Below are 57671 nucleotides of genomic sequence, written 5' to 3' on the forward strand. Positions count from 1 at the left end.
GGCCCCTTGGTCAAGCGGTTAAGACACCGCCCTTTCACGGCGGTAACACGGGTTCGAATCCCGTAGGGGTCATAAAAACCATGTACATCATGTACATGGTTTTTTTATATATCATTTTATTAAATGAAATCTTAATTATTAGCTGCCAAAGAAGCTCTGTCCGTTAAATACATTGTCTCCTAAACGCCTTATAAGAAGGCAAAGATAAGATTCTAATGACAGTTAAAGTCTAAAATAGTGCGAGAATACAGCCGAACTGATTATCATGTATTTTTAAGAGGAATACCATGTAAAATTTCAAGATCTCTGTTAGTAAGGATTATATCAACCCAATTGAAAATCCACTTCTACCTGTAATTTGAATATATGTGTGAGTCAATTCTTGAATTGTTTTCCCATTTGGGAATTAAGAAAAATTTCGCTATAAGCTATTGTCATTTTACTCTATACTAATGTTACTGTTCGAACCTCCACAAATATGCCTCACGATAAACCCTCATTTGATTCATAAATCAACATAAGTAAGCAATTGAACGCTCGCATAGACATCTTCTTATAGTATTCTGACAGGGTACTATTTATTTAAGTCTTGCTTTAATTAGTAGATCCATGAGAAAATAAAAAGTAATTGTAAAGGTTTGTCTTTATATAAAAATTTCACGAATAATGTTCTCCTTTAAAGAATATAGTAATTCTTAAATCCTCAATCGATATAAAGAAGCCCTCAGAAGAATAAACCCAACAACATCATCCATTCCTCGATTGTATATCCTAAAGTTCTATGGTGAACGACATATATATATGCCAAAGTATCTAAGTTCCCCTCTTGGTCTTGAATTATAAGAATATTTTGTATAATATAGATAAATAATATAATAAACAAATAATTTAATATCTTCTTACATAAAAGTAATAAACTCATTCATGAGTGGTGGAACCACTCCGTTCATATTTTTCCTATATAATTATATATTTAACATAAAATAATAGTATTTAAGTTTCTATAGACTATATTATGGATATATTATACTGAAGCCTGTTAATTTATCTTACTAATTCCAAAAAGTAGTGGAATAGAGCTTTTTGTAGCTAAATTAACAATTTTTGCATTTGATTTAGTTACAGAATAAGTAGTTTAATTAGTATATTGAGAAAATTCTAGAAAGGGTGATAATATGCCTAATGCTATCCCAACAGATTATCAGGTTCATTTGTTTCATGAAGGCTCTCTTTATGATGCATATAAACTGTTCGGTTCCCATTTGATAAAGGTAAATGATGATATACATACAAGGTTTACAGTATATGCACCAAACGCCCGTCAGATACGCTTGGTGGGTTCTTTTAATAATTGGAACGGTAAAGGTTATGAGTTAAAAAGAGTTTCTGAACAGGGTATTTGGACGCTTCTGGTAGATAAAAACCTGGACGGACATATATATAAATATGAAATTGAAGCAGCATCTGGAGAAATAGCTCTAAAGAGTGATCCATATGCCTTTTATTCAGAAATAAGGCCTCATACTGCATCTGTCGTATATCCTTTAGATGATTCATATAAATGGAATGATGCGTCCTGGCTTAAGAAGAAATCAAAGAAACAACATGAAGAGAACCCCATGTTCATTTATGAAATTCATTCAGGAACATGGAGAAAACATATTCAGGAAGGGCAAGTGTCCATACCAAGCGATGAATGCAAGATTGAAGAATTTTATACATACCGTGACCTGGCCGATGAACTCATCCCCTATGTAGTTGATCAGGGCTTTACGCATATTGAGCTTATGCCACTAACTGAACATCCGTTCGACGGATCATGGGGCTATCAGAGTACAGGTTATTATTCACCAACAAGCCGATATGGCAGACCTGAAGACTTGAAATATTTTATCGATCAATGTCACCTGCATAACATAGGTGTATTGCTTGATTGGGTACCTGGTCACTATTGCAAAGATGCTCATGGGTTATTTATGTTTGATGGATCACCTGTTTATGAATACTCTGATCTCAAACATAGAGAGAATCCAGTATGGGGAACAGCAAATTTTGACCTGAGTAAACCAGAAGTTCATAGTTTTTTAATTTCCAACGCAAGATATTGGATGAAGTACTTTCACATAGATGGATTTAGAGTGGATGCTGTCGCAAATATCATTTATTGGCCCAATACATATAGTGGTGACGTTAATCCACATGCTATAGATTTTTTACAGAAACTTAACCGAGTTGTAAAAGAATCCGATCCTACAGTTCTTATGATGGCTGAAGACTCAACTGATTGGCCTAACGTAACTAAGCCGGCTAGTGAGGGAGGTTTAGGATTTACATATAAGTGGAATATGGGTTGGATGAACGATATTTTAGAGTACATGGAATCAGATCAGTATTCTCGGAAGGCTCTTCATAATAAAGTAACATTCTCCTTAATGTATGCTTATACGGAACGGTTTATTTTACCCTTGTCACATGATGAAGTGGTCCACGGTAAAAAATCTCTTCTTGATAAAATGCCAGGAAGCTACGAAGAAAAATTTTCTCAGTTGAAATTACTTATGGGATTTATGACAACCCACCCGGGGAAAAAATTATTATTCATGGGTGGAGAGCTGGGAATGTTCTCAGAATGGAAGGATAAAGAACAGGTTGATTGGCATCTACTAAATTATGATTCTCATCAAACATTAAATCATTTCTTTACAGATTTACTAAAGTTTTATAAACGGTCAAAGCCGTTATATGAGTTAGATGATTATCCTGAAGGATTTGAGTGGATTGATGTTCATAACACCGATCAGTCCATTTTCTCATTTATTCGTCGTGATCGAGAAGGAAATCCATTGATAATATTGTGTAATTTCAAAAATATATCTTATGAAGAATATAAAGTTGGGGTACCTGATAAACAGGAGTACAAAGAGGTCATAAATAGTGATGCAATCCAATATGGTGGAAGCAATCATGTTAATAAAAAGAAAATCATCGCAGAAGAAGGTACTTTTCATGGGAGACCATATCACGTAAAGATAAAGGTACCTCCATTTGGAATTACTGTACTGCGTCCCATTAAAAAACGGAAGGAGTTAAATGAAAATGGCAAAGAAAAAAATAGTCGCAATGCTACTGGCGGGAGGACAAGGAACAAGGCTTGAGGCTTTGACAGCTGATGTTGCAAAACCGGCAGTCCCATTTGGTGGTAAATATAGAATTATAGATTTCACATTAAGTAACTGTACGAACTCTGGAATAGATACGGTAGGGGTATTAACGCAATACCAGCCATTATTGCTTAATTCCTATCTTTCTAACGGAAGTGCCTGGGATCTGGATTTAAAAGATGGCGGAGTTACTGTTTTACCTCCATATTCGGCTTCAAAGGAAATGAGATGGTATACAGGTACAGCAAGTGCGGTTTACCAAAACTTAAACTATATCGACCAATATGATCCGGATTATGTGATTGTTCTCTCAGGAGATCATATTTACAAAATGGATTATGATAAAATGCTGAGCTTCCATGAGGAAAGAGGAGCCGATGCGACTATCTCTGTTATTCCTGTACCTTGGGATGAAGCAAGCAGGTTTGGAATTATGAACACCAGAGAAGATTATTCTGTAATGGAATTTGAAGAGAAACCAAAAAATCCGAAAAATAATTTAGCCTCTATGGGTATCTATATATTTAATCGAAAAGTTCTAAAAGACTATTTAATTAAAGATGCTAAAAATGAAGATTCCACAAGGGATTTTGGTAAGGATATCATACCTTTATTATTAAATGATGATAAAAAGGTATATGCCTATCCATTTGAAGGATATTGGAAAGATGTTGGTACACTGAAAAGTTATTGGGAAGCTAATATGGATTTACTGGACGAAGACTGTGAATTAAATCTTTATGACTATTCATGGCGCATTTATTCAGTTAATCCGAACAGACCGCCACAATATCTATCTAACAAAGCAGAGGTTAAAGAATCACTGATTAACGAAGGATGTATTGTTGAAGGTAAGGTGGAAAAGTCAGTCGTTTTCTATGGAGCACAGATTGGCAAAGACGCACATGTAAAAGATTCTGTAATCATGTCAGATGCCATTATCGGAAAGAACGTCTATATTGAAAAGGCTATTATTCCCCCAGGTGCTGTTATACCGGATAACCAGGTGATCAGACCTATTGATGATGAAGATGTTATATTGGTTAATCCAGAACTGTTAACAGAAGAGAATGTTATAAAATTATCTTGATATAGTGAAAGGCGTTGAAAATATGAGTAAATCACTATTGGGTATTATAGATGCCACGAATAGTTTTGAGTCCCTGGATATTTTAACAAAAAGTCGGAATGTTGCAGCATTACCAATAGCTGGTCGTTTCCGTTTAATAGATTTTATTCTTTCAAGCATGGTTAATTCAGGCATATCTAATGTAGCTGTTTATCCACAGGCACATTTCAGATCGTTAATGGACCATTTAGGAACAGGCAAGAATTGGGATTTGAATAGGAAAAGAGATGGACTATTCTTTCTTCCGGTGCCTCATACAGAAGATGTATCTGGTGAGGTTCACTCGTTTGATCACTTTGCTTATCATATGACCTATCTTGAAAGAAGTAAACAGGAGTATGTGATCGTTGCTAACAGTCAAACCGTTTGCAATATCGATTTTAATGCTGTTCTCAAATATCACATACAAAACAAATGTGATATTACGGAAATTAAAAAAGATAAAGAATCACTTGAAATGTTCATCCTTAAAAAAGAACTGCTTGTTAAATTAATTGATGAGCGGAAACAAACGGGTTACACAAGTTTAAAGGATGTTGTGGAAGATCATTATTCCGACTTCGCTATCTGTGTTTATCAGTATGAAGGTTATCTGGCGAATATCAATTCTATTAATGCCTATTTTCAATCAAGTATAGATCTCCTTAAAGAAGAAAATTGGAGTCAGTTATTCATGAAGGAACGTCCTATCTATACAAAAGTTAAGGATGAGCCACCTTCCAAGTATAGTGAGAAGTCTCATGTAAGCCAATCAATGGTTGCCAACGGTTCTTTCATAAAAGGTGAAGTAGAGCAGAGTATCATCTTCAGGGCCGTTAATATTGATGAAGGTACTTCTATTAAAAATTCCATAATCATGCAGAAAACAAAGATCGGTAAGAATTGCAAACTCGATTATGTAATTCTCGATAAGGATGTAGAAATTGCTGATGGAACAGTTCTGATTGGGTCTCCATTCCAACCAATTGTTATTCAAAAAGGTGTAAAACAAGGAGCGTTGATGAACTCGTGAATGTATTATTTGTAGTATCTGAATGTGTACCCTTTGCTAAATCTGGAGGGCTGGCTGACGTAGCCGGCTCTCTTCCGAAAGAATTAAAAAAGTTAGGTCATGAGGTAAGAGTGTTGCTTCCTAAGTATGGGACGATACCTACTCATTTTTTTAATTCAGCGAAAAAAATTGCTGAATTTGAAGTTCAGTTAAGCTGGAGAAGACAGTATTGCGGTATTTTTGAAGCTGAATATGATGGTGTCATTTATTACTTTATGGATAATGAATATTATTTCCATAGACCAAAACTTTATGAGCAATTTGACGATGGTGAACGTTTTGCTTATTTCTGTAAAGCGGCTGTTGAAGCACTTTATCATATTCCATTTTTACCGGATGTTATTCATACACATGATTGGCATACGGGAATGATTCCATTCTTATTGAAAACTCAGCACCAGAATACGAAATTAGCAAACATCAAAAATATATTTACAATTCATAACCTGCAATTCCAGGGTATTTATGGAAAAAGTTTTCTTGATGATGTACTGGGGATTCATGATGACTACTTTAACCAGCTGGAATTTGACGGAAACGTCAACTTTATGAAATCAGCACTGGTTTATGCGGATGCAATTACTACTGTCAGCCCTACATATAAAGAGGAGATTAAAACTGACTATTACGGTGAGCGTCTGAATGGATTGCTTCAGGCAAGAGACTCAGATTTATATGGGATTTTAAATGGAATTGACAATGACTTATATAATCCAAAAAAAGATGCTGCGATTGCCAGTGAGTTTTCAGTCAATTCTCTGAAAGGCAAAAAAGCGAATAAACGTTATCTCCAGGAGTATTTCAATTTACCGGTAGATGATAGCAAGCCGCTGATTGCCGTTGTTTCGCGTTTAACCTCTCAGAAAGGCTTTGATCTGGTTAGAGCTGTATTCCATGAGATTTTGCAGGAAGATATCCAAATGATCATGCTGGGTACAGGCGATCCGCAATTCGAGCATTTCTTTGGTTATACGTCCCAATGGTATCAAGATAAATTACGGGTCCATATTGGTTTTAATGAAGATTTAGCCCATCAAATATATGCTGGAGCAGATTTGTTCCTAATGCCTTCTAAATTTGAACCTTGTGGGTTAAGCCAATTAATAGCAATGAGATATGGTACATTGCCGATTGTTAGGGAAACAGGTGGTCTGCGCGATACTGTACAGCCATATAATGAATTTACTGGCGAGGGCAATGGTTTTTCATTCACTAACTTTAATGCTCATGACATGCTTTATACAATACGTAGGGCATTATCTTTTTATCATAATCCATCTGAGTGGAAAAAGATTGTTAAGAATTCGATGAAGAAGGACTATAGCTGGGCACGTTCAGCAGCAGAGTATGAGGTTTTGTATAAAGATTTGATTGAGAGGATCTGATTTAGATGTTTGATAATAAAGAACTGTTTAAGGAAGCCTTTATATCTAAGCTTGAAATGTCTTATGGAAAAACATTTGCAGAATCGACTCCGCAGGAGCAATATCATACTTTAGGAATTATGATTCGTGAATATATAAGTAAGAATTGGATTAAAACCAATCAATTATATAGAGAAACGAAGACAAAGCAGGTCTACTATTTATCAATTGAATTTTTACTCGGTAGAATTATGGGGAGTAATGTCTTAAATCTTGGCATACAAAAAGTAGTGGAAGACGGGCTCGAGGATTTAGGGATTAGCTTTTCTGAACTGGAAACACTTGAGCCGGATTCTGCGCTCGGTAATGGTGGGTTAGGCCGATTAGCTGCTTGTTTCATGGATTCCATTGCTTCCTTGGAATTGCCTGGTCATGGATGTGGAATCCGCTATAAATATGGGTTATTTGAGCAAAAAATCATTGATGGCGTACAAGTTGAATATCCGGAACAATGGCTTCAAAATGGACATGTATGGGAGGTTCGAAAAGCCGATCAGGCAGTAATGGTACCTTTTTGGGGAGAAGTACAATCCTATACAGATTCTGATGGCCGTTTAGGTTTCCGTCATATTGATACAGAGCCAATAATGGCTGTACCCTATGACATACCGGTTGTTGGCTATCATAATGAAACGGTAAATACACTCAGATTGTGGAATGCTGAGCCTGCCCCGGCTCCTTATCATCGCGATATTATGCGTTACAAGCGTGATACAGAATTGGTATCAGAATTTCTTTATCCGGATGATACAGAAGACAGCGGGAAAATTCTGCGTTTAAAACAACAGTATTTCCTTGTCTCAGCCAGTTTGCATACCATATTAAAGACATATCGCCAAAAGAATATTCCTATGAGCAAATTGCATGAATACGTATCAATACATATAAATGATACTCACCCTGTTCTGGCCATCCCGGAATTAATGAGGATCTTGTTAGATGAAGAAAAAATGTCATGGGATGAAGCATGGGAAGTAACCACCAAAACGATATCTTATACGAATCATACGACGCTTTCTGAGGCATTGGAAAAATGGCCAATTCGTTTATTCCAACCATTATTGCCGAGAATCTTTATGATTGTAAATGAGATTAACGAGCGGTTCTGTCAGCAACTATGGGAGCTGTATCCGGGTGATTGGCAAAGGATAGAGGATATGGCTATCATTGCTCATGATCAGGTTAAAATGGCCCATCTAGCTATTGCAGGCAGCCATAGTATAAACGGAGTAGCCCATCTGCATACTGAGATTCTCAAGAAGAGAGAAATGAACAATTTCTATCAGGTTTTTCCTGAAAAGTTTAATAATAAAACCAATGGTATTACTCATCGCAGATGGCTATTGAAATCCAATCCAGGACTTTCCCGTTTAATTTCGCAAGCAATCGGCGAAAAGTGGCAAATTGATCCGGTATATATGAAGGAATTGGAGCGGTTTAGTACGGATTCCTCCTTTTTAGAAGAGCTAATGAAAGTTAAAGCAGACAATAAGAAAATGCTGGCTAAGCGGATTAAAGAACAAAATGGTATAACTATTAATCCAGATAGTATTTTTGATGTGCAGGTCAAACGTTTGCACGCGTATAAACGCCAATTGTTAAATGTTCTTCACATTATGTATTTATACAATCGAATGAAGGAAGAACCAAATTTCAAGCCATATCCGCGTACCTTTATATTTGGAGCTAAGGCATCTCCGGGATACTACTATGCCAAAAAAATCATTAAATTGATTAACACCGTTGCGGATAAAGTAAATAATGATCCTGACACAAAAGATTATATAAAGGTCGTATTTCTCGAAAATTATCGGGTATCTCTGGCTGAAGAAATATTCCCTGCTGCTGAATTAAGTGAACAAATTTCGACTGCTAGTAAAGAAGCATCCGGAACAGGTAATATGAAATTTATGATGAATGGTGCCTTGACCATCGGTACAATGGATGGGGCTAATGTAGAAATCTTTGAGAGAGTCGGAGAAGACCATATCTTTACATTCGGATTATCGTCAGAGGAAGTTATGAATTACAACGCACATGGAGGTTATCACTCCTCAGAATATTATATGCTTGATCGAAGAATTCATCAGGCTGTAAACCAATTAATTAACGGATTCTTCCCGAATACATCTGGAATGTTTGATATGATCTATGATTCTCTGCTATTAGAAAATGATCAATATTTTGTATTAAGGGATTTTGGTTCCTATGCAAGTACACAGGAAAAAGTAGAGGCATCTTATCAAGACAAAAAGAAATGGAATTCATCAAGTGTAATAAATATTGCTAATTCAGGATTTTTCTCAAGCGATCGAACAATTCAGGAATATGCAACAGACATCTGGAATGTGAACTCTGTAAATCAAAGAAACAAATAAATTATGTAAAATAGATAAAGGCAACCTATATTCCATTGATTAAAGGAATATAGGTTGCCTTTTTACCTTGTGTAATGTTTTAAGCAGAAGCTACTTTTTGTCATATGTAACTGTTATGAGCTATTAATTAGACTAATCATTAAGTGAAAAACAGCTCAATGAAATCTCTTTAAAGATTATAGTTATATATAGCAGCAGAGAAAAAAGGACAGCCAATAGGGCTGCCTTATTTATTGTTATTGTCCACATAGCTATCTCTTTTTCGGTAAGGAATATCTCCTAAATTTGACTCCAGGTTTTCATCCTCCAGGCGTTCTTCATAATCGGTTTTTGCATCGCTTTGATATACTTTACGTTCTCCGTCCGGACCATTACCAACGAATGACTCAACTTCATCTGCGAAACCTTCATCCTCTGTTTGATCAGGATACAGATCTTCATATCCTTTTACATCTCTAACCATATCGGACGGAGTTTCAGAGGTTCCGTATTGAGCAGCCTCCTGATAGCTGTCTGTGTAGTCTTCTATTCGACGATCATACGTTCTTTGAAGGGAATCTGGCTTTGGTGGCTGAATGACATCTTCCTCAATTGGACGGTGATTGCTTAATTCCTGTTTTTTTGAATGCTCGATACAATAGAGGGTGGATGGAATGGCCTCTAGCCTTTCGTATGGAATATCCTTTCCGCACTCTTTACATACACCGTATGTGCCTTCTTCTATTGCAGACAGTGCTGCTTCTATTTCATTTAATTGCTCTTCTTCATGTAGTTCTAGAGCGACATCTTTTTCACGCTCAAATAATTCTGTACCGAGATCACCAGGGTGATTATCATAGGATGATAGTTCTCCGGATGCTTCACGCTCACTCAGGTCAAGCCGGCTGTTTCTTTTTGTATTTAATTTGCTTTGAAATTCTTCTTTTTGTTCTTTTAATCTATCTGTCATAGCTTGAAGTTGATCCTTACTTAGCATGCTACCACTTCCTTAACTGTAATTAGTAACTTGTATTGTTACATTTACCCCATCAAACAGTAGAGAAACATTTAAGAGAAATAGCAAAATTAGAGCAGTAAAAAATAAGCCTCTACTAAGAGGCTTATCAAAAGATTTAGAAGAAGAATCCAATATACATACCAAATGCAAATAAAAGACCATAGAATGTGTTCGTTTGGCCTGTTGCTTTCATGGCAGGCATCATTTCCGGTGGAGTGTCATTGGCAACAAATCCTTTCACGGCTTGTACCGCTTTTGGAATGCTCAATAGCACAAGTAATGTCCAAGGAGAAGTAATACCTGAGAACACAAGTACGAATGCCCATACATAGGAGAGAGCAAACATGGCTGCCAGTACGATAATGGCGTTTTTCTTGCCAATCAGGATTGCCAATGTTTTTCGGCCACCCTTTTTATCCCCGACTCTGTCGCGAATATTATTTGATAACAGAATAGCACCCACGGTCAAAAAGAATGGGACAGTTACGAGCCATACATCTAATGTCACATTTCCAGTTTGAATAAAATAAGAAATCAAGATAATCAGGCAGCCCATAAAGAAACCGGATGTAATCTCACCAAATGGGGTATAGGCTATTGGGAGCGGTCCACCAGTATATAAGTATCCCATTGACATTGATAATATTCCGATGAGTACCAACCACCAGCTGCTATTTGCGCATATATAAACACCAATCAGTGCTGATATGCCATACAGAACAAGTGCTATTGCAAGAATCGACTTTGGTGACAAACCTTCATGTACGATTCCACCACCGATCCCAATGGATTCCTCATTATCGAGTCCCTTTTTGAAATCATAATATTCATTAAATAGGTTCGTGGCAATTTGGATAAGCAGTGCGGCAGCCATCATAGCCACAAATAACCCGATATTCAGCGAAGGTATATGTTCATGAGCCAGTGCTGTTCCAACCAACACAGGTGTAAAACCAGCTGTTAATGTGTGTGGCCTGGTTAATTTCCACCATACCCGCCAACTTTTTCTGGGTAATCCTGTCTTCGCAGGAGTATGCGAGTGATCTTGCATTTTGTTAATCCCCTTTACGTTATAAGTTACTAGCGAATAGTGGTAAATCAATATGTTAAACTATTAGTATAAAATATAATATTTTAAGAGTTCTACAACTCATATTATTCCCACTATTATTACTATACTAAATCAGTGTAGGTAAATGTTATAGCAAGTGTCAATACATTTATCCTCTATAGTAGACCTGTTAGAAAGTCATAATGGTTCAGGCTTTAAGAAAAAGATATTATAATAGTAAGGATCCGTATTAATAGGGAAAATAAGTTTGATGATTTGTTTATGGAATAAACTTCATTTTTGTGGATAGAAGATACCATACAGGGAGCAAACGGAATGGAATCGCTATCAAATGATGATGAGAATATATGCTTTAAAATGAAAATTAAGAAACTACAAAAATTGACAGCTTAATTTCTACAGGTGTATCTTTAAATAGGTTTATTGGAAATAGGAGCAACGGAGGGATTTGAATGGCAATAAAGCAAATGACAGATATTCAACAGGGATTGACTGAAGCCTTACATACAGTAAAAAGGATTGCTATGCCAATCTTATTCAGTCATGTTGAGGCCATTACCAATAAGAAACCGATCGATATCTATCAATCAAGTGAGTGTTTATATAAAGGTGAGCGATTTTACTGGAAAGATCCGGATAATGAATTGTATTTAGCCGGGATTGGAACAGCACGTAAGATACAATCTCTTACTAATGGAGAAAAACGTTTTAAGGATATTAAGGATAAATGGACTGCCCTAAAGGAGTCAGCTATTGTAAATGGGGTTAACTCTGGAAAAGGCACAGGACCTTTATGCTTTGGCGGTTTTTCCTTTAACTCTAAAAATACAGAGCCGGGTTCCACCTGGAGCCAATTTGGCAGTTATTTATTTTATATACCTAAGTTTTTAATTACAGAAACAAAGCACGGTTCATACTTAACTTCCTCTATTTATTTGACTCCTCATATGTCAGATAAAGAGGTACGCCAATTTATCGAAGATAGAGATGCTTTTTTGTCTATGTCTGATTCCGGCCAAAAAGAAATGCCAGCTATCTTAGAACAGCAAGAACATATTGTGGAAGAGTGGAAACAGGCTATACTAAAATCTGTCGATGATATCCAAAACGGACAGATGGAGAAAATCGTCCTGGCTCGTGAATTAAGTTTGCAATTTGAAGATGAAGTTCCATCTTATAAAGTACTTGAAAATTTAATGGTTCAGCAAAACGGAAGCTTTATTTTTGGGCTAGAGTCCGGAGATGATTGTTTTATAGGTGCATCTCCGGAAAGGCTGATAAAAAAAGAGGGGGCCGCTGTATTTTCTGCTTGTTTGGCAGGATCAACGCCAAGAAATGAAGATGATGAAATTGATTCAGCCTTAGGAAATGAATTATTAAATGATGATAAAAATCGATCCGAGCATCAGTTTGTAGTCAATATGATTAAAAAGGCGATGGAAGAGCATTGCATCGAGATTAATATTCCTGATGCTCCCGTATTAATGAAGCTGAAAAATATACAACATCTTTATACACCGGTAAATTGTGTGAGTCTGCCTGGCACTTCTGTTTTGGACTTTGTGGAATTGCTTCATCCAACACCTGCTTTGGGAGGTTCACCAAGAAATATTGCTATGGAGAAAATAGAAAAATATGAAGGTATGGATAGAGGATTTTATGCTGCTCCAATAGGATGGATGGATCTATACGGAAATGGTGATTTTTCTGTAGGAATCCGCTCAGGTTTATTAAAGAAGGATAAAGCATCTCTATATGCGGGCTGTGGGATTGTAGAAAAATCAAATCCTGAAAGTGAATATATGGAGACAAAAGTGAAATTTAAACCCATGCTTTCAGCTTTGGAGGGAAGGAATATATGAATCACCAAGAAGAGCTAACTGCTTTTATAGCATCCTTTGTAGATGAACTAGCCCGAGCGGAAGTGAATGATGTTGTCATTAGTCCAGGATCCAGATCTACACCAATCGCCTATTGTATGGCTGAACATCCGGATATGAATGTTCATATTAATATCGATGAAAGATCGGCCGCCTTTTTTGCACTTGGGATGGCTAAGGAAAAGAGAAAGCCTGTCGCTTTATTATGTACATCAGGTACAGCGGCTGCCAACTACTTTCCCGCTATCGTGGAGGCCTATTATTCAAGAGTGCCATTAATTGTTCTTACTGCTGACCGTCCGCATGAATTAAGAGATGTTGGAGCACCACAGGCCATCGATCAAATAAACCTTTATGGGAAGCATGTGAAATGGTTTGTAGAAATGTCTCTGCCTGATTCCGGAGAAATGATGCTCCAGTATGCACGCACTGTAGCGAGCAGAGCCATCAGTAATTCAATCCTAGAGCCTGCCGGACCTGTTCATGTTAATTTCCCTTTACGAGAGCCACTCATTCCAATTTTAAGCGAAATGGAAAAGTGGATTCGTAGGACGGACCATTCAAATGCGTGTATCGATATTGCACATGGACACCGTAAGCTGGCTGATTCTCAGTTGAATACATATCTTCGTTTAATTGAGGAAAGCGAAAAAGGAATTATTATTTGTGGTCCTATTGATCAACCTGATTTTAAAGAAGTTGTTTTGAATTTCGCTGAAGAAACGGGATATCCGATTCTTGCTGATCCTTTATCGCAATTAAGGGCAGGTGGAAATCAGCACGTAATTGAAACATATGATACTTTTCTTAAGGAAGAAGCAATTCACGGGAACATTACACCAGATTTAATTATTCGGTTTGGTGCAATGCCAGTGTCTAAACCAGTATTGCAATTTGTGAAAAAGTGTAAACAGACAAATCATATTGTAATAGATGGGGGCAGCGGCTGGAGAGAGCCAGCGGGAGTAAGTACCCATATGGTGTATTGTGATGAAGCGGCTTTCTGTCACTCGGTTAAAGAAAGTCTTACTATACATGAAAATACAGAAAGAAGAGCTTGGCTTTCTCTTTGGCAAGGAATGAATGAAGTGGCGAAACAAGGGCTGCTGACTATACAGGATGAAACAGGGATGCAGGAAGGTAAATTATTTTCTCTATTGGAAAGTTTACTTCCGGAAAAAGCTAACTTAGTAGTTGGCAATAGCATGCCTATTCGAAACGTAGATTCATTTTTCTTTCAAACAACTAAGCAGATTAGGATATTGGCAAACAGGGGAGCTAACGGGATAGATGGCCTTATCTCAACTGCTGCAGGAATCAGCGCTTCCTCTGAAATACCAACTGTACTGGCACTTGGAGACCTCAGCTTATTTCATGACATGAATGGTTTCCTGGCAGCTAAAATGTATCAATTAAAGCTTCTGGTTCTGGTCGTGAATAATGATGGCGGTGGAATCTTTTCTTACCTGCCTCAGTCTGCTGAAGAAAAACATTTTGAAGAGCTTTTTGGTACGCCTCATGGCTTACACTTTAATCATACAGCTGCTTTGTATGGAGCAAACTATAAAAAGCCGGAAACTTGGGAAGAAGTGACTGATTCCATTCAGGACTGGGTAGCCAATCCGGATTTCCGTATTGTTGAAGTTTGTACAAGCCGTTCCTATGATGTGAAAAGATACAGGGAAGTCGTTCAGCATGTTTCCCGGGAAATAAGAATGATGAATGATGGCGAATAAGCACATGTTGTCCATTAATGGAGTAACGTATCATGTGCAGTTGGAAGGAGCAGGGCAGCCTGTGCTCCTTTTGCACGGATTCACGGGATCCATGAAGACTTGGGATACATTTATTCAGGATTACAAGCATTGTTTTCAATTTATCAGTTTGGATTTATTAGGACATGGTCTGACAGAAGCGCCTATAAATCCAGAGAGATATAAAATGCAAAAGGCTGCTAAAGATATTAAGGATATTTTAATCACTTTAAATATCGAAAGTGTGCATATTCTTGGTTATTCAATGGGAGGCAGACTGGCATTGGGGTTTGCTGTTCTATACCCTGAATTTGTGCAGACTCTCATTTTAGAAAGTTCATCACCAGGTCTCGAGAGTGAAGAAGAACGGTTATCCAGGGCTCATAGTGATGCACAATTGGCAGAACGTATCAAAGAATATGGGATAGAAAGATTTATAGATGAGTGGGAGAAGATTCCGTTATTTGCTTCACAAGAAAGACTGTCAAATGCTAAGAAAGCAGAAATTAGACAGGAGAGAGTATCTCATACCAGTATTGGCTTGCGAAATAGTTTGTTGGGAATGGGTACAGGCTCCCAGCCATCATTTTGGAGTGAATTAAAAGAGCTGGCTTTTCCCGTTTTATTACTAGCGGGAGCAAGGGATAAAAAGTTCGTTCAATTGGCCTTGAAAATGCAGAATTGCCTTAATATATGCCAATTTGAAACAATAAATGACACTGGCCATGCAATACACGTGGAAGAACCCAAAATATTTGGTAGAATAGTAAGTGAGTTTATTAGAGGGAGGAATTAGAAATGGCTTTTGATTGGGTAACCATTCGTACATATGAAGATATTTTATATGAAAGATATAACGGCATTGCTAAAATTACCATCAACCGTCCAGAGGTACGCAATGCATTTCGTCCAAAAACAGTAATGGAATTGATTGATGCTTTTTCCCGTGCCAGAGATGATAAAGAAATAGGTGCTATTATTTTAACAGGCGCAGGTGACATGGCATTCTGTTCTGGCGGTGACCAAAAGGTTCGCGGTCATGGCGGATATGTGGGTGAAGACGAAATTCCGCGTTTGAATGTTCTTGACCTTCAACGCTTGATCCGTGTTATTCCAAAGCCAGTTGTGGCGATGGTAGCAGGCTATGCTATTGGCGGAGGCCATGTTCTGCATGTTGTATGTGATTTAACAATTGCTGCTGAAAATGCTCGTTTTGGCCAAACAGGTCCTAAGGTTGGAAGCTTTGATGCAGGTTATGGTGCAGGATATTTAGCTCGAATCGTAGGCCATAAGAAAGCAAAAGAAATTTGGTTCTTATGCCGTCAATACGATGCGCAGGAAGCACTTGATATGGGCTTGGTAAACAAAGTGGTGCCACTGGAGCAGCTTGAAAAAGAAACGGTGCAATGGTGCGAGGAAATGCTCGAAAAGAGCCCAACTGCCCTTCGTTTCCTAAAAGCAGCTTTCAATGCGGATACAGATGGATTGGCTGGACTTCAGCAACTGGCAGGCGATGCAACATTGCTTTATTATACAACAGACGAAGCCAAAGAAGGCCGCGATGCATTTAAAGAGAAACGTAATCCGGACTTCGACCAATTCCCGCGATTCCCTTAATGGAGAACGAAAAACAGCTTGACGACTACCGTCAGGCTGTTTTTATGTACATGTAAGTATCAGTTAGAGTGATTAGGTTAATTTGTATTTGTACTTAAAAACGCTTTGTTGGTCAGATAGATCACGAAGGCGTTCAGAGGGAAGGTTGAAAAGATGTTGATGCATGATACGGTTGTTCCGCAGTTTTTGATTCAACGGGCATATGTGACTCCGGAGCGTACGGCTCTTTCTTTTGAGGGAGAGAAATGGACATTTAGAGAGTTATATGAAATGGCCCATTTATACGCTCGAAAATTGACGGAGTTGGGTGTTGTGGAAGGTCAGGTAATTGGAATTAACATGAAGAATCGGCCGGAGATGGTCTTTATTATACATGCTCTTCTTTTGATTGGCGCCAAGATTGTCCTATTGAATATTCGTTTAACAGATCGGGAGAAAGAGTGGCAGGTAGAAGATGCTCAGGCGAATTTTCTCATATCAGAGAACGAAATGTTAATGGATATTCCTGTGCTCAGGCTGGATCAATTACAGAAGGCTAAGGGTATTTCGTTTGAAGAAAAGAAGAACATATCGTTAAATCAAACGGCAACCATTATGTACACATCAGGTACGACTGGTAAGCCTAAGGCCGTTCAGCAAACGATCGGAAACCATTATTGGAGTGCGATTGGATCTGCTTTAAATTTAGGGTTGCGCGATGATGATAAATGGCTATGTTTTATGCCACTATTCCATATAAGTGGCTTATCTATCCTTTTAAGATCAGTTATTTATGGGATAGAGACTGTTCTGCAAAGAGGATTTGACCCTACGCATGCAAATGAAGCTATTTGGAAAGAGAAGGTGACAATCTGCTCGGTTGTGACGAATACATTGACAAGAATGCTTGAAGATTTAGGAGAAAGGACATACCCTGAGCAATTTCGCTGTATGCTGTTAGGGGGTGGATCAGCTCCTATGGCGTTGTTGAAAAAGGCTGCGGGTAAAAACACACCTGTCTTTCAAACATATGGTATGACAGAAACATGCTCTCAAATCGTCACACTGGCTCCTGAAGATGCAATGCGAAAACTGGGCTCTGCCGGTAAGCCATTATTACCATGTGAGATAAAAATTATTGTGGATGGAAGGATGGCTGCAGGCGGTGTACCGGGAGAGATTGCGGTAAAAGGCCCAAATGTAACTCCAGGGTATCTTCATGGAAGGGCACCGGAATCTTTCCATGATGGCTGGTTTTATACGGGTGATATCGGTTATATCGACGAGGAAGGGTATTTGTTTGTCATTGATAGACGTTCTGATTTAATTATATCTGGTGGAGAAAATATTTATCCAGCAGAAATAGAATCCGTTTTGATCGAACATCCTTTTGTAAAAGAAGCGGGAGTGATTGGCATTAATGATGATGAGTGGGGATCCGTTCCCGCTGCCGTAATAGTCCCCCATCCGGGAAGCCATTTACAACAATCAGAGATTATCGAATTTTGTGAATCCAGGCTGGCGCGATATAAAATACCTAAAAAAGTAGTAATGGGTAAGGAATTACCCCGTAATGCTTCAAACAAAATAGTGAGAAGAGAGTTAATTAATTTTTTTAGTTAATTCTGAATATTGGGTGTTGGACTTATTCAATTCAGCTATCAAATCCTGTATAATGGAAAAAAAGACATAAGAAGGCGGGGAAGAAATGGCTCGTTCGAAAAAACAATACTTGATTGCTGAGATCTTGTTGCGTCGCGGACTCCCATTATCAGTTATAACCGCAATTACAAATGTGGCAGAAAAAGAAGTTGTCGAATTAGTAAAGAAAAGTTACTAAGGGAAAAGCGCCTGGGTCACAGGGCGCTTTTCTTTATTTAATTTATTTCTTCTTCCAGTAAGCCTAACTCCAATCCCCGTTTGGCTATAAGCTGGTCTACTTCCTCTGGTAATTCATCAAGGGATCCGAACTCAGTATTCCAATAATTTGTAAAAGAGTCCACGCATATAGGAAATGTTAAGGAATTGGCATTTTGTAACTCCTGGTTAAAACTTCTGAGTATGTGATTAATATCCATTTATGACAGCCTTTCGTTTATAAAAAGTCAGCTGGGCGAAAGGTTTTGCATCCAGTATCGCCACTTTTATAAGCACGTTCCTCTGAATACATATTTACTTGAATTTTTTCTGCTGCACATTTATTCCCTTGTTTCCAAAAGTGGCAGGAATTCACAGAGCATTTAACGCCATTTGGCATAAAAATCTCTCCTTTCTCTTGATAGAATGCATCTTTTCATCTCTTTTATGTGAAGTAAATACAGGAAGAGAAAAAAGCCCGAATCCAAAAGAATTCGAGCTTTTTACGTAATTAATCATTTAAGGCTTTTTGCAGTGAAGCCAGATTATCCTTCGCAATTGAAAAATAATCGCGTTCTGAATCAATGTCATCCTGAGTCAGGATAGATAGATTATGAATAGGTAATGCTGTTAAATTAGCCTCTTTTTTAATAATATCGGTTAATTTACTATTTATATTCTGTTCAACTAAAATATATTTAAGTTGATGTTCCTTGGCAGTATCCACTAATTTTTCAAGGGATTTTTGAGTAGGCTCTTCGGATGTAGATATACCGGAGACACTTATTTGTTCTACATCATAACGTTCTTCCCAGTATCCAAATGCAGCATGAGAAACAAGGAATTCATCATGAGCTGCTTCGCTGAATACCTTTGTATATTCTGTATTCAACTCATCGAACTTTTTAGCCAGTGTTTCGTAATTTTCCTCGAAGACACTTTTTTGTTCAGGCATCTTCTCAATCAGTGTATCTTTAATATGTTCAGCCATTTCCTTTGCATATAGTGGATCTATCCATAAATGCGGATCGACTGAACCGTGATTATGGCCATCGTCTTCGTGTTCATGATCTTCATGTCCATGAGCATCAAGATTTACTTTTTCACCAATAGCTATCATTTCCACATTTTCGTTTCCCAATGTTTTGGTAACGTTATTTACAAAGCCTTCTAAATTGTATCCAACATAATAAAATAAATCAGACTCTGCAATATTAATAATATCCTTTTGTGTTGGTTCAAATGTATGTTCATCTACACCTGCCGGATAGATAGAAGATACATTTACATGTTCTCCACCTATTTGCTCAGCCATATACTGTAATGGATAAACAGTTGTATAAATTGAAAGCTGGTTTTCATTTGGAGTATTAGCCCTGCTATTATCGCTGTTGCATCCGGTAAGAAAAATAGATGCACTAAGTATGAGTGCGAATATCAATGATAATTTTTTCAAAGTAGTATCCTCCTGTTAATCGTATTCATTACGATTTATTGAGTAAAAATATAAATCGAAAAGATTACGATTTGCATATCTAGTATGATACACGGCTTTTTCTTGTAAATCAAGAGTCTTTTTTTTCTTGTTTTTCAGGTACAGGATCAAATCCGCCGGCATGCAGTGGGTGGCATTTAGAAATTCGTTTTATGGTTAGCCAGCTCCCCTTAATTGGTCCGAAACGCTCAATTGCTTCAAGGCCATATTGAGAACATGTTGGATAAAATCTACAACTTGGCGGCTTCATAGGTGAAATAGCTACTTGATAAAAACGGACTAGTTTTAGTAATAATTTTTTCATAATATGAACTTCCTTAATTAAGAATGGTTAGATACAACCATATCATAATGCCTGAAAGGGCAAACTTCAAACTTTAGGGATGAAATATTGATGGAAAAAAGGTAAAATAAGGGATGAGATTAAAGGAGGTTTTATAATGCCATCTGTTGAAAGTTTTGAATTGGACCATAATGCTGTTAAAGCCCCGTATGTTCGTCACTGTGGTGTTCATAAAGTAGGAAACGATGGAGTTGTTAATAAATTCGATATTCGTTTCTGCCAGCCAAATAAACAGGCTATGAAGCCAGATGCGATTCACACTTTAGAGCATCTGTTGGCGTTTAATATCAGGAAATATTCTGAGGGTTATTCTCACTTTGATATCATTGATATTTCACCTATGGGATGCCAAACTGGATTTTATTTAGTGGTCAGCGGTGAGCCGACTGTTGAAGAAATCATAGATGTGCTTGATAAAACGATGAAAGAAGCTGTTGAGATAACTGATATTCCTGCAGCTAACGAAAAACAATGCGGTCAAGCCAAGCTTCATGACCTTGAAGGTGCAAAAAAGTTAATGAGATTTTGGCTGACACAAAGCAAAGAAGATTTAAAACAAGTATTTGCCTAAATAAAATGGAATCCCCTTTTTATCTGGGGATTCTTTTTTTCGCTTATTCATGCGGTTCAGATGTGCGAATCTCATCTTTACCACTCAAATTCTGATTTTGATCTAATGGATCAATAGTGTGCTTGTATTCGTATGCTTTTGTTGTAACAAGTGCAGTAATCCCTATTATAAGGACGATAATAATTGCCCCTATTATAAATATTCCTGTCATCCCCATATGCTTCCCCCTTAGTCTTTATACCTCTATTATACCATTGCTGTTACTTTGAAATGACCCTTATCAACGTATCGGTGCTCGGGGTTTCTGTGGATATAGTTTAACAAATCAAAAAAACCTCCTATTTTTAGAAGGTTTCGCTATGTAATCCTATTTTAATGCAAATATTTTGATACAGGCGGCTGTACATCATCATTTGCAAATCGCTTTTTAAGGCTATCAATTATGTATATCCCCATTAAATTATATAGCTCCCGATCTTCCAGTTCGTTAATTAATTGCATAACATCTTTACGATCCAGCTGTTCTAAAACGGCTAAAGCCAAAATATCAATATCTTCATCGTCGCCGGTTAATTTATCTCGATACAATTGGTATAATTCATCAATGAAATTCACTGCTAAGAACTCCTTTCGATTTTTAAATCACGATTCATATAGTAATTATTTACCCCAACCTTTATAAATGTACTCTACTTATATTGAAAATATTATTGATTCCATCCTTCTTGGCTATATTTGTTATATTTTTATGAAAGTGTGCTGTAAAAGTAAGCTTCTAATTGATTTATTCCTAATAAATGATATAAGAGTCAGTTTTGCTATAATTGAAAGAAATAATTAAGAGAGAAGTGTAGAGATAGATGGAAATATTTAAGGATATCCATGGAAATGATGTCTATTTTCATGATGTACAAGGTCAGTTTGAAAAAGAAGCTCGTCATGTATTCGTCATATGCCGCTATAAAGAGAAATGGGTTCTTACCAACCATTCGAAAAGAGGGCTTGAATTTCCCGGGGGCAAGGTAGAAAAAAATGAATCCCCTGTTCAGGCCGCCATACGCGAAGTATTTGAAGAGACAGGGGGAGAAGTAAAGCAGTTAATTCCCATTGGCGAGTATAAAGTACTTGACCCAGCGGGTTCTTTTATTAAAGCAGTATTTTATGCCGAGCTTACTGCCATCACGAGAAAAGAAGACTATCTGGAAACAGAAGGGCCCGTTTTGCTGTCGGAACTTCCACATGATTTTCAAACGAGCACCCAATACAGTTTCATTATGAAGGATCAGGTTATTTTGATATGTCTGAATAAAGTAAACCGGTTAAAATCCTTATGGTAAGCGGTCGCGGATTAACTTAGCTTCAACAAACTCGACCATTTTATACATAATCGTTGCAAAAACAGCTATAATGAGTAATGCCATTAAGACAAGGGTGAAATTAAACACCTGGAATCCATAAATGATTAGATAGCCAAGCCCCTGTGAAGAAACAAGAAATTCTCCAACTATGACACCAACCCAGGCTAAACCGACATTAACCTTTAGTGTCGATATAATGACTGGAAAGGAATACGGCAGGACAGCTTCCTTGAAGATGTGCATCCGGCGAGCATTAAACGTCTCCATCACCTTTATATAATTGGGATCGATTTCCTTGAAGCTCGTGTAGACGACTATGGTCGTTACGATAACTGAGATAATGATTCCATTGGTGATAATGGATGTTAACCCAGGGCCCATCGCCACAATAATGATGGGTCCAAGGGCAACCTTAGGCATGGCATTGAAAATGACTAAATAGGGATCCAGCACCTTTGAAAGCATTGGAGACCACCACAAGGCAACAGCTAGCAGTGTCCCTAGCAGCGTACCCAAAATAAAGCTTATAACTGTTTCGAATACGGTAAGTCCGAGATGGCTGAGAAGACTGCCATCCTGTATTTTTTCAACCAGCAATTCAATGACTTTAGAAGGTGAACTGAACAGGAGAGGATCTATCCAGTAAAAATGGCTGGCGATTTCCCAGAGAGCGAAAAATAAAACAAATATAACACCCTGATACAGCCATACTTTACGCTGGTTGGTTTTTAATTGGTGGATATAGTTCTTGTGAAGAGTATTAATTTTAAGTTTATTATCCGTCAAGCTGCTCCATCTCCTTCCATATAAGCTGGAACACATCTGAAAAGACTGGATGGTTTCTTGCATCAAATGGGGATAATCCTTTTAACTCGTTTGGAATATCAAATTCTTTATGAATTTTTCCCGGCTTTGGAGAGAGGAGGAAGACACGATCACTCATGGCTACTGCTTCTCCTATATCATGAGTAACTAATATAGCCGTTTTTTTAAACGACTTTAATGTGCTTGATACGATATCCTCGAGCTTTAGCTTGGTTTGTAAATCTAAAGCAGAAAAAGGTTCATCTAAGAGGAGCAGGGTAGGGTTAGTGGCCAAAGTTCTAACTAGGGCAACTCGTTGGCGCATTCCTCCTGATAGCTCCCTTGGAAATTTAGTCAATACATCCTTCAGGCCGATTTCCTCCAATAGTGATATGGTTTGTTCTTCGTGCTTTTGGTCGAGCTGCTTTAACAATTTTAATCCAATCAATATATTTTCTTTAATGGTCTTCCAGGGAAATAAATAATCCTGCTGCAGCATGTATCCGATATCCTGGCGATGGACCAGGACATCCTTCCCGTATAGCTTAACACTTCCTTCGGTTGGCTTAAAAAGACCGGATATAATGGATAGAAGGGTTGTTTTACCACAGCCGCTTGGGCCAAGGAAGGAGATAAATTCTCCCTCCTCAATACTCATTGATATATTCTCTAAAGCAATCGATGCTTGCGATTTAGATAAATAGAGATGAGATACATTCTCTATCGACAATAAAGGCATAATCCCTGCCTCCTTATCTCCTATTTTGAAACTTCTTCAGCAATTTCAGTATTTACGAGTGTTTTATGATCGATGTAGGATTCGATTTCTCCTGCCTCTTTCATGATATCCTGCAGGTTTAACCATTCTTCCTCATCAAGGATTGGATTTAGGGCAAAGGACTCCTGTGACTTGTAACGGTCAATGGCCATTTCAATAATCTCTACGTCTGTATCTTCAAAATATGGGAGAATCGCTTTTGCTACTTCAGCGGAATCTGTTTCTTCAACCCATTTTTGTGCTTTATAAATCGCTTTTGTAAAACGTTTGACGATATCTTCATTTTCCTTCATATAGCTTTCCTTTGCCATGAAGGTGGTATATGGAACATGGCCGGATTCTTTTCCAAAGGAAGCAACGATATGTCCTTTTCCTTCTTTTTCAAAAACACTTGCCTGAGGTTCGAATAGCTGTACATAATCACCTGTTCCTGAAGCAAAGGCGTTGGCAACATTGGCAAAATCAATATTTTGAATTAATTTCAAATCCTTCTGAGGATCAATGCCGTGTTTTTTCAGTACAAACTCTCCAACCATTTGTGGCATACCGCCTTTCCTCTGTCCGAGAAATGTACTGCCTTTTAGCATGTTCCAGTCAAATTCCTCTATTTTTTCTCTGGAAACAAGAAAAGTTCCATCTGTTTGAGTTAATTGGGCAAAATTAATAACAGGATCTCTTGAATTCTGTCCATGAACATAAATAGAAGTTTCTGAGCCAACAAGCACGATATCAGCCCCGCCTGACAGTAGAGTAGTCATTGTCTTATCACCGCCCCATGCAGTCTGCAGGTCTACATCAAGCCCTTCGTCCTTAAAAAATCCTTTGGCCAGGGCGACATATTCAGGGGCATAAAAAATAGAACGTGTGACTTCTGCTACTTTAACTTTTGTCAATTCTTCAGTCGGGTTATTTTCTTTACAGGCCGATAAACTAAAGATGAGCAGAATGGACAGCATACAGAAGAAGCTGGTTTTAAGATAATGTTTCAAGGGAATTTCCTCCTTAGTAGGCAGTATGTATGCCAAAGTGTAGTTAATCGTATTGTATGTATGGTATATATTTGTGTGAATGCCTATAGAACTTTGTAAAGGAGCCCGGATTATGGATGAAGTAAAATCATCGTTAGGTAGTATCGTAGATAGAAGTCGATATCCATCGCCACATCCGGATATAAATCTATATATTGTCACGTATTTATCGAATGGATTAATGGTTAAGGGGCTCTTAGCAGAGCCAAAAAAAGATGAAATACTGGACGGATTTTTATATTTACGCGGAGGAATTAAAAATGTTGGGAAGGTCCGTCCGGGGCGTATCATTCAATTCGCAAGTCAGGGATTTGTTGTTTTTGCTCCCTTTTATCGTGGCAACCAGGGTGGAGAAGGAGAGGAAGATTTTGCAGGAGAAGATCGTTGGGATGCTATTGCAGGTTTTGAACTTTTAAAACAACATCCAAAGGTTAATCCTAAAAAGGTTCATATCTTTGGATTTTCTCGAGGTGGGATTATGGCACTGTGGACAGCTATATACTGCCAGGACGCTGCTTCACTTGTCACGTGGGGTGGAGTTTCCGATATGGTCCTGACTTACATAGAGAGAATTGATTTAAGAAGAATGCTGAAAAGGGTCATTGGAGGTACGCCAAATAAGGTGCCGGATGAATATAAAGCCCGTACACCCTTGTATGAAATTGAAAAAATACCATGTAACGTTCTAATTATTCATGGTGAGAAGGATAAGAACGTTTCGGTTGAACATGCCAATCTATTAAGAACCAGGCTGCAGGATCTCGGTAAGAGCGTCGATGTGTGGTACCTTAAGGACTATACACATTATTTTCCTCCGAGAATAAATCGGCAAATTGTCTCGGATTTAACGAAATGGATGAAAGAAGCCGCTTCAAATGATACCATTGAAATAAATAAATGAAGCAGGGGAGTGAGAGAATTGGGTATGCCAATGGAATTGAATACTCTTATTGTGACAAAGGCTAATGAAAAAAGGGTTGAGGAAAATCTATTTGTCCTAAAAAAAGAAGGATACCGCTTATATCCAATTGAGATTCCGATTGATATCCGAAAAACTCTGGATGGGGAATCGAGAGGAACGGCGCTGATAAAAAAAGTGGAATGGGAAAATAACTGCACAACCATTACATATGAGTTAATTTCCTTAAATTCCAGTAACTAAATTAAATAGAAACTAAAGAAAACAAACCTTCATCCAGAACTTAATTGGGCGGTGGGTTTGTTTTTAAATTTAGATAAAAATAAAATAGTGCCTCAGGAAGGCCAATTCTTTTTGGCTTCCTAAGACACCGCTAGTTCCTTAAAAGGTAATTGGACCACCTTTAGATTCAATTTCAGAACTAATATTCTTAAATTCCTTGAAATTTTCTCTGAATTTATTTGCAAGCTCATTTGCCTTTTTATAATAGGCTTCTGAATCCTTCCACGTTTTTTGAGGCTGTAAAACTTCATCCGGTACTCCGGGTACATGTAAGGGAATCGCTAAGCCGAATATTCTGTCTTGTACCGTTTCAATATTGGCTAGTTCTCCTTCTAATGCAGCTTGAATCATCAAACGTGTATAAGAAAGCTTCATTCGGCTGCCTGTTCCATATTCTCCTCCAGTCCAACCGGTGTTAACCAGATATACCTGAACTTGATGCTCCTCAATATTTTTGCCAAGCATCTCAGCATATTTTGTTGGATGTAATGGTAAGAACGGTGAACCGAAGCAGGTAGAAAACGTTGCCTGTGGTGAAGTAATTCCGAGTTCAGTTCCTGCCAATTTACTCGTATAACCGCTTAGGAAATGATACATTGCCTGTTCTTTTGTTAACTTGCTGATTGGAGGCAGAACACCAAAAGCATCAGCAGTTAAGAAGATGATGGTATTGGGATGGCCTGCTATACTTGGTGTGACGATATTCTGCATGGCTTCGATTGGGTAAGCTGCCCGGGTATTTTCAGTTAACATTCCATTATCATAGTCAGCAATTCTCGTATCTTCGTCTACAACTACATTCTCTAGTACAGAACCAAAGCGAATGGCATTAAAAATTTGAGGCTCTTTTTCCTCTGTGAGATTGATGCATTTTGCGTAACAGCCGCCTTCAATGTTAAATACCCCATCAGGAGACCAGCCATGTTCGTCATCACCTATTAGGCGGCGATTTGGATCGGCTGATAAAGTAGTCTTTCCAGTACCTGATAGGCCAAAGAAAAGAGCTACATCTCCCTCAAAACCTACATTTGCTGAACAATGCATAGAGAACACATTATTCTCAGGCAGCAGGTAATTCATGATTGAAAAAATGGATTTTTTCATTTCACCTGCATACTCAGTGCCTCCAATTAAGACCACTTTTTTTTCGAATGAAATGATGATAAACGTCTCAGAGTGTGTACCGTCCACAAGAGGGTTTGCTTTAAAACCTGGTGCTGAGATAATAGTAAACTCAGGCGAATGGTTTTCAAGCTCATCTTTAGTGGGGCGGATAAACAACTGATGTACAAATAAATTGTGCCAGGCATATTCATTGATTACTTGTATAGGAAGGCGGTAGTCTGTTGCAGCTCCAGCAAACCCATTAAATACAAATAATTCATCTCGTTTTTCGAGGTAATCGATAACTTTATCATATAATTTAGAAAATGCATCTTCAGATATTGCTTGATTGACGCTTCCCCAGGCTATTTTATCTTTAGTAGCAGCTTCCTCTACAATATATTTATCCTTTGGGGATCTGCCGGTATATTTACCTGTTTCAGCTTTAATAGCTCCAGTAGATGTGAGGATGCCCTCTTTTCTGGTTAATACTTTTTCAACTAGTTGTGGCACTGAAAGCTGAATGTGAATATTATCATGAGTAAGTAATTGTTTCAATTCATTGGAAACTCCTACACTGTTCATAAGGTATCATCCTTTTCCAGAATTTTGGTAAGTATATTATATGGAAATTAGTATAACACATTTAATTGATTTATCCATACTAATTGTGTTAATTTTCAAAACAATTGATTAATATAGTATATAAGAATAACTATTATTATTTTCCATAGTGAAAAAAACAGTGATGTTAGTCAACCTTTATGGATAAATAACAATGTTTATTTATTTGAATATTCGTAAATTAATTATATCAATATCATAATAGAAATGCGAATCTTAAGGTCGGAATGTGTTTCTTTTAGGAAAGGATGAAGCTCCAGGTCTATCTTAACAATATATTCCTGCTTATTTATTGACAGAAAATGATGGATAAGATATTATATACATTTGATATGGATACTCTTATCAAGACTCGGTGGAGAGACGAGCTCTATGAAGCCGGGGCAACCTGCAGTTTGATTCCTTTAATGGAAATCACGCAAAGGTGCTAACTTGATGCAAGGTTATAATGCCTTGAACGATGAGAGTGAAAGGCCGATTTCTGAGACTCAGACCTTTCCTCTTTTCTTTATAAAGGGGAAAGGTCTTTTTTCGTATAATCAGGAGATAATTAAAGATAATGAGTAGCCATAAACAGGGAAACTGAAGGAGGAAATATACATGTCTAATAAAAGACATTTGTTTACATCAGAATCTGTAACAGAAGGTCATCCGGATAAAATTTGCGATCAGGTTTCTGATGCCATTTTGGATGAAATATTAGCAAAGGATCCAAATGCAAGGGTAGCCTGCGAAACATCTGTTACCACTGGATTAGTTTTAGTAGCGGGAGAAATCACTACTTCTACGTATGTGGATATTCCAAAAATTGTACGTGACACAATCAAAGGGATTGGTTATACTCGTGCAAAATATGGTTTCGATGCAGAAACATGCGCTGTCTTAACCTCTATTGATGAACAATCTGCAGATATCGCCCAAGGTGTAGACCAAGCTTTGGAATCAAGAGAAGGCACGATGTCAGATGAAGAGATTGAAGCAATTGGGGCGGGAGATCAGGGTCTAATGTTCGGTTTTGCCTGCAACGAAACAGAAGAATTAATGCCTCTTCCTATTTCTCTTGCTCACCAATTATCTCGAAAGCTGGCTGAAGTTCGTAAACAAGATGTTCTGCCATACTTGCGTCCTGATGGAAAAACACAAGTCACAGTGGAATATGATGAAAACAAAAATCCGGTTAGAATTGATACAATCGTAATCTCTACTCAACATGACGCGGATACAACACTGGAGCAAATTAAGAAAGACTTAAAAGAACAAGTAATAAAACCGGTTGTTCCAGCTCACCTTATTGATGAACAAACTAAATATTTTATTAACCCAACGGGCCGTTTTGTTATCGGAGGTCCACAAGGGGATGCAGGCTTGACTGGCCGTAAAATTATCGTAGACACGTATGGTGGATATGCACGTCACGGTGGTGGAGCATTCTCTGGTAAAGATGCTACAAAGGTAGACCGTTCTGCTGCCTATGCAGCCAGATATGTAGCTAAAAATATTGTAGCAGCAGGTCTTGCAGATAAAGCAGAAGTTCAGCTGGCTTACGCGATTGGTGTAGCTCAGCCAGTATCTATATCCATTGATACGTTCGGTACAGGTAAAATTGAAGAGGAAAAATTAATTGAATTAGTACGTGCTAACTTTGATCTGCGCCCTGCAGGAATCATAAAAATGCTTGATTTAAGACGTCCGATTTATAAACAAACAGCAGCTTACGGACATTTTGGACGCAATGATTTAGATCTTCCTTGGGAGAAAACGGATAAAGTAGAAGTACTGCGTACGGAAGCTAACATCTAAGATAAACAGCATAAACATTTCTAGAAAGAGGGATAAGCCCTCTTTCTTTTTTTGTCTAAATATGGTAATATTAGGAAACTATGAAATCGGGTATAATGGATCGTATTTTGTCGGGACGCTAGCTTATATCTAAAATCTAATTCTTTGATATTTTTAAATGAAAAACAGTCGAAAGTAAAGGTAGTGAGTGAATAATAATGTGTGGATTTGTAGGATGTATGCATGATCACCAACAAGCGAATCAGGATTCAGAACTAATTAAAAGTATGAATGACTTGATTACGCATAGAGGGCCGGATGACGAGGGGTATTATATAGATGAACATATCCAGCTTGGTTTCAGAAGACTAAGCATCATTGATATTGAATGTGGACATCAGCCCTTAACGTATGAAAATGAACGCTATTGGATTGTTTTTAACGGAGAAATATACAACTACTTGGAATTGAAAGTAGTGCTTGAAAAGGAAGGCATGGCGTTTTCTACAAATTCAGATACTGAAGTAATCCTGGCGGCATTTGTTCAATATGGGGAAAAGGCAGTTGAAATGCTTCGTGGGATGTTTGGGTTCGTGATTTGGGATAAACAGGAGAAATCTGTTTTTGGTGCCCGTGATCCATTTGGGATTAAACCATTTTTTTATAAGGAAGATGGGGATAAGACTTATTTTGCCTCTGAGAAGAAAAGCATTATATACGCTTTAGAAAAACAAGAATTGGATCCTGTTTCTTTGCAACATTATCTTACCTTTCAATTTATTCCAGAACCAGCGACGATGACAAAGAATGTGAAAAAATTATTGCCTGGACATTGCTTTACAAAGAAAATTGGAGAACCTATGGAGATCCGTCAATATTGGAAAGCTGAATTCAAACCTATACTGCGCAGTGAACCAGATTGGATTAAAGAAATTCAAGATGTGATGTATGACAGTATTAACATGCATATGCGCAGTGATGTACCTGTTGGTTCATTTCTTTCCGGTGGAATTGATTCCACAATCATTGCTTCCATTGCTAAAGAAATTCATCCTGGAATTAAAACATTCTCAGTTGGATTTGAACAGAATGGTTTCAGTGAAATTGATGTTGCTAAAGAAACGGCTGACAAGCTTGGGGTAGAAAATATTAGCTATATTATTTCACCGCAGGAATATATGAGGGAACTGCCGAATATCATGTGGCATATGGATGACCCGTTGGCAGATCCCGCTTGTGTGCCTTTATATTTCGTGGCAAGGGAAGCGCAAAAGCATGTAACGGTTGTTCTGTCAGGTGAAGGAGCGGATGAATTATTCGGAGGATACAATATTTACCGTGAGCCTCAATCCTTAGCCATGTTTAATACAATTCCTGTACTTATGAAAAGAGCGCTAAAAAGAATTGCTGCCATGATGCCTGAAGGTGTAAAAGGCAAGAGTTTTATAGAGCGCGGCTGTACGCCGATTGAAGAACGCTATCTTGGAAATGCCAAGATGTTTATGGAGGAAGAGAAGGGGCAATTATTCAAATTATATAAATCAAAGCTGGATTATACTACAATAACACATCCGTTCTACGCAGAAACACCCGACTATGATGATGTGAGCAGAATGCAGTATATTGATATTCATACATGGCTGCGCGGAGATATATTAGTAAAAGCTGATAAGATGACGATGGCACATTCTCTTGAGCTTCGAGTGCCATTCCTTGATAAAAAAGTATTTGAGGTGGCATCCGGAATTCCAACTGATTTAAAAACTGCTCATGGAACGACCAAATATATACTTAGAAAAGCTGCAGAGGGAATCATTCCTGACCATGTATTAAATCGTAAGAAACTTGGTTTTCCAGTGCCTATCCGTCATTGGTTAAAAAATGAAATGTATGAATGGGCGATTACAATAATAAAAGAAAGCCAAACAGATCATTTGCTGGATAAGCAAGTCATTATGAATCTGTTCAATAATCATGTTACAGGTAAAGCGGACAATAGCCGTAAACTATGGACTGTATTGGTATTTATGATATGGTACTCTGTATATGTCGAAGAAAAATATCCTTTCCAGGCATTAGCTGAAAAGGATATGATAAGTGACCCAATCCATTAATCTTTATAGGTTATAGCCTGTTTTCCCATTTGCACCCACGCTTTTTCAAAATCAGCGGAGGGTGCTTTTTTATTTTTAATTCCTGTTAAGGGATCGTTAAAATAAATATAATCCTGATCATAGCCTGTTACTACGACAGAATGTTCCTTATAAGTAATTGATATTTTCCCATTTGGTGTTTTCCAAGTATGGAAATAGGATGGATCTAATTTTTTATAGGCTGTATTTATAATGACCCAGACTGGTCGATTAGTTGAGAGATATTTTTTAATTTGGTTGAAATTCCCATTGGTAAAATCGATTATTTTGCCAGGCATATAATGCTCAGCAAGTTTTTTTATAGGCTTATGATACACTCCAAGGCCAGGTTTATTAGTTGAATACATATCTCCAATAAATCCATCATTAGGATCACCGTAATGGATTTCACCATTTATTTTTTTTATTTTAGCTGGATTTTTTTTTATTTGCTGGGCAAGTTTTAATTTATCCGCATCCAATCCGGCAAATTGAAGAAGCATGGCCAGGCTAGTTACTTCACATCCTCTTGGGAGCTCGGGCAGCTGTTTAACGATCGGCACATCAAGAAGTACTTTATCTTTGGCAGGAGGTTTTGCAGGTCGATTATCATTGGTAATAGAATTTGTTAAGCTTACTGACTTATCAATCATATTATTAATTTGATGAGCAAAGGAGTAATTTGAGTTATAGACCTTCCAGCCTGTAAACAGGAAAGTGCCTATTAAAGAGATAACAATCAAAATAGATAGTGGCTGATATTGACGCCATAGGACCAAAATGATTGAAATGATACTAAATAACATGAAAATCAAAATGAAAGTATTCATAATCCTACTCCTGAAATTGATTTTAAAAAGGTGTATCATTTATAGCTAAATAATAAAGGGAATGGGTATACAATAAAGAGTATACCCTAATGAGGAATGATAATTAGTTATTCTCTTTTAAAGGTTGTATACTTGAATAATAGCGTGCTTTTTCTGCGTATTCCTTATTTATTCTTTCCATGTCTTTACGATCATCATCTGTTAATTCACGAATTACTTTAGCAGGTCTGCCGAAAGCGAGTGTGTTTGGTGGGATTTTTTTACCTTGAGATACTAAACTGCCTGCACCGATGAAGGCACCTTCTCCTATTTCAGCTCCGTCAAGAATAATGGAGCCCATCCCAATCAAAGCATTTTTCTTCACATGGCAACTATGGAGAATGACTTGATGGCCTATCGTTACATTATCTTCCAGTACTAATGGGTTATTGGGACTTTGATGGAGGACTGAGTTATCTTGAATATTAACATTTTTACCGATAATCACAGGAGCGACATCACCTCTAATGACTGTGTTAAACCAAACACTTGAATTTTCACCGATTGTGACATCACCGCTGATAACTACATGATCGGCTAAATAAGCAGTTTGATCGATGGAAGGAATTTTATCTATATATTGATATAATTTCATTACAAAACCTCCGTTTTCTACTGTAAAATAGATAGTTAATAAAAGTGTACATATAAAGCGGTACAGTGTAAATAAAATAAAGCTAAACATCATACAGGAGGAGTTCATCTATGAAAAAGTGGGAAGCTGAGGGGAAAGCCTATGGTGTAATCGTGATTGTTCACGGCGCCATGGAGCATTCAGGCAGATATAAATGGTTAATTGAAAGATGGCTATCAGAAGGGTATCACGTAATTATTGGAGATTTGCCAGGTCAGGGAATGACTTCACGTGCAAATCGAGGGCATATTGATTCATTTGAGGATTATATTGATGAGGTTGATTCATGGGTGAACGAGGCTTATACATTTGGTTTGCCTGTATTCATGCTAGGTCATAGCATGGGAGGACTCATCATCATTAACATGCTTCAACTTAAGGAATATAATTTAGCGGGTATTATCCTATCTTCACCATGTTTTGGAACATTAATTCACCCTCCAAAATTACTTGAATCCATGTCAAAGGTTTTAAATCTTGTTTATCCTACATATAAAAAACCTTCAGGATTAACTGTTGAAATGGCAACGAGAAATCCAGAAGTTATTGAATTTGATTTGAACGATTCACTCTACATCACAAGTGTATCAGTCAGATGGTATCGTGAATTAATTTCAGCTATGAAGGATGCCTTTGATTTTGATGAGGATTTCCCGGATATTCCTGTTCTTGTTATGCAGGCAGGGGACGACAAAATAGTGGACAAGGCTATGGTTAGAGAATGGTTTAACTACTTTCCGGCATCCGAAAAGCATTATAAAGAATGGCCTAAGCTGTATCATGAAATATTTAATGAGCCAGAGAGAGAAGATGTATTTCTATATGCAAAGAGCTTCATTGAAGCGAGATTGCGCAATATAGGGTATATCGTTTAAGGGGTTAGGAGATGGGACACAAATGAAATTACCCACTAGTGATATCAGCTTAGTAAAGAATGTATACAGAAATGTATTTCCGATTGTTCATCGGGAACTCGCGAGTTGGCAGGCAAAGGCAGAAAAAATCCCTAATGAAGAGCTGCGTACTCAGGCCTTATCCAGTATTGCCCACAAAACTTTCCATTGCGAGGGTGGTTCTATATTAGCTCTCGCAGCAGGTGAAAAAAAAGATGATGTCATTCGATTTATTGTTGCGTATCAAACCATCAGTGATTATCTTGATAATCTATGTGACCGCAGTACCTCACTTGATCCTAATGATTTTACGCTATTGCATCAATCTATGAAGGATGCTCTTAATCCGGAGGCCTTGACGAGAAATTATTATGAACTCAGAGAGGAGCAGGAGGATGGCGGGTATTTAGTCGAGTTGGTAAAAACCTGTCAATCTGTTCTGGCGAATATGGTGCATTACGAACATATCGAGCCTTATTTGAAAAAGCTTTGCACCTTTTATTGTGATTTACAAATACATAAGCATGTTAAATGGGAAGAACGGGTACATAGATTAGAAACCTGGTTCAATGAAAATAAACAGCAGCTTCCAGTAGGTCTGTCATGGTATGAATTCAGTGCTTGCGCAGGATCTACTCTGGGCATTTTTTGCTTAGTTTCATATGCAGTGCGAAAAAATTTCACTCAACATTTGGGAAAAGACATATATGAATCTTATTTTCCTTATGTGCAAGGATTGCATATTATGCTGGACTATTTTATTGATCAGGAGGAGGACCGCCAAGGCGACGATTTAAATTTCTGTTTTTATTACGAAACGGAAGAGCAAATGATTGAAAGACTTTGTTATTTTGTTGAACAAGCCAATTTAGATGTAACAAAAATACCGGATAGCAAGTTCCACAGCATGATTAACCAGGGGTTATTAGGTATTTATTTAGCCGATTCCAAGGTGAAAAATCAGTCGTCGGTTAAGAAATATACTAAAAAAATGCTAAGCTTGGGTGGCCGTTCAGCGTATTTCTTTTATTGGAATAGTAAGCTGTATCATGCGTTTAAGAGGATGAAGAAGAATAGGCGAGTCTAGCATTCAATACTAAGGGGATGGAGCAGAATGGTAAAGTTAAGTATTCTAGACCAGTCACCGCGCTCTGTTGGAGAGCCTTCAGAGCAGGCACTTGCTAATACGGTCAAACTGGCAAAATTGTCTGAGGAGTGGGGATACTCAAGATTTTGGGTCAGCGAGCATCATGATAGTCAAGGCTTGGCAGGATCTTCGCCTGAGATATTGGCAACATGGATTGCTGCTCAAACAGATAAAATAAGAGTTGGAACAGGCGGTGTTATGCTGCCTCATTACAGTGCTTACAAAGTAGCCGAAAACTTCAGAGTATTATCTGGTTTAGCTCCGGGAAGAATAGATTTGGGAATCGGCAGGGCTCCTGGAGGGATGCCAAGAGCAACACGAGCGTTGCAGGAAGGTAGAGTACAGGAACTGCATCGTTTTCCTGATCAGGTAGATGAATTATCCTGGTATCTCTATGATCAAATACCGGAATTGCATCCTCTATATGGGTTATCCGTGACACCTACCATTACGTCTCCGCCGGAATTATGGATGCTTGGATCTAGTTCTTCCAGCGCGGCTCTTGCAGCCCAAAAGGGTATACCCTATAATTTTGCTTTGTTTATTAACAGTGAATATGCTGAAGAAAATATGAAGCATTATCATGAAGCATTTCGACCTACAGAGTTAGTACAGAATCCATCGGGTATGGTTACTGTATTTACGGTTTGTGCGGAATCGGATGAAGAGGCAGAATATCTGGCTGGTTCATTGGATTTATCGATGCTGTTTCTTTCACAGGGAATTATAAGAGAGGGAACACCTCACCCAAAAGAAATTCATGAACTGTCATTATCGCAGTTTGAGAAAGCGCGGATCGATTACAACAGGAGCAAGATGATTATCGGTTCTCCTAAAACGATCGGGGAAAAAATTAGAGAGCTGAGTGAACGCTTCTTTACAAATGAAATTATGCTTGTAACGATCACCCATTCATATGAGGCTAAAGAGAATTCCTTTAGATTAATTGCCGAAGAACTGTTGAAATAATGGTGGATTTGATATTACTCAATCAATCTATTAGAATAAGAATGAAATCTCATAAATCACTTTAAAAGTGCCTCGGTACACGAGGGTAAAAGGGAAAACGGTTCAAATCCGTTGCAGCCCCCGCTACTGTACTTACTAAATCACGATTTGATTTAGTAAAAGCCAGGAAACCTGCTTTTAGAGTTTTAGTACTTATTTTTCGGAGGGAAAAGTAGGCTTATTGTATTCACAGGCGTGAAAAAGTGAATCCTTAGCTCAATACCATCCTGAGCTAAGGATTTTTTATGTGTTGAAGCTGTTTAATCTTGATTTAAAGTGCATGAATAATCCGAGGTTCGCCGTAGGAGTAAAGAGGAATTGAAGTATAAGCTATGAATAATAAAAATAGAACAACCGGTATTTATTTTGGGAGTATCCTGTTTTTGCTGCTCGCTGCGCTGCTCGGTTTGTTTATAGGCAGCGTGGACATGTCATTTAAAGATATTCTTGGAATTCTCTTAAAAAACGTGACCGGCCAGGAATCCTTCTATACCGGTCCAAAAAATATAGAAATGATCATTTGGAATATACGATTACCGAGGGTACTGATCGCTTTATTTGTGGGTGCCGCACTGGCACTTGCCGGTGCTGCCTTTCAGGGACTTTTGCAAAATCCACTATCTGATCCATATACGATCGGAATTTCTTCCGGTGCTTCGGTTGGGGCAGTGATTGTTCTATTCTTTAATATCGAATTTGCTCTTTTTGGTCAGTTCACCTTGCCGCTTGTTGCAATCGTGTTTAGTTTTATTACCTTGTTTATTGTATTTGGCATTACAAAGGCGGCCAGTGTTACCTATGCGAATGAGACCATTATTTTAGCCGGTATAATTATGAATTCATTCATTGGCGCTGTGGTCTCACTTATCATTGCGCTATCCTCAGGGGATCAAATGAGGGAGGTATTAAACTGGCTGATGGGCAGTGTGGCCATGAAAAATTGGGGGCACGTCAGTATATTGATTCCCTTTTTTATTATAGGAGCGTCCATCATTTTATTTCATTATCGTGAACTAAACGGGATGGCTCTTGGAGATCAATCCGCCCAATATAATGGAATCGATGTGAAACGAAAGAAAATAACGATTATTATTGGGGCAGGACTATTAACGGGTGCCGCAGTTGCTGTATCAGGAGCTATTGGCTTTGTTGGACTGGTTATTCCACATCTTGTTCGCCTGATTGCTGGTGCTGACCATCGCCACTTACTGCCGTTATCCATGATTATTGGAGGTGGATATCTCGTATTGGCTGACTTGATTGCACGTACGATTATCAACCCGCAGGAATTACCAATCGGTGTCATTACTGCCTTAATCGGTGCACCGGTATTTACTATCTTACTGATTAAAGAACGGATAAAAAGAAGGAATTTGACATGTTAACTGTAGAGAGCCTCAGTGCAGGCTATCATAAAAATAAGCGAGTGCTTCAGGACTTTTCTATTAAGGTTGAGAGCGGAGATTTTTTTGCTCTTCTGGGTCCAAATGGAAGCGGTAAGACGACATTGATTAAAAGTATATTGGGGAAAATGGAATATAAAGAAGGGACTTCAATTATTAATGGGAAAAGGACCTCATCCTATAAAACCGGAGAATTGGCTAAAATAGCTGCCGTGTTAAGTCAGGAACAGATGGTGGGAATAGATTTTACGGTGGAAGAAATCGTACTCTTAGGCAGATATCCTTATCAGGAAAAGGGATTTTTTAATCATTACCGTAGTGAGGATTACTCAATTGTTGATGAGTGTCTGGCTCAGACAAACACGCTGAAATTTAAATATACATATTTTTCGTCATTAAGCGGCGGGGAAAAGCAACGTGTCCTTTTAGCAAAGGCTTTGGCCCAGCAGCCAAAGCTGCTGTTTCTCGATGAACCTACAAATCATCTGGATGTAAAGCATACAATTGAATTGTTAAATCTATTAAAGAGGCTCCAGCTTCAAAATGGTCTGACGATTGTCGCTATCCTCCATGATTTAAACATGGCAGCTTTATATGCAGATAGATGTGCTTTGCTTAAGGATGGAAGGAAGGTGGCGGAGGGTGGAATAGATTTACTTTATGATGAAACCTTGCTTTCGTCTGTATACGAGGTAGATCTGGTAAGTCGCCCTCATCCTATTACGGGAACACCGCAAATCTTTTTTACTCCTGAAAACTATAAATGATTTTATATAAAAAGTGTGAGCTTCCGTGAGCTCACACTTTTTTAACGTTTTTCGATAGCGATAATAAATGGCGGGTTGTTTTTTTGATTCATAAATCGATATTCCAGCACATGGGCCGTATCCTGTGGAAGCTCTGTAACGAATTTGATTAATTCGTCACGTTCAATATCTCCGCCAGGATGACCGTGATAGATGACAAGAACTATGATGCCTTCAGGCTCCATAATATCGAGTAATGATGTTACAGCCTGAATCGTGGTAGGAGCGGTTGTAATGATTTCTTTATCGCCGCCAGGCAAATAGCCTAAATTAAAGATGGCGCCTGTTACAGGTTTGCCAGATGGGATAAATTCCTGTAAGCGCTCATGACCTGCTTGAATCAGTGTTACCCGCTCCTGAAGCTCATTTGTCATCAGTCTCTCTTCCGTTTTTTGCAAGGCAGATTCCTGAATGTCGAAGCTGTATACATGTCCATCCGGACCAGTTAAATTTGCTAAAAATACGGTGTCATGCCCATTGCCCATCGTACAATCAATAGCTATATCACCAGGTTTAACTGCTTTTTCAAGCAATAGTCTTGCGAAGGGAAGGATACGATCAAGCTTCATTGATGACAGCATCCTTATTTGGTACATAAAATTTACCTTGGTAGCTATTACGACGCTTTAATTCAGCATCAATGGCATTTAATACTTCCCATTTATTAACGCTCCACATTGGTCCAACCATTAGATCAATTGGTCCGTCACCGGTAATACGATGGACAATCATTTCAGGTGGAAGGATCTCCAACTGATCACAGACGAGATTGACATATTCATCTAACGAAAGGAATTCCAACATTCCTTTTTCGTATTGTTTCACCATTGGAGTGCCCTTTAAGAGATGCAAGAGGTGAATTTTAATTCCCTGTACATCTAGTTTAGCAACTTCTTTAGCCGTCTCCATCATCATTTCTGGAGTTTCAAGCGGTAAGCCATTAATGATATGGCTGCAAATGCGTATACCATGTTTCCGAAGCTTGTTTACTCCCTCCACATAGGTTGGATAATCATGTGCACGGTTTATGATATTAGCTGTTTTCTCGTGAACAGTTTGCAGGCCAAGCTCAACCCACAGGTAAGTACGCTCATTTAATTCAGCTAAATATTCTATTACATCATCAGGCAGGCAGTCTGGACGAGTGGCAATGGATAATCCGACTACACCTTCCTCGTTTATGACGGTTTCGAATTTTTCCCGTAACACCTCAACGGGCGCATGGGTATTCGTATAAGCTTGGAAGTAGGCCATATACTTGCCGTCCTTCCATTTTTGATGCATTTTTGCTTTTATATCGGCAAATTGTTTTTGCAGATCCTCAGCACGATTACCGGCAAAATCACCGGATCCAGCGGCACTGCAAAAAGTACAGCCACCAAAAGCTACCGTGCCATCACGGTTCGGGCAATCAAATCCACCATCAAGAGCTACTTTAAATACCTTGTGACCAAATTGATTGCGGAGATGATAATTCCATGTATGATAACGTTTGTCGTCACTTGCATATTGAAAAGGGTTAACCTGTTTCATTACAAAACCCCCCTGTTTAGATTTCAAGAACATAAACTCCATTCTACCACGCTGATGTATACTTTCCAATTGACTATTATTAGCAGCTATTAAAAATCACTAATCTTTTTATTTCAAAGGGGCATAATGGATAATGGATGAGCTTTTGTAAACCAATCCAATGAAAAAAGGAGAGGGTATCTTTGGCTACACGAAAATCCATGGGTGAGTGTATGGAACGATGTGCTAATGCAATTGAATTCGCAGAAGAGCAATATAAGGAGTCTGCAAAACAGGAGCATTACAATGAAGCAGGATATACCGAGGCATTGGTCAGATTGGAAAACTCATTTAATGAGTTAGAGGCAATGGATCACAGTGCAAATGATCAACAGCGTGATATGTTGAACCGTATGAAAATACAGGTTCAGGATATTCAGCATGCAATGGTTGTGCGCAGACGCTAAGGGGGTATTCACTATGCGAAAACGTTCTAAACATAATAATCCGGAACAAAAGACTCGTAATGGCATTAATAATCAAGATATCGAGGCCGGTGAAGATCAAGATATTATAAAGAGGGCTAAAAAGATGAACGAAGCATCTGGAGGCCAACAAACTAAAGCAACAGTTCATCCAAAGCAATATAAATAAAACAGCAGGCACAGTCTATATGGCTGTGCTTGTTGGTTTTATTTGTATAGAGAGGTGAGTGATGGTGGGGATGATACGGCGGAATCCAGCTGAATCGATGTGTAATTCAACCAGATGAAGGAGTCGTTCAGTAAAATGAGAGGAATCCGGCCGGATCAGTGTGGAATCCAGCCAATCGACAAGGAAATAGAGCCGAATAGGCAAGTAATCCAGCCGAATCGGTGTGGAATCCAGCCAATCGACAAGGAATAGAGCCGGATATGCACATAATCCAGCCCCAGTTTCCCCCTACCAATCACACATAAATTATTATAAAACCTGTATAATGGAAGCTAAATTTGTCAATGATTGAAAAAACAGTCTAAATTGACTTGAACTTTTTAGCTGATTTACATACAATGAATGTATATATTTTTTGGATAACATGAATAACTTTGAGAGGGATCAGTAGTAATGTTTGTTCTTTTTAGAGAGTTGACGGTCGCTGCAAGTCAACAGGACACATTATGAACTCACCCTGGAGTTGCAAGCCTGAACTAAGAGTAAGGGTTGCCGTACATCTGCGTTAAAGAGTCGAGCCGGATGCATATTTACTGCATCAATCAGGGTGGTACCGCGGGAAGTTAATAACAAGCCTCTCGTCCCTACTTATTAGGGATGAGTGGCTTTTTTTATTGTTTCAAGCTTTTAAGCACAGCAATTTTGAACCATGTAGGAGGAATTAGGATGAGTTTCAATCATGTAGAGATTGAAAAGAAATGGCAATCTTATTGGGAAGAACACAAAACATTCAAAACGACTGATCATGTAGGGAAGCGTAAATTTTACGCTTTGGATATGTTTCCTTATCCATCAGGAGCTGGCCTTCATGTAGGGCATCCTGAAGGATATACAGCAACAGATATTCTATCTCGCATGAAACGTATGCAGGGATATAATGTCCTTCATCCAATTGGCTGGGATGCATTTGGATTGCCTGCCGAGCAATATGCTCTTGATACAGGAAATGATCCGGAAGAGTTTACAGCTAAAAATATCGGTACATTCACGCGTCAGATTAAATCACTTGGGTTCTCCTATGACTGGGACAGGGAAATCAATACCACAGATCCAGAGTACTATAAATGGACGCAGTGGATTTTCTTGAAGCTATATGAAAAAGGACTTGCCTATATGGCTGAAATACCGGTTAACTGGTGCCCGGCACTGGGAACAGTTTTGGCCAACGAAGAAGTTATCGATGGGAAAAGTGAGCGAGGCGGACATCCGGTTATCCGTAAGCCTATGCGCCAATGGATTTTGAAAATCACGGCTTATGCAGATCGTTTGATTGAGGATCTGGATGAATTGGATTGGCCTGAAAGCATTAAGGATATGCAGCGTAACTGGATCGGCCGCTCTGAGGGCGCATCTGTAACCTTCAAGATTAAAGGTACGGAAGAATCCTACACGGTATTCACAACACGTCCAGACACCTTGTTCGGGGCAACATATTCTGTCTTGTCACCAGAGCATCCACTTGTGGATAAAATTACAACAGCAGAGCAAAAAGAAGCAGTTGAAGCGTATAAAAAGGAAATTCAATCTAAGAGCGATCTTGAGAGAACAGAGCTTTCTAAAGAGAAAACAGGTGTATTCACAGGAGCATATGCAATCAACCCAGCAAATGGGGAAGAGATTCCAATCTGGATCGCTGATTATGTATTGATGAGCTATGGTACAGGTGCCATTATGGCAGTTCCGGCTCATGATGAACGTGACTATGAATTCGCTAAGAAATTTGATTTGCCAATCCGTGAAGTTGTAGCTGGCGGGAATATTGAAAAAGAAGCTTATGCAGGAGAAGGAGAACATGTAAACTCTGAATTCTTGAATGGCTTGAATAAAGAAGAAGCAATTAGCAAAATGATTGAATGGCTTGAAGAACAAGGAATTGGTGAGAAGAAAGTAACTTATCGTCTACGTGATTGGAACTTTTCTCGTCAGCGTTATTGGGGAGAGCCTATCCCAATTATTCATTGGGAAGACGGTACTATGTCAGCTGTACCTGAATCTGAGCTCCCGCTTATGCTTCCGAAAACAACCGAAATTAAACCATCCGGCACAGGTGAATCTCCTCTTGCCAACATTGAAGAGTGGGTAAATGTAGTAGATGAGAACGGCCGTAAAGGAAGACGCGAGACAAATACAATGCCTCAATGGGCGGGCAGCTGCTGGTACTTCCTGCGCTATATCGATCCGAAAAATCCAAATGCAATCGCTGATCCTGAAAAGCTTAAGCATTGGATGCCTGTAGATACGTATATTGGCGGAGCAGAGCATGCTGTACTTCACTTGCTTTATGCAAGATTCTGGTACAAATTCTTGTATGATATTGGTGTTGTTCCAACAAAGGAACCTTTCCAAAAGCTATTTAACCAAGGAATGATACTTGGGGAAAATAACGAAAAAATGAGTAAATCCAAAGGGAATGTAGTAAATCCGGATGATATCGTAGAAAGCCATGGTGCGGATACACTTCGTCTATATGAAATGTTCATGGGACCGCTTGATGCATCCATTGCCTGGTCTGCAAATGGACTTGATGGTTCCAGACGTTTCCTTGACCGTGTTTGGAGATTGTTTATCACCGATGACGGTACAGTAAATGATAAAATCACTGAATCGAACGATACTCGTCTTGAGAAGATTTATCATCAAACGGTTAAAAAGGTAACAGAGGATCTGGAGGCACTTCACTTTAATACAGCTATTTCTCAAATGATGGTGTTTATTAATGAAGCGTATAAAGCAGAAATCCTTCCAATTCAATATATGGAAGGCTTTGTGAAGCTATTGTCACCTATTTGCCCTCATATTACTGAAGAACTTTGGAGCAGACTTGGCAACAATGAAACACTTGCCTATGCTTCATGGCCTGCGTATGATGAGTCCAAATTGGTTGATGATGAAATTGAAATTGTTATTCAAATAAACGGTAAAATGAGAGCAAAACTTCAGGTGCCTGCCGGCATTACGAAAGAAGAAATGGAAAAAATCGTAATGGAGAACGGAAAGGTACAAGAGCAAATCGACGGTAAAACAATCCGTAAGGTAATTGCTGTTCCAGGAAAATTAGTAAATATCGTTGCAAACTAACAAGTGCGGCCGTCTTACGTTTAATTAAACGTAAGACGGCTTTTTTATAAAGGGGGAAAATGGAGATGGAAGAAATAAAAATTATCCAACCGGAAGAGCTGCAGAGCAGAATTGAAAATGGTGAGGAATTATCCATCATTGATGTGCGGGAGGATTATGAAGTCATAAATGGTATGGTGCCAGGTGCTATTCAAATGAGAATGGGAGAAATACCAGATCGGCTTGATGAGCTTGATAAAGAAACAGAGTATATTCTAATCTGTCATGCAGGAGTAAGAAGTGAAAATGTGGCTTATTTTCTGCAGGAGAGAGGATATAAGACAGCCTCTATGGAAGGCGGTATGATGCATTGGCAAGGGGAAATTATATTCTGAATAGTATAAAAATACTGAGGTCTGGCAAAGATAGATAAAAACAGGAGGAATCTTTGCCGTGATTCAAGTGAAAATGTTTGATTATGAACATGAAAAAGACCTGGAAAAAGGGATGAATCATTTTCTCGAAAAAATAGATGAGGACAGAATTGTAGATATAAAATATAATATAGCAGCTTTCGGTGAAGAGGATGAGGAAGACCAAATCTATTGTTTTAGTGCAATGGTTATCTATAAGAAATGAGCAGGCATCATTGTAGGTAAACTTAATTCTTGGCTCATATCTACACAAATGACAATGTCTATTCTCAGATGAAGTGGAACATCTAAGAAATAATCCATACGTTGATGAATTTAATTTTGACCAACCCAATTGTCAAAGCCTAAATTACATTGAATAAAGTAAAAATAAGTGGAGAAAACAAACTGTTTCTCCACTTATTTTTAGGATTGAACTTATTAGTTTACGGGTTTTTTGAAAAGCTGATACATGAGCTTGAAAACGAGGTATCCAAAGAAACCACCGATTGTATTTAATAGAATATCATCTACATCAAATCCACCGACATGGAATGTTAGCTGCATCGTCTCCACAAATAAAGAAAACAGGAAGGACAGAAACGTGATAATTAGAAAATTTCTCAGCTTTTTAAATGCGATTGGCAGAAAAAATCCAAACGGCATAAAAGCGAGAATATTACCGAATAGATTCGAAAACCAAATTTTAAATTTGAAGTAATCAGCAAACGTAATATACATATTGATTGTTTTAAATGGAACAAGATTATAAGATTCTATTCTGTCTTCTTGTCTGTAGTATCCAAAGAACAAAAGATAGGAAAGGATGGCTAAATAGATGAAAAACAACATGTAAATAAGCGGCGAAAACAGCTTATTGTTTTTTATCGTTTGGGCTATATCCTGCACTTATACCATCCTTTCTTATGCCAGGAAATTATTCTTTTCTGCAGCATTTAATCCTGCTAAACGGCCGGTTACCAAAGCTGAAGTGATATTATAGCCGCCCGTATATCCGTGAATGTCCAAGATCTCTCCACAGAAATATAAGCCATTCATGAATTTACTGGCCATTGTTTTTGGTTCAACTTCTTTAACCGATACTCCTCCGCCAGTCACAAATGCCTTCTCTAAAGAAAGTGTTCCATTGACATGGACAGGGAACTTTTTAATATCTTTGCTTAAAGAACGCCATTTCTCATGGGCGATGACTGCACCCTGCGCAGAAGGGTCAATCTGGTTACGCTCCAGTAAAAATAATAAATATCTTTCAGGCACTAAACCTTTTAAACTGTTTTTAACAGCCTTTTTATCATCAGATTTAATAATTTTTATAATCTGTTGGAATACCTGTTCTTCATTTAAATCAGGCAGCGCATCAATTTGGACAATGACCTCTTTAAGATTCCATTTTTTAAGGGCCTTCACAACAAATTGGCTGCAGCGGAGGACACCTGGACCTGATAGGCCAAAATGTGTGAAAATCATATCCATGCGATGGGTAATTAATGGTTTTCCTTTAGGATTCATCACGCTGATTGCGACATCACGAAGTGAAAGTCCCTGTAATGTTTTCTGTTTGATAAAATCTTCAGCTGACGTTAGCGGAACCTCAGTTGGGAATAGCTCTGTAACAGTATGTCCAGCTTTTTCAGCCCAGGCATAGCCATCACCGGTTGACCCGGTGTGAGGAACGGATTTACCGCCAACAGCAATGACAACGGAGTCAGCTTCGATCGTTTCGCCCGTTTGTGTCCGAACGCCAATTACTTTCCCTGATTCATACAAAACATCTGCTATAGGTGAGTTTGTACGTATATCAGTACCCAATTGCTTCAACCTATTCATCATCGCATCTACAACGGATTGGGCTTTATCATTAACCGGAAACATTCTTCCGTGATCTTCCTCTTTTAATTCGACTCCCAGTTTCTTGAAGAAAGAAATAATTCCCTCATTATCAAATTCAGAGAATGCACCGTACAGGAATTTGCCATTACCGGGGATATGCTTAATAATCTCATCAATCGGCAGACGATTCGTGACATTGCATCGACCTCCGCCTGAAATGGCCAGCTTACGTCCAAGCTTGGATCCTTTATCTATTAATAAGGTGGAAGCGCCGTTTTCTGCTGCTGCTATGGCAGCCATTAAACCGGAGGGGCCTCCTCCTATAATTATTACATCGTATTTCATTATTCCATCTCTTTTCTAAAACATGCTAATATGTTCTATTATAAGTGATTTTATGAATAAGGCAAAAGTCGTAAACAAATTGAAGTTCAATTGTCAAAAAGGATAGAAAAGAGTAAACTACAGAATAGTGAACAAATAAACAAAAAGACTCATGAAAATATATTTCTTACAGGTTAAGGGAAAGAGTGAAAGGGATTGTTACATGTCATCGAAACTTATTAGAGGCACTTTTATTCTAACAGTTGGTATGGTTTTATCGAAAATACTCGGATTGTTTTATGTTATTCCTTTTAATCAAATCGTCGGCAAAGAGGGAATGGCGTTATACGGCTTTGCGTATATACCCTATACAATTTTCATTAGTATATCAACGGGAGGGATTCCCCTCGCAGTGGCCAAATTTGTGGCCAAATATAATGCTATGGGAGAATATGCAGTTGGACGTAAGCTATTTGAATCAAGCCGAAAAATAATGATGTTAACGGGGATTGCGGCTTTTCTCATTATGTATGTTAGCGCCCCTGGATTGGCTGCCATGATGGATACGCAAAAATTCTCCGTTGAGGATGTTACATCAGTTATACGGGCTGTGAGCTTTGCTCTTATCCTTGTACCTTCGCAAAGTATATTGCGCGGGTTCTTTCAAGGAAATGAGTCAATGGGGCCGACAGCTGTTTCCCAGGTTATCGAGCAGATTGCACGTATTATATTCCTGCTGGGCGGCGCATATATTGTCCTGAATTTAATGGGCGGAGATGTCGTACAAGCTATGAGCGTGGCAACATTTTCAGCCTTTATTGGAGCGGTATTCGGATTTCTAGTCCTCTTATGGTATTGGAAAAAGCGGAAACGTCATCTCGATAAACTTTTGAGCGAAAGTAAAAATGAAATAGATATTTCTCTTAAAGAAATCTACAAAGAAATTGTTGTTTCCTCAATACCATTTATTTTTGTTGGATTGGCAATGCCTTTATTCCAGTTAGTTGATACGGTTACTTTTAACAGAGCGATGGTTTCAATTGGATTAAAGGGATCAACAGATGTGGCTTTTGGTGTTTTAAATGTATCAACTCAAAAGCTTGTCCTTATTCCAATGACACTGGCTACGGCCTTTTCATTGTCCATTGTTCCAAGTGTAACGAAATCGTTTGTTGAAAAGAATTGGAAGCTATACAAACAACAATTAACAGAAACATTCCAAACTTTGCTGTTTATTCTGATACCGGCAGTTGTTGGAATCAGTGTTTTATCTGAAAGCGTATATGGCTCGTTTTATGGATTCCTTGATTTAGGGTCAGAAGTATTAAGAGTTTATGCACCGGTTGCTATTCTATTTGCTTTATTTTCTGTTACAGCTGCAATCATGCAGGGAATAAGCCAGCAACGTTTTACAGTCCTTAGCTTATTGACTGGAATATTAATAAAGCTTAGTCTCAATATTCCGTTCATAAAAATGTTTGAAACGAATGGGGCGGTTTATGCGACTGCAATTGGATATACGGTCAGTACGCTTATTAATTTATATGTAATTTATTACTTTACTGGTTATCGTATCAAACCCGTGCTGAGAAGGGGATTATTATCACTCATATTTGCTGGAGTTATGGCCCTGGTTGTGTGGAGTCTGGATCAAGTCCTGGCTTCCTGGATAGGTTCAAAAAGTCAAATGGATGCGGTTTTCAGGGTGGCGATTACTGTTCCAGTAGGGGTCCTAATCTACTTTTTCTTATCGATTAAAAGTGGTTTATTACATATTATTTTTGGAGATCGAACGGATGGACTATTGCGCAAGCTAAAATTGAACCGTTTCACTAGAGGGAATTAATCGAATTAAAATGTGAAAGTTTAACTTTAAGGCCTGCTTAATTTTTAAAGCAGGCCATTCTCATAATTAGTACCGCATTCCAAGTGCCCGTTCAATCCGGGATACACGTCGGTCAAGGCGTTCAAATTGGCGCTCCAGACGTTCAAAGCGGTTTTCAAGCCGATCTATACGGGCATTAACTCCACCTAAACCAGGAAATAGGCCTCCTGGTCCAGGAAAACCGGCTGGCTGCTGCAATTGTCTATCATCTTGTTCGTTAGAGGGTTGTTGTTGATAATCCATAAAATTAGAACACTCCTTCACTTTATATTCAGCATTAGTCTATTCAAAAAAGGAAAATAGGTGATTTTTAGGATGAGAATTGATAAATTATTAGCTAACTCCGGATATGGGAGCCGGAAAGAGGTTAAACAACTGCTGAAATCAGGGGCAGTTCTTTGTAATGATGTAAAAATAAGCGATGCTAAAAAGCATGTCGATCCGGATAACGACCTAATTACCGTTTATGGAGAGCAAGTCAACTATAAGGAATATATTTATTTGTTAATGAACAAACCGGCCGGATACATATCTGCCACAGAAGATGACAGGCTGAAAACGGTGCTTGATTTATTGGAACCTGAAGATGCAATAAAAAAACCATTCCCTGTTGGAAGGCTGGATCGGGATACTGAAGGGCTGTTGGTTCTTACGAATGATGGGCATCTTGCTCATGAGGTGCTTGCTCCAAAAAAACATGTTCCTAAAACCTATTACGCGGTTATTCAGGGAATTGTAACTGAAGAGGATATTGAACAGTTTGCCAAGGGAGTTACATTGGATGATGGATATGTAACGAAACCGGGAAAATTAAGGATTCTTACAAGTGGTCAGAGATCAGAAATAGAAGTCATCATAACAGAAGGAAAATATCATCAGGTTAAACGGATGTTTGAAGCTGTAGGAAAAAAAGTAGTATATCTGAAAAGAATTAAGATGGGCGAGCTCGAATTGGATGAGGGCTTGGAAACAGGAGAGTACAGAGAAATGACTGAAGAAGAGATCAGCTTATTGAATACACGTACTCCGGAAAAAGAAGACCGTTAAAAAGCGGTCTTCTTTTTGTAGGAAAAACTGTGTAAATCATTACGAGGTTAATTTAACTTTCTTTTGAGTGGTGGTCCACTTTCCACGACTGGGGCTGACAACAAGTTCGTTATAAGCCAACACATTTAAGTCCCTCTGAATGGTACGTGGAGTAATTCCGAATTCATCCACTAATTCTTGGGTTGTTACCGTGCCGTTGCGGACGATGAACATATAAATGGACTTAATTCTGGTAAGCATACGGTTTGTTGAAGGTTTCAAAAAACCACTCCTTATGGATAGTTTCCAATGGCAACATTCCAACCTGCAAGGTATAAAGGCTGTTAACCATCCCACTTAACTAAGTTATCACCTATACAGCACTCCTTTTTTAGGACTTCAAGATAAAAGTCCTTCTAGTACTATAATACCCCTCTCAAAATTTTAAATCCATATTTTCCAATAAAATAAAATGAAAATTCGCTTAACTATATCTATTTTTGCGATACAGGCACTATGACAGCAATGCGAAATATTTTATTGATTACACTATAAAATATGAACGGCACAGTCATGTGGTTCAACAAAAAATGCTAATCATGCTGAAATTCGATATAATAACGATAAATGATATGACAAAGAAATGAGGTCACTTTTATGGATTTTAATTGGCAAAAAGAAGTGGAAATGAGAAAAGATGATTTGATTGCCGACACCCAAAAACTGCTTCGAATTAAAAGTACACTGGATGAATCTGCATCAACTCCTGATATTCCTTTTGGTCCTGGAATAAAGGAAGCGCTTGATTTTATGCTTCAGCTTGGAGAAAAAGACGGTTTTACCACTAAAAATGTTGATAACTATGGGGCTCATTTGGAAATGGGAAACGGAGATGAACTCCTCGGTATACTTGGACATTTGGATGTAGTGCCTGAGGGAGAAGGCTGGACAAGCGACCCTTATTCAGCAGATATTCGGGATGGAAAAATATTTGCGCGTGGCGCGATTGACGACAAAGGACCAACGATGGCTGCCTATTATGCAATGAAGATCATTAAAGAAATGGGCATCGATTTAAATAAAAGAGTTCGATTGATTTTGGGCACGGATGAAGAAAGCGATTGGCGCTGTATGGATTATTATTTTGAAAAAGAAGAAATGCCAACGGTAGGATTTGTGCCGGATGCAGATTTTCCAATTATCTATGCAGAAAAGGGAATTGCAGATTTCACAATGGATATGAAATCAAAAAGTATACCGGCTGAATCCTTTGTTGTGAAAAGCTTTGAGGCAGGCCAGCGTTTTAATATGGTGCCAGAGGCAGCAAAAGCAACTATTTCTCTTAACTCCGATGAGGCGAAAGAGTGGAAAGAAAAATTTACAAAGTACTTGAAAGAGCATAATTTAAAAGGTACATATTCCGTGTTAGATAATGAGGTCATCTTAACGATAGAAGGGATATCTGTCCATGGTATGGAGCCTGATCTTGGACTTAATGCAGGTCTTAAGCTGGCCGATTTTCTATTCACCATGCCTTTACGAGGGGATGACCGTGCATTTTTTGAATTCATCCATCATTATTTGAGCAGTGAATCCAGAGGAAGAAAACTTGGTGTAGCTTATTCCGATGATATTACCGGTGATTTAACCATTAATTATGGAATTATTACGTATAGAAATGGCGAATTTGGTAAGATTGCCTTCAATATGCGCTATCCTGTGACATATGATTTTGAGAATGGATGGAAAACGATTGAGCAAATCGCGGATAAGCATCAATTTACTGCTACTATAAAAACCCATTTGGGACCTCACCATGTGGATGCAAATAGCCAATTGGTTCAAACATTACAAAAAATTTATCACGAGCACACTGGGGAAGAACCTGAGCTATTGGCAATTGGCGGTGGGACATATGCGCGTGCACTGAAAAATGCGGTTGCCTTTGGGCCTTTATTTCCTGGAAGAGAAGATGTAGCTCATCAAAAAGACGAATACATCCAAATTGACGATTTATTAAAAGCAACAGCTATGTATGCACAAGCTATCTATGAATTAACAAGATAATCTATACAAGGGGAGTTGGGGGAAATGGATTATATTGTTCACAATGGCGTTCTTTCGAAAAGAGAAACAATTGCCATCGATATAGAAGATCGTGGGTATCAATTTGGGGATGGTATCTACGAGGTTATACGGATTTATAATGGGAAGCTGTTTGCGTGGGAAGGGCATAGCAGACGTCTGTTTGCAAGTGCACAAAAGATCGGCATCGCGATACCCTACAGTCCAAAACGCCTTAAGGAGATTATTGAGGAATTGGTTCTTAAAAATGAGCTGACTACTGGTACTGTTTATCTGCAATTTACTCGGGGAGTATCACCCCGGAATCATGCTTTTCCAGGTAAAGATGTGGTACCTACTTTCATCGCTTATACAAGAGAATCTGAACGTCCTGTTGTACTGATGGAGTCAGGTGCTGAGGTCTGTATTATTGATGATAAACGGTGGCTTAATTGCGATATAAAAAGCTTGAACCTTCTCGGTAATATCCTTGCCTATGAAGAGGCGGTTAAGCAGGGATGTAATGAAGCAATTTTAAACAGAGATGGCATAATAACAGAAGGCAGTCATACCAATGTATCGATTATTAAGGATGGTATTCTGATTACTCATCCTGCAAACAATTTAATTTTAAATGGGATTACCAGGCAGTTGGTTTTAATGCTTTGTGAGGAGCTTTCAATTCCTTACGAAGAAAGACCATTTACACCAGGGGAATTAATGTCGGCTGATGAGGTATTTCTGTCTGGTACCACATTAGAAATTATACCCGTTGTAAAAACCAACGGACAAGCGGTTGGAAAAGCCCCATATACTACAACAAGAAGGCTTCAGAAAGCTTTCCTTGCTAAAATTGAAGACGAATGCGGAAGATTAAAGTAAATGGAAAAGAGTTCAGGGAATACTAACCCTGAACTCTTTTTTGAACAAATATTTTTATTCGAAACCGTCTAAATAGTTAAAATAGCGGGATGGACATTATGTTAAAATATGAAGGAGATAGGCCGATGAATAGACAGAATCATTATTTTTTTGCAATTGAATTACCCATGGAGATTAAAGAATCATTGCACCAATGGGCTGCTGAATTAGAACGTATATATGCATTTAAAAGCTGGGTTTATCCAAGCGACTATCATATTACATTAGCATTCCTTGGCAGTGCCTCTCATAGTATGTTGGATGATGCTGTGAATTTATTGAAATCAAGGGCAGAGCAACTTGTTTCGTTTCCATTAACGATTAATGGATTGGGTACATTTGGTATGATGAAACAGCCAAGAATTCTTTGGGCAGATGTAAGGAAACAGCCAATCTTATACGAGGTGCAGAAGAATGTATGGAATGCCTGTACAAGTATCGGATTTAAGTTGGATACAAAGCCGTTTACACCGCATATTACGATAGCGAGAAGATGTACGGAGACAATGGAAAAAGACAGTCTAAGACAACTAGAAGACTCTCTCCCCTCTATACCAGAATTTCAGGTACAGCATCTCGTTCTATACAAAACCAATAGCCAATCTATTCCTAAATATGAACCAATCGTTAAATTTCCATTGGTGTAAGATATTCGGGAACATAATAGTAAATTGAATTGATCAAGGCGTGAAAGCTTTACTGGTTATGATTAAGAGCATCTAAAATGACCATATAGATTTTATAGAGACCAGAAAAAGAAAAAAGGCAGGGGAAACGGGATGGGACAATTAATTAAACTGCAGGATTATGTATCCCGTTATGAACAGGATATTTATCATTATTCCTCTCAGTTTGTACGCTTAAAAAAACAGCAGTGGACTAAACTAAAGCTGGCTTATGAAGAAGGGGATATCAATGACTGGCTGATTGGTGCAGAAAACAATGAGATATCTCAAAATCAGGATGAGCCAATTAAAAAGAGAACTCTCTCGGAGACGTTTAAGAAGATATTTGCTAAAGGAAAACAAAGCGAACCTTTTCATGTTCATGAAGGGCAAGCTGTTCCAAACATAGAACAGGAATTGGGACGGTTTTTAAAATTTCTCCCACGAACAGAGAGCGATTTAAAGCAGCAATTTTTAGATCGGATTTTTAATTTTCAGCTTAAATGGGCGAGTTCAACCTTAAGAGAAAAATCTGTAGTAAATGCCAATTATGTATATGACCAGAAACTGCGTTATTTTTTGCAACGCTTTCCTGATAACTGCTTAATTCTTTATAAGCCTGTCTTTCAGTTAAAAAATGCACCGGTCGAATTGGATATTCTGCTTATGACGCCTACGGAAATATGGTGCTTAACTTTTCTTGAAGCAGAAGAGGATGCCGTCTTTTTGGCGGACAAGGGAAGGTTCTGGACAAGAAGGCATCATAATCGTGCAGACAAAAAAGTGTTAAACCCGTATATATCCATAAATCGTATGGAAAGAATTATTACGAGGATATTAGAAAGCAAGGAGATTGATATGCCAATCAGGAAAGGGATCATATGCCGAAATGGATATATCGATGATGTAAATGCCATCCATACAGAGATAATAATTGACAAGCGTTCTTATGCAAAATGGTTTGAGGGCATACGGAATAATCAGTCTCCTATTAAAAACCAACAGCTTAAGTCAGGCCAGGCTCTGTTGGACTACTGCAGTACAGCCTACACGATTAGAATGGATTTGGAAGAGGAGTTGGAGGAGCTTGATAGAGAGAGCGGTTTATAGGGAAGCTTTAATGAGCATGGAGAAGTTTAATTTCATTATAAATCCTGCCGCGAAGAATAGGGGAAGCTTAAAGATTTGGAATAAGGTAAAGAGATACCTAGAACAGGAGAATATCCATTACGAATATAGGTATACAGAATATGAAGGACATGCCTGTGAAATTACTAAGGAAATTTTGGAAAAAGAGAGTAATTCGTTAATTATTGCTGTAGGTGGAGACGGGACGATTCATGAAGTCATTAATGGAGCTGTCGGATATAAAAAAGCCAGGATATCTTATATTCCTGCAGGATCCGGCAATGATTTTTCAAGAGGATACAAGATTGATAAAAATCCGACTAAAGCATTAAAAAAGCTGTGTCAAAATAGCGAAAAAATGACAGCAATCGACCTGGGATCCTATAAAACTAACAAACAAGGTTATTTTATGAATAGTTTGGGTATGGGATTGGATGCAGCTGTTACAAAAGCTGTAAATGAGTCGAAATCTAAATATTACTTTAATAAAATAGGTGCTGGAAAGCTTGTTTATTTATATTTCTTTTTTATTAAATGGTTAACATATAAACCAATTGATGTTTCTCTTTCGATAGATGGCCGGGATCTCAACTATAAAAATGTTTGGCTTGTTACGATATCCAATCAGCCCTATTTTGGTGGTGGAATAAAGATTTCACCAAACTCGAAACCAGATGACGGGCTTTTTCATATCATAGTTGTGCATAATATTTCTAAATGGAAACTTATACTTATGTTCATCACAGTAGTTTGGGGCGGCCATCTTAAAATAAGGGGAGTACAGGAATTACAAGGGAAGAATATAAAACTATCTTCTGAGCAACCAGCATTTATTCATGCAGATGGCGATTATATTGGCAATGATAAGGTAGTCGTTAATATGCATCATCATAAAGTAAATATTGCCGCTTTAGGAGAGTGAGTATTGTGTATTCAGATAGGTTTTCAGCTTTTTTGGACGCATTAAATAGAATTACCATCTTAATTCCACTTGATTATCGTGATAACGAAACCCCAACCTTTACGATTTATTTCGAAGGTCAAAAAATTGGCGTATTAAAGGTTGAAGAAGTCGTCCGAATAGAGCATTACATTAAATATATATGTACGGCTCCATTCGAAATACCGCTCGGTGAAGAGTATCAAATAGAGGATGATAAAGGTATAGCCTTTGGCCTGCGAACAGGTGCTGTAATCCGGACCCCTGAATTTGATGAACATTATCATTATGATGGAAATGATTTAGGTGCTGTCTATACAAAAGAAAAGACAGTGTTTAAGCTATGGGCACCAACTGCTACCAGTGTAAAGGTTAAGCTAATCAATGATTTCGGGGCCGAAAAAGGAACAGTGGCGATGCAACGAGGGGAAAGAGGAGTATGGTCATTAACGATTCATAATGATTTAAAGGGTTATTTTTATTCATATTTGGTTCGTGTCAATTATATTTGGAGAGAAGCAACCGACCCTTATTCGAAGGCTGTTTCTGTAAATGGCCAATACAGCGCTATTATAGATCCCGAAAAAATCGAAAGACATTCCTATAAAATTCCCACGTTAGACAGCCATGTCGATGCAATTATATACGAAACACATGTACGCGACTTTTCTCATCATAACAACAGCGGCATGGATGCAAAGGGGAAATACTTGGCGTTTACAGAAGAAAATACGAAAACAAATAAAGGGTATTCAACCGGGATCAGTTATTTAAAGGAGCTTGGTGTTACTCATATTGAACTCTTGCCGGTTAATGATTTCTCAGGGGTTGATGAAACAGTCATTGGTAAGGAGTATAATTGGGGTTATAATCCCCGTCATTTTAATTCTCCAGTTGGAGTCTACAGTACAAATCCGCACTTGCCGTTCAATCGAATAGAAGAATTAAAGGAGCTGATTAAAAGTCTCCATAAAAATGGACTTGGTGTTATTTTGGATGTTGTTTATAATCATGTATTTCAAAAGGAATTGTCTAATTTTGAAAAAATCGTACCTGGCTATTATTTCCGTTATGATTCAAACGGAATGCCTGCAAACGGCAGCGGCTGTGGAAATGATGTAGCATCAGAACGATTTATGGTCCGAAAATTCATTATAGCCTCCATTAAATATTGGTTGGAGTATTTTCAGGTTGATGGATTCAGATTTGATTTAATGGGCTTACTAGACTTGGATACGATGAAGGAAATAGAACGTGTGGTAAGAGAAAGTAGACCGGATGCCATTCTCATCGGAGAGGGCTGGGATTTACACACAGCACTCCCGGCTGAGCAAAAATCAACGATTGCTAATGCTCATAAATTAAGGGGGATTGGATTCTTTAATGATCGCTTTAGAGATACGATTAAAGGAAGTAACTTTGATTTAAAAGATATCGGCTATATTTCCGGTAAAAGAGTAGAGCCGCATGATTTCTTTCAGCTTGTGACAAATACAGGTGCCGAATATCCATTGACACCAGTACAATCAGTCAATTTTGTAGAATGTCATGATAACCACACATTATGGGATCGCCTTCAGGTTGCTAATGGGTTGGAGTCAAATGAATTAAGGCAGCGCCGTCATCGTTTTGCCACAAGTATTGTCTTGCTTTCACAAGGTATTCCATTCTTGCATAGTGGACAGGAATTTTTTAGAACAAAACAAGGAATCGAAAACAGTTATTGTTCACCGGATTGGATAAATGAACTTAATTGGGATCTAAGAGAGCAACATGATGAAACAATATCTTATTTAAAATGCTTGATACAAATTCGAAAAAGCCATGGTGCATTCCGTTTTCGAACACGTGAAGAAATAGAAAGACATATGAAAATTGTCGATATCCATGTTAATTGCCATGCTCTGATGTATGAAAATGTCGGTGAATATGGAAGCTGGAAAAATATTTTAGTAATCTTCCACCATGCTGAAAAGGAAACATCGATTACTCTGCCAAATGATACTGAATGGGATATTCTTTGTGATAGTTGTGCTGATGGACAAGGAGACCGCATAATTAGGAAGAGCATAAGAGATTATACCCTTGAACCATTACGAACATATGTGTTTGTTCAGGAATAATAGTCAGGAACACTTGACGAATGTGTCCCTAACCTACTAAAATTTAATAAGATGGCTATTGGAAAAAAGCAGTCAATGGCTGTCTTTTTTATTTTTTACATATAACCATGCCAGAATAGATTAGATTATTGAAGGTGAATACCATGGATTATTTAGGGCGAGAGTGGGAGATAACCCCTGCCGGAGGGGCAACAGGTGAAGCATTTATTGCCAGGCATGATGAGCAAAGACTATTTTTGAAAAGGAATTCTTCTCCTTTTTTAGCTGTGCTTTCCGCTGAAGGAATAGTGCCAAAACTGATCTGGACGAAGAGGCTTGAAAATGGAGACGTGATTACTGCTCAGGAATGGATGAATGGAAGAGAATTACATCCTACTGAGATGAGTGAAGAAGCGGTTGCAGAATTGCTTCAGAAAATCCATCTTTCTAAACCTCTATTAAACATGCTTCGGCGCCTTGGTAAGACAGCCCAAACACCTTTGCAAATCCTATTGTCCGTGAAAAATTCCCTTGATAAGGAATTAGAAAATCATCCAAGTATTCAAAATACGATTGAATTTATGGAAAGACATATACAGGATGTCAACAGTGACCAGCAAGTTGTATGCCATGGTGATATTAATCATAATAATCTCCTTATTACTGACAATGGTGATCTATATTTGATTGATTGGGACGGTGCGATTATCGCAGATCCGGCTATGGATATCGGTATGCTGTTATATTCCTATGTTAAACAAGAGCATTGGAAGGAATGGCTAGCCAAATACGG

At 38.3% G+C, this 57671-nt stretch carries 56 protein-coding genes, 1 tRNA gene, 2 riboswitches and 1 other annotated feature (1 of these 60 running past the window's edge); of the genes, 37 read left to right on the forward strand and 20 right to left on the reverse strand.

What is annotated here, in order from left to right; genetic code table 11:
- From AC4D4B_RS16310 to AC4D4B_RS16335, 6 genes are all read left to right on the forward strand, one after another.
- A tRNA-Glu gene (locus AC4D4B_RS16310) sits at positions 1-72 on the forward strand.
- A gap of 1103 nt (positions 73-1175) precedes the next feature.
- Positions 1176-3155 (forward strand): 1,4-alpha-glucan branching protein GlgB, encoded by a 1980-nt coding sequence (gene glgB, locus AC4D4B_RS16315; protein WP_491000525.1) that lies wholly within the window; start codon positions 1176-1178, stop codon positions 3153-3155.
- Positions 3097-4251, forward strand: coding sequence for a glucose-1-phosphate adenylyltransferase (locus tag AC4D4B_RS16320; RefSeq protein ID WP_491000526.1), 1155 nt, complete (start codon positions 3097-3099; stop codon positions 4249-4251). The genes glgB and AC4D4B_RS16320 overlap by 59 nt, the downstream gene beginning before the upstream one ends.
- Positions 4252-4273: 22 nt before the next feature.
- Entirely contained in the window at positions 4274-5302 is a 1029-nt protein-coding gene (locus AC4D4B_RS16325) for a GlgC family sugar phosphate nucleotidyltransferase (RefSeq protein ID WP_490996336.1), read from the forward strand.
- Complete coding sequence (gene glgA / locus AC4D4B_RS16330) at positions 5299-6726, forward strand: glycogen synthase GlgA (protein ID WP_491000527.1); 1428 nt, start codon at positions 5299-5301, stop codon at positions 6724-6726. Before AC4D4B_RS16325 ends, glgA begins: the two co-directional genes overlap by 4 nt.
- Positions 6727-6731: 5 nt before the next feature.
- On the forward strand, positions 6732-9143 hold the full coding sequence (locus AC4D4B_RS16335) for a glycogen/starch/alpha-glucan phosphorylase (RefSeq protein ID WP_491000528.1): 2412 nt from the start codon (positions 6732-6734) through the stop codon (positions 9141-9143).
- Positions 9144-9369: 226 nt separating this feature from the next.
- Here the strand turns inward: AC4D4B_RS16335 and AC4D4B_RS16340 are convergent, their stop codons facing one another.
- Together AC4D4B_RS16340 and AC4D4B_RS16345 are read right to left on the reverse strand one after the other, a co-directional pair.
- On the reverse strand, positions 9370-10119 hold the full coding sequence (locus AC4D4B_RS16340; RefSeq protein WP_491000529.1) for a TraR/DksA C4-type zinc finger protein: 750 nt from the start codon (positions 10117-10119) through the stop codon (positions 9370-9372).
- Positions 10120-10255: 136 nt separating this feature from the next.
- A complete protein-coding gene (locus AC4D4B_RS16345) occupies positions 10256-11191 on the reverse strand; it encodes a 1,4-dihydroxy-2-naphthoate polyprenyltransferase (RefSeq protein WP_491000530.1) in 936 nt (311 codons plus the stop codon).
- Positions 11192-11664: 473 nt separating this feature from the next.
- Here AC4D4B_RS16345 and AC4D4B_RS16350 point away from each other — a divergent pair, with 473 nt between their 5' ends.
- From AC4D4B_RS16350 to AC4D4B_RS16375, 6 genes are all read left to right on the forward strand, one after another.
- On the forward strand, positions 11665-13074 hold the full coding sequence (locus AC4D4B_RS16350; RefSeq protein WP_490996341.1) for an isochorismate synthase: 1410 nt from the start codon (positions 11665-11667) through the stop codon (positions 13072-13074).
- Entirely contained in the window at positions 13071-14828 is a 1758-nt protein-coding gene (gene menD, locus AC4D4B_RS16355; RefSeq protein WP_491000531.1) for a 2-succinyl-5-enolpyruvyl-6-hydroxy-3-cyclohexene-1-carboxylic-acid synthase, read from the forward strand. The genes AC4D4B_RS16350 and menD overlap by 4 nt, the downstream gene beginning before the upstream one ends.
- Positions 14818-15642, forward strand: coding sequence for a 2-succinyl-6-hydroxy-2,4-cyclohexadiene-1-carboxylate synthase (gene menH, locus AC4D4B_RS16360; RefSeq protein WP_490996343.1), 825 nt, complete (start codon positions 14818-14820; stop codon positions 15640-15642). Before menD ends, menH begins: the two co-directional genes overlap by 11 nt.
- A gap of 2 nt (positions 15643-15644) precedes the next feature.
- Entirely contained in the window at positions 15645-16463 is an 819-nt protein-coding gene (gene menB, locus AC4D4B_RS16365; RefSeq protein WP_066109208.1) for a 1,4-dihydroxy-2-naphthoyl-CoA synthase, read from the forward strand.
- A gap of 159 nt (positions 16464-16622) precedes the next feature.
- Positions 16623-18065, forward strand: coding sequence for an o-succinylbenzoate--CoA ligase (locus AC4D4B_RS16370; RefSeq protein WP_491000551.1), 1443 nt, complete (start codon positions 16623-16625; stop codon positions 18063-18065).
- An 85-nt stretch (positions 18066-18150) separates the two neighbouring features.
- The gene (locus AC4D4B_RS16375; protein ID WP_257469186.1) at positions 18151-18282 is read left to right on the forward strand and encodes a hypothetical protein; all 132 of its coding nucleotides are present in this window, start codon (positions 18151-18153) and stop codon (positions 18280-18282) included.
- Between the two features lie 37 nt (positions 18283-18319).
- Here AC4D4B_RS16375 and AC4D4B_RS16380 read toward each other — a convergent pair whose 3' ends face one another.
- The 4 genes from AC4D4B_RS16380 to yidD form a co-directional block, all read right to left on the reverse strand.
- Positions 18320-18520 (reverse strand): hypothetical protein, encoded by a 201-nt coding sequence (locus AC4D4B_RS16380; protein WP_490996345.1) that lies wholly within the window; start codon positions 18518-18520, stop codon positions 18320-18322.
- 17 nt (positions 18521-18537) lie between these two features.
- Positions 18538-18699, reverse strand: coding sequence for a DUF1540 domain-containing protein (locus tag AC4D4B_RS16385; protein ID WP_077248189.1), 162 nt, complete (start codon positions 18697-18699; stop codon positions 18538-18540).
- Between the two features lie 111 nt (positions 18700-18810).
- The gene (locus AC4D4B_RS16390; RefSeq protein WP_490996346.1) at positions 18811-19755 is read right to left on the reverse strand and encodes a metal ABC transporter solute-binding protein, Zn/Mn family; all 945 of its coding nucleotides are present in this window, start codon (positions 19753-19755) and stop codon (positions 18811-18813) included.
- 109 nt (positions 19756-19864) lie between these two features.
- Positions 19865-20098: a membrane protein insertion efficiency factor YidD gene (yidD, locus tag AC4D4B_RS16395; protein WP_490996347.1), complete on the reverse strand. Its 234-nt coding sequence runs from the start codon at positions 20096-20098 to the stop codon at positions 19865-19867.
- Positions 20099-20234: 136 nt separating this feature from the next.
- Between yidD and AC4D4B_RS16400 the strand changes: the two genes are divergently transcribed.
- Positions 20235-20708 (forward strand): S-ribosylhomocysteine lyase, encoded by a 474-nt coding sequence (locus AC4D4B_RS16400; protein ID WP_490996348.1) that lies wholly within the window; start codon positions 20235-20237, stop codon positions 20706-20708.
- 43 nt (positions 20709-20751) lie between these two features.
- Here the strand turns inward: AC4D4B_RS16400 and ytzI are convergent, their stop codons facing one another.
- Complete coding sequence (ytzI, locus tag AC4D4B_RS16405; protein WP_490996349.1) at positions 20752-20925, reverse strand: YtzI protein; 174 nt, start codon at positions 20923-20925, stop codon at positions 20752-20754.
- A 155-nt stretch (positions 20926-21080) separates the two neighbouring features.
- The gene (locus tag AC4D4B_RS16410) at positions 21081-21323 is read right to left on the reverse strand and encodes a DUF6154 family protein (protein WP_066109196.1); all 243 of its coding nucleotides are present in this window, start codon (positions 21321-21323) and stop codon (positions 21081-21083) included.
- 245 nt (positions 21324-21568) lie between these two features.
- On the opposite strand from AC4D4B_RS16410, the gene ytkD reads away from it, so the two are divergent.
- Positions 21569-22045 carry an RNA deprotection pyrophosphohydrolase gene (gene ytkD / locus AC4D4B_RS16415; RefSeq protein WP_491000532.1) on the forward strand — a complete coding sequence of 159 codons (477 nt, stop codon included), beginning with the start codon at positions 21569-21571 and terminating at the stop codon, positions 22043-22045.
- On the opposite strand, the gene AC4D4B_RS16420 is transcribed toward ytkD, so the two are convergent.
- From AC4D4B_RS16420 to AC4D4B_RS16430, 3 genes are read right to left on the reverse strand one after another with little or no spacing between them, the layout of a single operon-like run.
- Positions 22037-22852, reverse strand: a complete 816-nt coding sequence (locus AC4D4B_RS16420) for an ABC transporter permease (protein ID WP_490996351.1) — start codon at positions 22850-22852, stop codon at positions 22037-22039. The two genes, ytkD and AC4D4B_RS16420, sit on opposite strands and share 9 nt — an antisense overlap.
- Complete coding sequence (locus AC4D4B_RS16425; RefSeq protein WP_490996352.1) at positions 22842-23609, reverse strand: ABC transporter ATP-binding protein; 768 nt, start codon at positions 23607-23609, stop codon at positions 22842-22844. The genes AC4D4B_RS16420 and AC4D4B_RS16425 overlap by 11 nt, the downstream gene beginning before the upstream one ends.
- Positions 23610-23629: 20 nt before the next feature.
- Entirely contained in the window at positions 23630-24637 is a 1008-nt protein-coding gene (locus tag AC4D4B_RS16430; RefSeq protein ID WP_491000533.1) for an ABC transporter substrate-binding protein, read from the reverse strand.
- 112 nt (positions 24638-24749) lie between these two features.
- Between AC4D4B_RS16430 and AC4D4B_RS16435 the strand changes: the two genes are divergently transcribed.
- Together AC4D4B_RS16435 and AC4D4B_RS16440 are read left to right on the forward strand one after the other, a co-directional pair.
- A complete protein-coding gene (locus AC4D4B_RS16435) occupies positions 24750-25577 on the forward strand; it encodes an alpha/beta hydrolase family protein (RefSeq protein ID WP_491000534.1) in 828 nt (275 codons plus the stop codon).
- Positions 25578-25595: 18 nt separating this feature from the next.
- The gene (locus AC4D4B_RS16440) at positions 25596-25838 is read left to right on the forward strand and encodes a DUF2584 domain-containing protein (protein WP_490996354.1); all 243 of its coding nucleotides are present in this window, start codon (positions 25596-25598) and stop codon (positions 25836-25838) included.
- A gap of 138 nt (positions 25839-25976) precedes the next feature.
- Here the strand turns inward: AC4D4B_RS16440 and pckA are convergent, their stop codons facing one another.
- Positions 25977-27566: a phosphoenolpyruvate carboxykinase (ATP) gene (pckA, locus tag AC4D4B_RS16445; protein ID WP_490996355.1), complete on the reverse strand. Its 1590-nt coding sequence runs from the start codon at positions 27564-27566 to the stop codon at positions 25977-25979.
- A 378-nt stretch (positions 27567-27944) separates the two neighbouring features.
- A riboswitch (SAM riboswitch) is annotated at positions 27945-28072 on the forward strand.
- Positions 28073-28205: 133 nt separating this feature from the next.
- On the opposite strand from pckA, the gene metK reads away from it, so the two are divergent.
- Together metK and asnB are read left to right on the forward strand one after the other, a co-directional pair.
- Positions 28206-29405, forward strand: a complete 1200-nt coding sequence (metK, locus tag AC4D4B_RS16450) for a methionine adenosyltransferase (RefSeq protein ID WP_490996356.1) — start codon at positions 28206-28208, stop codon at positions 29403-29405.
- Between the two features lie 197 nt (positions 29406-29602).
- The gene (gene asnB / locus AC4D4B_RS16455; protein WP_491000535.1) at positions 29603-31498 is read left to right on the forward strand and encodes an asparagine synthase (glutamine-hydrolyzing); all 1896 of its coding nucleotides are present in this window, start codon (positions 29603-29605) and stop codon (positions 31496-31498) included.
- On the opposite strand, the gene AC4D4B_RS16460 is transcribed toward asnB, so the two are convergent.
- Together AC4D4B_RS16460 and AC4D4B_RS16465 are read right to left on the reverse strand one after the other, a co-directional pair.
- Positions 31495-32346 carry a C39 family peptidase gene (locus tag AC4D4B_RS16460; RefSeq protein WP_491000536.1) on the reverse strand — a complete coding sequence of 284 codons (852 nt, stop codon included), beginning with the start codon at positions 32344-32346 and terminating at the stop codon, positions 31495-31497. The genes asnB and AC4D4B_RS16460 overlap by 4 nt on opposite strands.
- A gap of 103 nt (positions 32347-32449) precedes the next feature.
- A complete protein-coding gene (locus AC4D4B_RS16465) occupies positions 32450-32980 on the reverse strand; it encodes a gamma carbonic anhydrase (RefSeq protein WP_066109168.1) in 531 nt (176 codons plus the stop codon).
- Between the two features lie 110 nt (positions 32981-33090).
- On the opposite strand from AC4D4B_RS16465, the gene AC4D4B_RS16470 reads away from it, so the two are divergent.
- The 5 genes from AC4D4B_RS16470 to AC4D4B_RS16490 all read left to right on the forward strand — a co-directional run bounded on the left by AC4D4B_RS16470 (position 33091) and on the right by AC4D4B_RS16490 (position 38237).
- A complete protein-coding gene (locus AC4D4B_RS16470) occupies positions 33091-33894 on the forward strand; it encodes an alpha/beta hydrolase (protein WP_066109165.1) in 804 nt (267 codons plus the stop codon).
- Between the two features lie 22 nt (positions 33895-33916).
- Positions 33917-34999 (forward strand): tetraprenyl-beta-curcumene synthase family protein, encoded by a 1083-nt coding sequence (locus AC4D4B_RS16475; protein WP_490996359.1) that lies wholly within the window; start codon positions 33917-33919, stop codon positions 34997-34999.
- Positions 35000-35026: 27 nt separating this feature from the next.
- The gene (locus AC4D4B_RS16480) at positions 35027-36028 is read left to right on the forward strand and encodes an LLM class flavin-dependent oxidoreductase (protein WP_490996360.1); all 1002 of its coding nucleotides are present in this window, start codon (positions 35027-35029) and stop codon (positions 36026-36028) included.
- A gap of 48 nt (positions 36029-36076) precedes the next feature.
- Positions 36077-36221: riboswitch (cobalamin riboswitch) on the forward strand.
- Positions 36222-36399: 178 nt separating this feature from the next.
- On the forward strand, positions 36400-37452 hold the full coding sequence (locus AC4D4B_RS16485) for a FecCD family ABC transporter permease (protein WP_490996361.1): 1053 nt from the start codon (positions 36400-36402) through the stop codon (positions 37450-37452).
- Positions 37446-38237, forward strand: coding sequence for an ABC transporter ATP-binding protein (locus AC4D4B_RS16490; RefSeq protein ID WP_490996362.1), 792 nt, complete (start codon positions 37446-37448; stop codon positions 38235-38237). Before AC4D4B_RS16485 ends, AC4D4B_RS16490 begins: the two co-directional genes overlap by 7 nt.
- A 41-nt stretch (positions 38238-38278) precedes the next feature.
- Here AC4D4B_RS16490 and mnmM read toward each other — a convergent pair whose 3' ends face one another.
- Positions 38279-38845 (reverse strand): tRNA 5-(aminomethyl)-2-thiouridylate-methyltransferase MnmM, encoded by a 567-nt coding sequence (gene mnmM / locus AC4D4B_RS16495; RefSeq protein ID WP_491000537.1) that lies wholly within the window; start codon positions 38843-38845, stop codon positions 38279-38281.
- Positions 38835-39809 carry a tRNA modification radical SAM protein MnmL/YtqA gene (gene mnmL / locus AC4D4B_RS16500; RefSeq protein WP_491000538.1) on the reverse strand — a complete coding sequence of 325 codons (975 nt, stop codon included), beginning with the start codon at positions 39807-39809 and terminating at the stop codon, positions 38835-38837. Before mnmL ends, mnmM begins: the two co-directional genes overlap by 11 nt.
- A gap of 182 nt (positions 39810-39991) precedes the next feature.
- Between mnmL and AC4D4B_RS16505 the strand changes: the two genes are divergently transcribed.
- From AC4D4B_RS16505 to AC4D4B_RS16525, 5 genes are all read left to right on the forward strand, one after another.
- The gene (locus AC4D4B_RS16505; protein WP_490996365.1) at positions 39992-40255 is read left to right on the forward strand and encodes a YtzC family protein; all 264 of its coding nucleotides are present in this window, start codon (positions 39992-39994) and stop codon (positions 40253-40255) included.
- A gap of 13 nt (positions 40256-40268) precedes the next feature.
- Positions 40269-40442, forward strand: coding sequence for a glycogen biosynthesis protein GlgD (locus AC4D4B_RS16510; RefSeq protein WP_490996366.1), 174 nt, complete (start codon positions 40269-40271; stop codon positions 40440-40442).
- A gap of 425 nt (positions 40443-40867) precedes the next feature.
- Positions 40868-41091, forward strand: a binding site (T-box leader).
- 77 nt (positions 41092-41168) lie between these two features.
- Positions 41169-43580, forward strand: a complete 2412-nt coding sequence (gene leuS, locus AC4D4B_RS16515) for a leucine--tRNA ligase (RefSeq protein WP_490996368.1) — start codon at positions 41169-41171, stop codon at positions 43578-43580.
- A gap of 65 nt (positions 43581-43645) precedes the next feature.
- Positions 43646-43954 carry a rhodanese-like domain-containing protein gene (locus tag AC4D4B_RS16520; RefSeq protein WP_490996369.1) on the forward strand — a complete coding sequence of 103 codons (309 nt, stop codon included), beginning with the start codon at positions 43646-43648 and terminating at the stop codon, positions 43952-43954.
- A 58-nt stretch (positions 43955-44012) separates the two neighbouring features.
- Positions 44013-44198: a sporulation protein Cse60 gene (locus tag AC4D4B_RS16525; protein ID WP_490996370.1), complete on the forward strand. Its 186-nt coding sequence runs from the start codon at positions 44013-44015 to the stop codon at positions 44196-44198.
- A gap of 215 nt (positions 44199-44413) precedes the next feature.
- Here AC4D4B_RS16525 and AC4D4B_RS16530 read toward each other — a convergent pair whose 3' ends face one another.
- Together AC4D4B_RS16530 and AC4D4B_RS16535 are read right to left on the reverse strand one after the other, a co-directional pair.
- The gene (locus tag AC4D4B_RS16530) at positions 44414-44881 is read right to left on the reverse strand and encodes a VanZ family protein (protein WP_491000539.1); all 468 of its coding nucleotides are present in this window, start codon (positions 44879-44881) and stop codon (positions 44414-44416) included.
- 15 nt (positions 44882-44896) lie between these two features.
- A complete protein-coding gene (locus AC4D4B_RS16535; RefSeq protein WP_491000540.1) occupies positions 44897-46168 on the reverse strand; it encodes a BaiN/RdsA family NAD(P)/FAD-dependent oxidoreductase in 1272 nt (423 codons plus the stop codon).
- A 202-nt stretch (positions 46169-46370) separates the two neighbouring features.
- Between AC4D4B_RS16535 and AC4D4B_RS16540 the strand changes: the two genes are divergently transcribed.
- Positions 46371-47993, forward strand: coding sequence for a putative polysaccharide biosynthesis protein (locus AC4D4B_RS16540; RefSeq protein WP_491000541.1), 1623 nt, complete (start codon positions 46371-46373; stop codon positions 47991-47993).
- Between the two features lie 66 nt (positions 47994-48059).
- Here the strand turns inward: AC4D4B_RS16540 and AC4D4B_RS16545 are convergent, their stop codons facing one another.
- Positions 48060-48275 (reverse strand): hypothetical protein, encoded by a 216-nt coding sequence (locus tag AC4D4B_RS16545; protein ID WP_490996374.1) that lies wholly within the window; start codon positions 48273-48275, stop codon positions 48060-48062.
- Between the two features lie 72 nt (positions 48276-48347).
- Between AC4D4B_RS16545 and AC4D4B_RS16550 the strand changes: the two genes are divergently transcribed.
- Positions 48348-49079: a pseudouridine synthase gene (locus AC4D4B_RS16550; RefSeq protein WP_490996375.1), complete on the forward strand. Its 732-nt coding sequence runs from the start codon at positions 48348-48350 to the stop codon at positions 49077-49079.
- A 39-nt stretch (positions 49080-49118) separates the two neighbouring features.
- Here the strand turns inward: AC4D4B_RS16550 and AC4D4B_RS16555 are convergent, their stop codons facing one another.
- Complete coding sequence (locus tag AC4D4B_RS16555) at positions 49119-49340, reverse strand: DeoR family transcriptional regulator (protein ID WP_049669825.1); 222 nt, start codon at positions 49338-49340, stop codon at positions 49119-49121.
- 375 nt (positions 49341-49715) lie between these two features.
- Here AC4D4B_RS16555 and pepV point away from each other — a divergent pair, with 375 nt between their 5' ends.
- From pepV to AC4D4B_RS16590, 7 genes are all read left to right on the forward strand, one after another.
- Entirely contained in the window at positions 49716-51125 is a 1410-nt protein-coding gene (pepV, locus tag AC4D4B_RS16560; RefSeq protein ID WP_491000542.1) for a dipeptidase PepV, read from the forward strand.
- A 24-nt stretch (positions 51126-51149) separates the two neighbouring features.
- On the forward strand, positions 51150-52004 hold the full coding sequence (dat, locus tag AC4D4B_RS16565; RefSeq protein ID WP_490996377.1) for a D-amino-acid transaminase: 855 nt from the start codon (positions 51150-51152) through the stop codon (positions 52002-52004).
- Positions 52005-52129: 125 nt separating this feature from the next.
- Positions 52130-52690: an RNA 2',3'-cyclic phosphodiesterase gene (thpR, locus tag AC4D4B_RS16570; RefSeq protein WP_491000543.1), complete on the forward strand. Its 561-nt coding sequence runs from the start codon at positions 52130-52132 to the stop codon at positions 52688-52690.
- Positions 52691-52822: 132 nt separating this feature from the next.
- Positions 52823-53818: an NERD domain-containing protein gene (locus AC4D4B_RS16575; protein WP_491000544.1), complete on the forward strand. Its 996-nt coding sequence runs from the start codon at positions 52823-52825 to the stop codon at positions 53816-53818.
- Positions 53819-53834: 16 nt separating this feature from the next.
- Positions 53835-54758 carry a diacylglycerol/lipid kinase family protein gene (locus AC4D4B_RS16580; RefSeq protein ID WP_491000545.1) on the forward strand — a complete coding sequence of 308 codons (924 nt, stop codon included), beginning with the start codon at positions 53835-53837 and terminating at the stop codon, positions 54756-54758.
- A gap of 5 nt (positions 54759-54763) precedes the next feature.
- Positions 54764-56899, forward strand: a complete 2136-nt coding sequence (pulA, locus tag AC4D4B_RS16585) for a type I pullulanase (protein ID WP_491000546.1) — start codon at positions 54764-54766, stop codon at positions 56897-56899.
- A gap of 143 nt (positions 56900-57042) precedes the next feature.
- On the forward strand, positions 57043-57671 hold the 5' portion of the coding sequence (locus AC4D4B_RS16590; RefSeq protein WP_490996382.1) for a phosphotransferase. 148 nt of this gene lie beyond the right edge of the window; 629 of the gene's 777 nt are visible here — the first part of the coding sequence; its start codon is at positions 57043-57045; its stop codon lies off the right edge, out of view.

The sequence above is a fragment of the Pradoshia sp. Z6_59 genome (genome assembly GCF_058267515.1).

Bases quoted from the DNA above. Each gene is read 5' to 3' on its own strand.
- glgB (WP_491000525.1), top strand. From the start codon at position 1,176: ATGCCTAATGCTATCCCAACAGATTATCAGGTTCATTTGTTTCATGAA.
- AC4D4B_RS16320 (WP_491000526.1), top strand. From the start codon at position 3,097: ATGGCAAAGAAAAAAATAGTCGCAATGCTACTGGCGGGAGGACAAGGA.
- AC4D4B_RS16325 (WP_490996336.1), top strand. From the start codon at position 4,274: ATGAGTAAATCACTATTGGGTATTATAGATGCCACGAATAGTTTTGAG.
- AC4D4B_RS16335 (WP_491000528.1), top strand. From the start codon at position 6,732: ATGTTTGATAATAAAGAACTGTTTAAGGAAGCCTTTATATCTAAGCTT.
- AC4D4B_RS16340 (WP_491000529.1), bottom strand. From the start codon at position 10,119: ATGCTAAGTAAGGATCAACTTCAAGCTATGACAGATAGATTAAAAGAA.
- AC4D4B_RS16345 (WP_491000530.1), bottom strand. From the start codon at position 11,191: ATGCAAGATCACTCGCATACTCCTGCGAAGACAGGATTACCCAGAAAA.
- AC4D4B_RS16350 (WP_490996341.1), top strand. From the start codon at position 11,665: ATGGCAATAAAGCAAATGACAGATATTCAACAGGGATTGACTGAAGCC.
- menD (WP_491000531.1), top strand. From the start codon at position 13,071: ATGAATCACCAAGAAGAGCTAACTGCTTTTATAGCATCCTTTGTAGAT.
- menH (WP_490996343.1), top strand. From the start codon at position 14,818: ATGGCGAATAAGCACATGTTGTCCATTAATGGAGTAACGTATCATGTG.
- menB (WP_066109208.1), top strand. From the start codon at position 15,645: ATGGCTTTTGATTGGGTAACCATTCGTACATATGAAGATATTTTATAT.
- AC4D4B_RS16370 (WP_491000551.1), top strand. From the start codon at position 16,623: ATGCATGATACGGTTGTTCCGCAGTTTTTGATTCAACGGGCATATGTG.
- AC4D4B_RS16375 (WP_257469186.1), top strand. From the start codon at position 18,151: ATGGCTCGTTCGAAAAAACAATACTTGATTGCTGAGATCTTGTTGCGT.
- AC4D4B_RS16380 (WP_490996345.1), bottom strand. From the start codon at position 18,520: ATGGATATTAATCACATACTCAGAAGTTTTAACCAGGAGTTACAAAAT.
- AC4D4B_RS16385 (WP_077248189.1), bottom strand. From the start codon at position 18,699: ATGCCAAATGGCGTTAAATGCTCTGTGAATTCCTGCCACTTTTGGAAA.
- yidD (WP_490996347.1), bottom strand. From the start codon at position 20,098: ATGAAAAAATTATTACTAAAACTAGTCCGTTTTTATCAAGTAGCTATT.
- AC4D4B_RS16400 (WP_490996348.1), top strand. From the start codon at position 20,235: ATGCCATCTGTTGAAAGTTTTGAATTGGACCATAATGCTGTTAAAGCC.
- ytzI (WP_490996349.1), bottom strand. From the start codon at position 20,925: ATGGGGATGACAGGAATATTTATAATAGGGGCAATTATTATCGTCCTT.
- ytkD (WP_491000532.1), top strand. From the start codon at position 21,569: ATGGAAATATTTAAGGATATCCATGGAAATGATGTCTATTTTCATGAT.
- AC4D4B_RS16425 (WP_490996352.1), bottom strand. From the start codon at position 23,609: ATGCCTTTATTGTCGATAGAGAATGTATCTCATCTCTATTTATCTAAA.
- AC4D4B_RS16435 (WP_491000534.1), top strand. From the start codon at position 24,750: ATGGATGAAGTAAAATCATCGTTAGGTAGTATCGTAGATAGAAGTCGA.
- pckA (WP_490996355.1), bottom strand. From the start codon at position 27,566: ATGAACAGTGTAGGAGTTTCCAATGAATTGAAACAATTACTTACTCAT.
- metK (WP_490996356.1), top strand. From the start codon at position 28,206: ATGTCTAATAAAAGACATTTGTTTACATCAGAATCTGTAACAGAAGGT.
- asnB (WP_491000535.1), top strand. From the start codon at position 29,603: ATGTGTGGATTTGTAGGATGTATGCATGATCACCAACAAGCGAATCAG.
- AC4D4B_RS16460 (WP_491000536.1), bottom strand. From the start codon at position 32,346: ATGAATACTTTCATTTTGATTTTCATGTTATTTAGTATCATTTCAATC.
- AC4D4B_RS16465 (WP_066109168.1), bottom strand. From the start codon at position 32,980: ATGAAATTATATCAATATATAGATAAAATTCCTTCCATCGATCAAACT.
- AC4D4B_RS16470 (WP_066109165.1), top strand. From the start codon at position 33,091: ATGAAAAAGTGGGAAGCTGAGGGGAAAGCCTATGGTGTAATCGTGATT.
- AC4D4B_RS16475 (WP_490996359.1), top strand. From the start codon at position 33,917: ATGAAATTACCCACTAGTGATATCAGCTTAGTAAAGAATGTATACAGA.
- AC4D4B_RS16480 (WP_490996360.1), top strand. From the start codon at position 35,027: ATGGTAAAGTTAAGTATTCTAGACCAGTCACCGCGCTCTGTTGGAGAG.
- AC4D4B_RS16485 (WP_490996361.1), top strand. From the start codon at position 36,400: ATGAATAATAAAAATAGAACAACCGGTATTTATTTTGGGAGTATCCTG.
- AC4D4B_RS16490 (WP_490996362.1), top strand. From the start codon at position 37,446: ATGTTAACTGTAGAGAGCCTCAGTGCAGGCTATCATAAAAATAAGCGA.
- mnmM (WP_491000537.1), bottom strand. From the start codon at position 38,845: ATGAAGCTTGATCGTATCCTTCCCTTCGCAAGACTATTGCTTGAAAAA.
- mnmL (WP_491000538.1), bottom strand. From the start codon at position 39,809: ATGAAACAGGTTAACCCTTTTCAATATGCAAGTGACGACAAACGTTAT.
- AC4D4B_RS16510 (WP_490996366.1), top strand. From the start codon at position 40,269: ATGCGAAAACGTTCTAAACATAATAATCCGGAACAAAAGACTCGTAAT.
- leuS (WP_490996368.1), top strand. From the start codon at position 41,169: ATGAGTTTCAATCATGTAGAGATTGAAAAGAAATGGCAATCTTATTGG.
- AC4D4B_RS16520 (WP_490996369.1), top strand. From the start codon at position 43,646: ATGGAAGAAATAAAAATTATCCAACCGGAAGAGCTGCAGAGCAGAATT.
- AC4D4B_RS16535 (WP_491000540.1), bottom strand. From the start codon at position 46,168: ATGAAATACGATGTAATAATTATAGGAGGAGGCCCCTCCGGTTTAATG.
- AC4D4B_RS16540 (WP_491000541.1), top strand. From the start codon at position 46,371: ATGTCATCGAAACTTATTAGAGGCACTTTTATTCTAACAGTTGGTATG.
- AC4D4B_RS16545 (WP_490996374.1), bottom strand. From the start codon at position 48,275: ATGGATTATCAACAACAACCCTCTAACGAACAAGATGATAGACAATTG.
- AC4D4B_RS16550 (WP_490996375.1), top strand. From the start codon at position 48,348: ATGAGAATTGATAAATTATTAGCTAACTCCGGATATGGGAGCCGGAAA.
- pepV (WP_491000542.1), top strand. From the start codon at position 49,716: ATGGATTTTAATTGGCAAAAAGAAGTGGAAATGAGAAAAGATGATTTG.
- dat (WP_490996377.1), top strand. From the start codon at position 51,150: ATGGATTATATTGTTCACAATGGCGTTCTTTCGAAAAGAGAAACAATT.
- thpR (WP_491000543.1), top strand. From the start codon at position 52,130: ATGAATAGACAGAATCATTATTTTTTTGCAATTGAATTACCCATGGAG.
- AC4D4B_RS16575 (WP_491000544.1), top strand. From the start codon at position 52,823: ATGGGACAATTAATTAAACTGCAGGATTATGTATCCCGTTATGAACAG.
- AC4D4B_RS16580 (WP_491000545.1), top strand. From the start codon at position 53,835: ATGGAGAAGTTTAATTTCATTATAAATCCTGCCGCGAAGAATAGGGGA.